Annotated in this window: 46 protein-coding genes and 1 pseudogene; 21 read left to right on the top strand and 26 right to left on the bottom strand. The window is 69.9% G+C overall.

Annotation, left to right across the window (positions count from 1 at the left end; translation table 11 throughout):
- A partial coding sequence (locus ACGFK0_RS36805; protein ID WP_392913210.1) for a transposase occupies positions 1-482 on the top strand: 482 nt, incomplete at its 5' end.
- A gap of 163 nt (positions 483-645) precedes the next feature.
- Positions 646-1,452 (top strand): SDR family oxidoreductase, encoded by an 807-nt coding sequence (locus tag ACGFK0_RS36800; RefSeq protein ID WP_392913218.1) that lies wholly within the window; start codon positions 646-648, stop codon positions 1,450-1,452.
- Positions 1,453-1,541: 89 nt separating this feature from the next.
- Here the strand turns inward: ACGFK0_RS36800 and ACGFK0_RS36795 are convergent, their stop codons facing one another.
- The 4 genes from ACGFK0_RS36795 to ACGFK0_RS36780 all read right to left on the bottom strand — a co-directional run bounded on the left by ACGFK0_RS36795 (position 1,542) and on the right by ACGFK0_RS36780 (position 2,569).
- On the bottom strand, positions 1,542-1,673 hold the full coding sequence (locus tag ACGFK0_RS36795) for a hypothetical protein (RefSeq protein ID WP_392913208.1): 132 nt from the start codon (positions 1,671-1,673) through the stop codon (positions 1,542-1,544).
- Between the two features lie 203 nt (positions 1,674-1,876).
- Positions 1,877-2,134, bottom strand: a complete 258-nt coding sequence (locus ACGFK0_RS36790; protein WP_392913206.1) for a hypothetical protein — start codon at positions 2,132-2,134, stop codon at positions 1,877-1,879.
- A gap of 24 nt (positions 2,135-2,158) precedes the next feature.
- A complete protein-coding gene (locus tag ACGFK0_RS36785) occupies positions 2,159-2,305 on the bottom strand; it encodes a hypothetical protein (protein ID WP_392913204.1) in 147 nt (48 codons plus the stop codon).
- Positions 2,306-2,395: 90 nt separating this feature from the next.
- Complete coding sequence (locus ACGFK0_RS36780; RefSeq protein WP_392913202.1) at positions 2,396-2,569, bottom strand: hypothetical protein; 174 nt, start codon at positions 2,567-2,569, stop codon at positions 2,396-2,398.
- A gap of 180 nt (positions 2,570-2,749) precedes the next feature.
- Between ACGFK0_RS36780 and ACGFK0_RS36775 the strand changes: the two genes are divergently transcribed.
- Entirely contained in the window at positions 2,750-4,033 is a 1,284-nt protein-coding gene (locus ACGFK0_RS36775) for an aromatic acid exporter family protein (protein ID WP_392913200.1), read from the top strand.
- A gap of 327 nt (positions 4,034-4,360) precedes the next feature.
- Here ACGFK0_RS36775 and ACGFK0_RS36770 read toward each other — a convergent pair whose 3' ends face one another.
- Entirely contained in the window at positions 4,361-4,912 is a 552-nt protein-coding gene (locus ACGFK0_RS36770) for a hemerythrin domain-containing protein (protein ID WP_392913197.1), read from the bottom strand.
- A gap of 279 nt (positions 4,913-5,191) precedes the next feature.
- Positions 5,192-6,538 (bottom strand): cytochrome P450, encoded by a 1,347-nt coding sequence (locus ACGFK0_RS36765; protein WP_392913195.1) that lies wholly within the window; start codon positions 6,536-6,538, stop codon positions 5,192-5,194.
- 524 nt (positions 6,539-7,062) lie between these two features.
- Between ACGFK0_RS36765 and ACGFK0_RS36760 the strand changes: the two genes are divergently transcribed.
- The 3 genes from ACGFK0_RS36760 to ACGFK0_RS36750 all read left to right on the top strand — a co-directional run bounded on the left by ACGFK0_RS36760 (position 7,063) and on the right by ACGFK0_RS36750 (position 9,052).
- Positions 7,063-7,488 (top strand): hypothetical protein, encoded by a 426-nt coding sequence (locus ACGFK0_RS36760; protein WP_392913192.1) that lies wholly within the window; start codon positions 7,063-7,065, stop codon positions 7,486-7,488.
- Positions 7,489-7,674: 186 nt separating this feature from the next.
- Entirely contained in the window at positions 7,675-8,544 is an 870-nt protein-coding gene (locus tag ACGFK0_RS36755) for an ANTAR domain-containing protein (protein WP_392913189.1), read from the top strand.
- 160 nt (positions 8,545-8,704) lie between these two features.
- Complete coding sequence (locus ACGFK0_RS36750; protein ID WP_392913187.1) at positions 8,705-9,052, top strand: STAS domain-containing protein; 348 nt, start codon at positions 8,705-8,707, stop codon at positions 9,050-9,052.
- A 920-nt stretch (positions 9,053-9,972) separates the two neighbouring features.
- On the opposite strand, the gene ACGFK0_RS36745 is transcribed toward ACGFK0_RS36750, so the two are convergent.
- Both ACGFK0_RS36745 and ACGFK0_RS36740 read right to left on the bottom strand, forming a co-directional pair.
- Positions 9,973-10,719 carry a Ppx/GppA family phosphatase gene (locus ACGFK0_RS36745; protein ID WP_392913216.1) on the bottom strand — a complete coding sequence of 249 codons (747 nt, stop codon included), beginning with the start codon at positions 10,717-10,719 and terminating at the stop codon, positions 9,973-9,975.
- Entirely contained in the window at positions 10,620-10,979 is a 360-nt protein-coding gene (locus ACGFK0_RS36740) for a hypothetical protein (protein ID WP_392913184.1), read from the bottom strand. Before ACGFK0_RS36740 ends, ACGFK0_RS36745 begins: the two co-directional genes overlap by 100 nt.
- A gap of 919 nt (positions 10,980-11,898) precedes the next feature.
- On the opposite strand from ACGFK0_RS36740, the gene ACGFK0_RS36735 reads away from it, so the two are divergent.
- The 3 genes from ACGFK0_RS36735 (at position 11,899) to ACGFK0_RS36725 (ending at position 14,671) form a co-directional block, all read left to right on the top strand.
- On the top strand, positions 11,899-12,903 hold the full coding sequence (locus tag ACGFK0_RS36735) for an SDR family oxidoreductase (RefSeq protein ID WP_392913182.1): 1,005 nt from the start codon (positions 11,899-11,901) through the stop codon (positions 12,901-12,903).
- Between the two features lie 161 nt (positions 12,904-13,064).
- A complete protein-coding gene (locus tag ACGFK0_RS36730; RefSeq protein WP_392913179.1) occupies positions 13,065-13,478 on the top strand; it encodes a hypothetical protein in 414 nt (137 codons plus the stop codon).
- A gap of 299 nt (positions 13,479-13,777) precedes the next feature.
- Positions 13,778-14,671, top strand: coding sequence for a polysaccharide pyruvyl transferase family protein (locus ACGFK0_RS36725; protein WP_392913177.1), 894 nt, complete (start codon positions 13,778-13,780; stop codon positions 14,669-14,671).
- A gap of 102 nt (positions 14,672-14,773) precedes the next feature.
- Here the strand turns inward: ACGFK0_RS36725 and ACGFK0_RS36720 are convergent, their stop codons facing one another.
- From ACGFK0_RS36720 to ACGFK0_RS36675, 10 genes are all read right to left on the bottom strand, one after another.
- The gene (locus tag ACGFK0_RS36720) at positions 14,774-15,730 is read right to left on the bottom strand and encodes an NAD-dependent epimerase/dehydratase family protein (protein WP_392913214.1); all 957 of its coding nucleotides are present in this window, start codon (positions 15,728-15,730) and stop codon (positions 14,774-14,776) included.
- 9 nt (positions 15,731-15,739) lie between these two features.
- On the bottom strand, positions 15,740-16,708 hold the full coding sequence (locus ACGFK0_RS36715; RefSeq protein WP_392913175.1) for a glycosyltransferase family 9 protein: 969 nt from the start codon (positions 16,706-16,708) through the stop codon (positions 15,740-15,742).
- Positions 16,705-17,382 (bottom strand): SDR family oxidoreductase, encoded by a 678-nt coding sequence (locus tag ACGFK0_RS36710; RefSeq protein ID WP_392913173.1) that lies wholly within the window; start codon positions 17,380-17,382, stop codon positions 16,705-16,707. The genes ACGFK0_RS36715 and ACGFK0_RS36710 overlap by 4 nt, the downstream gene beginning before the upstream one ends.
- Entirely contained in the window at positions 17,379-18,779 is a 1,401-nt protein-coding gene (locus tag ACGFK0_RS36705; RefSeq protein ID WP_392913171.1) for a PfkB family carbohydrate kinase, read from the bottom strand. The genes ACGFK0_RS36710 and ACGFK0_RS36705 overlap by 4 nt, the downstream gene beginning before the upstream one ends.
- A gap of 34 nt (positions 18,780-18,813) precedes the next feature.
- Entirely contained in the window at positions 18,814-19,398 is a 585-nt protein-coding gene (locus ACGFK0_RS36700; protein WP_392913169.1) for an SIS domain-containing protein, read from the bottom strand.
- Positions 19,399-19,489: 91 nt separating this feature from the next.
- Complete coding sequence (locus tag ACGFK0_RS36695; RefSeq protein WP_392913167.1) at positions 19,490-20,728, bottom strand: glycosyltransferase; 1,239 nt, start codon at positions 20,726-20,728, stop codon at positions 19,490-19,492.
- Complete coding sequence (locus ACGFK0_RS36690) at positions 20,725-21,720, bottom strand: glycosyltransferase (protein ID WP_392913165.1); 996 nt, start codon at positions 21,718-21,720, stop codon at positions 20,725-20,727. The genes ACGFK0_RS36695 and ACGFK0_RS36690 overlap by 4 nt, the downstream gene beginning before the upstream one ends.
- Positions 21,717-22,742: a glycosyltransferase family 9 protein gene (locus tag ACGFK0_RS36685; protein WP_392913163.1), complete on the bottom strand. Its 1,026-nt coding sequence runs from the start codon at positions 22,740-22,742 to the stop codon at positions 21,717-21,719. Before ACGFK0_RS36685 ends, ACGFK0_RS36690 begins: the two co-directional genes overlap by 4 nt.
- Complete coding sequence (locus ACGFK0_RS36680; RefSeq protein ID WP_392913161.1) at positions 22,739-24,472, bottom strand: HAD-IIIA family hydrolase; 1,734 nt, start codon at positions 24,470-24,472, stop codon at positions 22,739-22,741. The genes ACGFK0_RS36685 and ACGFK0_RS36680 overlap by 4 nt, the downstream gene beginning before the upstream one ends.
- A complete protein-coding gene (locus ACGFK0_RS36675; RefSeq protein ID WP_392913159.1) occupies positions 24,472-26,109 on the bottom strand; it encodes a carbamoyltransferase in 1,638 nt (545 codons plus the stop codon). Before ACGFK0_RS36675 ends, ACGFK0_RS36680 begins: the two co-directional genes overlap by 1 nt.
- Before the next feature lie 305 nt (positions 26,110-26,414).
- Between ACGFK0_RS36675 and ACGFK0_RS36670 the strand changes: the two genes are divergently transcribed.
- Both ACGFK0_RS36670 and ACGFK0_RS36665 read left to right on the top strand, forming a co-directional pair.
- Positions 26,415-27,302, top strand: a complete 888-nt coding sequence (locus ACGFK0_RS36670; RefSeq protein ID WP_392913157.1) for a glycosyltransferase family 2 protein — start codon at positions 26,415-26,417, stop codon at positions 27,300-27,302.
- 24 nt (positions 27,303-27,326) lie between these two features.
- Complete coding sequence (locus ACGFK0_RS36665; RefSeq protein WP_392913155.1) at positions 27,327-28,250, top strand: glycosyltransferase family 2 protein; 924 nt, start codon at positions 27,327-27,329, stop codon at positions 28,248-28,250.
- A gap of 60 nt (positions 28,251-28,310) precedes the next feature.
- Here ACGFK0_RS36665 and ACGFK0_RS36660 read toward each other — a convergent pair whose 3' ends face one another.
- Positions 28,311-28,706, bottom strand: coding sequence for a CBS domain-containing protein (locus ACGFK0_RS36660; protein ID WP_392913153.1), 396 nt, complete (start codon positions 28,704-28,706; stop codon positions 28,311-28,313).
- Positions 28,707-29,567: 861 nt separating this feature from the next.
- Positions 29,568-30,356, bottom strand: coding sequence for a SigB/SigF/SigG family RNA polymerase sigma factor (locus ACGFK0_RS36655; protein ID WP_392913151.1), 789 nt, complete (start codon positions 30,354-30,356; stop codon positions 29,568-29,570).
- Between the two features lie 145 nt (positions 30,357-30,501).
- Between ACGFK0_RS36655 and ACGFK0_RS36650 the strand changes: the two genes are divergently transcribed.
- Positions 30,502-30,942: a DUF6098 family protein gene (locus tag ACGFK0_RS36650; protein ID WP_392913149.1), complete on the top strand. Its 441-nt coding sequence runs from the start codon at positions 30,502-30,504 to the stop codon at positions 30,940-30,942.
- Between the two features lie 387 nt (positions 30,943-31,329).
- Here the strand turns inward: ACGFK0_RS36650 and ACGFK0_RS36645 are convergent, their stop codons facing one another.
- Positions 31,330-31,602: a DUF2795 domain-containing protein gene (locus tag ACGFK0_RS36645; protein WP_392913147.1), complete on the bottom strand. Its 273-nt coding sequence runs from the start codon at positions 31,600-31,602 to the stop codon at positions 31,330-31,332.
- Between the two features lie 258 nt (positions 31,603-31,860).
- On the opposite strand from ACGFK0_RS36645, the gene ACGFK0_RS36640 reads away from it, so the two are divergent.
- From ACGFK0_RS36640 to ACGFK0_RS36625, 4 genes and pseudogenes are all read left to right on the top strand, one after another.
- Complete coding sequence (locus ACGFK0_RS36640; protein WP_392913146.1) at positions 31,861-32,421, top strand: hemerythrin domain-containing protein; 561 nt, start codon at positions 31,861-31,863, stop codon at positions 32,419-32,421.
- A gap of 289 nt (positions 32,422-32,710) precedes the next feature.
- Positions 32,711-32,965: pseudogene (locus ACGFK0_RS36635) on the top strand (DUF2267 domain-containing protein); the annotation flags it as partial.
- Positions 32,966-32,998: 33 nt separating this feature from the next.
- Complete coding sequence (locus ACGFK0_RS36630) at positions 32,999-33,352, top strand: 4a-hydroxytetrahydrobiopterin dehydratase (RefSeq protein WP_392913212.1); 354 nt, start codon at positions 32,999-33,001, stop codon at positions 33,350-33,352.
- 449 nt (positions 33,353-33,801) lie between these two features.
- Positions 33,802-34,227, top strand: a complete 426-nt coding sequence (locus ACGFK0_RS36625; protein WP_392913145.1) for a ChaB family protein — start codon at positions 33,802-33,804, stop codon at positions 34,225-34,227.
- 63 nt (positions 34,228-34,290) lie between these two features.
- Here the strand turns inward: ACGFK0_RS36625 and ACGFK0_RS36620 are convergent, their stop codons facing one another.
- Positions 34,291-35,118 carry a transposase family protein gene (locus ACGFK0_RS36620; protein ID WP_392913144.1) on the bottom strand — a complete coding sequence of 276 codons (828 nt, stop codon included), beginning with the start codon at positions 35,116-35,118 and terminating at the stop codon, positions 34,291-34,293.
- Between the two features lie 926 nt (positions 35,119-36,044).
- Positions 36,045-37,850: a thiamine pyrophosphate-requiring protein gene (locus ACGFK0_RS36615; protein ID WP_392913143.1), complete on the bottom strand. Its 1,806-nt coding sequence runs from the start codon at positions 37,848-37,850 to the stop codon at positions 36,045-36,047.
- Between the two features lie 162 nt (positions 37,851-38,012).
- Here ACGFK0_RS36615 and ACGFK0_RS36610 point away from each other — a divergent pair, with 162 nt between their 5' ends.
- From ACGFK0_RS36610 to ACGFK0_RS36590, 5 genes are all read left to right on the top strand, one after another.
- Positions 38,013-39,179: an enolase C-terminal domain-like protein gene (locus tag ACGFK0_RS36610; RefSeq protein WP_392913142.1), complete on the top strand. Its 1,167-nt coding sequence runs from the start codon at positions 38,013-38,015 to the stop codon at positions 39,177-39,179.
- A 40-nt stretch (positions 39,180-39,219) separates the two neighbouring features.
- The gene (locus ACGFK0_RS36605; protein WP_392913141.1) at positions 39,220-42,507 is read left to right on the top strand and encodes an FAD-binding and (Fe-S)-binding domain-containing protein; all 3,288 of its coding nucleotides are present in this window, start codon (positions 39,220-39,222) and stop codon (positions 42,505-42,507) included.
- 1,322 nt (positions 42,508-43,829) lie between these two features.
- Complete coding sequence (locus ACGFK0_RS36600) at positions 43,830-45,296, top strand: recombinase family protein (protein ID WP_392913140.1); 1,467 nt, start codon at positions 43,830-43,832, stop codon at positions 45,294-45,296.
- 266 nt (positions 45,297-45,562) lie between these two features.
- The gene (locus tag ACGFK0_RS36595; RefSeq protein ID WP_392913139.1) at positions 45,563-45,718 is read left to right on the top strand and encodes a hypothetical protein; all 156 of its coding nucleotides are present in this window, start codon (positions 45,563-45,565) and stop codon (positions 45,716-45,718) included.
- A gap of 21 nt (positions 45,719-45,739) precedes the next feature.
- Positions 45,740-46,408, top strand: coding sequence for a hypothetical protein (locus tag ACGFK0_RS36590; RefSeq protein ID WP_392913138.1), 669 nt, complete (start codon positions 45,740-45,742; stop codon positions 46,406-46,408).
- 254 nt (positions 46,409-46,662) lie between these two features.
- Here the strand turns inward: ACGFK0_RS36590 and ACGFK0_RS36585 are convergent, their stop codons facing one another.
- The 3 genes from ACGFK0_RS36585 to ACGFK0_RS36575 are packed head-to-tail and all read right to left on the bottom strand — an operon-like array spanning position 46,663 to position 49,569.
- A complete protein-coding gene (locus ACGFK0_RS36585) occupies positions 46,663-48,612 on the bottom strand; it encodes a DUF3732 domain-containing protein (protein ID WP_392913137.1) in 1,950 nt (649 codons plus the stop codon).
- 4 nt (positions 48,613-48,616) lie between these two features.
- Complete coding sequence (locus ACGFK0_RS36580) at positions 48,617-49,102, bottom strand: three component ABC system middle component (RefSeq protein ID WP_392913136.1); 486 nt, start codon at positions 49,100-49,102, stop codon at positions 48,617-48,619.
- Positions 49,099-49,569, bottom strand: a complete 471-nt coding sequence (locus ACGFK0_RS36575; RefSeq protein ID WP_392913135.1) for an ABC-three component system protein — start codon at positions 49,567-49,569, stop codon at positions 49,099-49,101. The genes ACGFK0_RS36580 and ACGFK0_RS36575 overlap by 4 nt, the downstream gene beginning before the upstream one ends.
- Positions 49,570-49,670 lie beyond the last annotated feature (101 nt).

Below are 49,670 nucleotides of genomic sequence, written 5' to 3'. Positions count from 1 at the left end.
GGGTCTTCGCCCGCCGCGAGCGGCCCCACCCCGGAGCGCAGCTCACCCTGTTCGAGGCACAAGACGGGTGGCGCTACACCTTGTGGGCGACGAACCTGCCCGCCGACACCAGGGGCTGGCGCGGCCAGTGCGCCTACATCGACGCAGGCCACCGCGTCCACGCCCGCGTCGAGGACGTGATCCGCACAGGCAAGGACACCGGCCTGGGCCATTTCCCCTCCCGTCACTACGGGATGAACAAGGCATGGCTGGACGCGTCGATGACCGCCTGCATCCTGCTGTCCTGGCTCCGGCACCTCGCCCTCGACGGCAAGCTCGCCAAAGCAGAGCCCAAGACGCTGCGCTACCGGGTCTTCCACACCGCCGCCCGCCTCGTGCGCGGCGGACGCCGCAAGACCCTCAAGATCGCGGCCACCTGGCCCTGGGCCACAGCGATCACCACCGCCTGGAAGCGTATCCAGACCCTCCCGCACCCCACCTGACCAGCGCAAACCGTCCCTGCGACCAAGGAAGGAGCCCCCGGGGCCCGTGGAACCCCCGGCCACCCGGCCCGGCAGCCGGGCCATCAGCATGCTCCGACACCGAAAACCCGCTCCCGGGGACGCTCGTCACGCCGTTCAGGCAGACGCTTCAGCAGCGTGAAAGATCGAGGCCAGGCCGCGCTACCAGGCGGAACGCTACCGCGCGGCGGACAAGCTCCGCGACAAGGTAGCGCTGATCACAGGCGGCGACTCCGGTATCGGCCGGGCGGTGGCGGTCCTCTACGCGCGCGAGGGCGCCGACGTCGCCATCGTGCACCTGCCCGAGGAGCAGCCGGACGCGGAAGAGACCCGCCGCGCAGTGGAGGCCGAAGGCCGCACATGCCTGCAGCTGTCCGGCGACCTGTCCGACGCGTCGTTCTGCCGCGAAGTCGTCGAGCGGACCGTGCAGGAACTGGGCGGCCTGAACATTCTGGTCAACAACGCCGCCCACCTGAACAGCCAACTGGACCTGTCGCAACTCTCCTTCGAGGACTGGGACCGGTCCTTCAAGGTGAACACCTACGCGTACTTCCATCTCGTGCAAGCCGCCCGTCCGCACCTGAAGGCGGGCGACGCCATCATCGCGACCGCTTCGGAGGAAGCGCTCAAAGGCAGCGACACGATGATCGACTACGCGGCCAGCAAGGCCGCCATGGTCAACTTCACCAAGTCGATCGCCTTCCACCTGGCCAAGGACGGCATCCGCGCGAACGTGGTAGCGCCAGGCCCCACCTGGACCGTCCTCAACATCGCCGACCAGAACATGCCGCAGGACGGCCTCGCCCATCTCGGCAGCGAAGGCCCGATGGGACGCGTAGGGCAACCAGAGGAAATAGCACCGGCGTACGTATACCTGGCCTCAGAGCCGGACTCCAGCTACACCATCGGCGAGATCATCGGCGTCACCGGCGGCTTGACCACCACCCGCTGACCCACCCGGCGACACGGCTGGAGCAAACATCGGGCGGTGAGTGCGCTTGAGCGCACCCTTCCGAGAGGCGCTCAACCGCCTGGGCACCGTCAGGCGTCGGGCGGGAAGAAGTCCCAGACGCGGTGATAGCCGAGCAGACCGACGACTCCCCTCAGGATCGCTCCAACATCGCCGATGGCGACGACAAGGGCGTCCGGTGGCAGGCTCGCGATGTTGAACACCTGCCGAGACCGAGGTCACAGGCACCCAGCGGCTTGGCGTGCCGGTACGCCACGGTGGATCATGAGCAGCGCGCAGATCGGTGGCCGCCTCGGCGGCCCCGCTCCAACGTTGGTGTCGCGGGTGGCGAAGAAGTCGCCGCCCCTCGGCGGGCATCCCTGCCAGGTGATGGCGTCGAACTCGATGGACCGCGCTGGCACGCTCCTTAGAGCTTGCCGTTCTTCTTCACCAGCGCCATGTCGCGGGTGCGCCAGTGGCCCAGGTTGACCTCGAACACGTCGAAACCCGGGTCGATATAGCTCCGATCCTGCGGCACGCCGAGCGCCAGCAACTGCTCGGTCTGGACGAGGCAGCCGCCCTCGCGCTGGTCCGCGCACTGCAGGAGCAGATCTTCGCCGGCGGCATGGCCGCTCAACGTCCGGCCGACCGACGGCAAGCTCGGCTCCGACACCAACAACCCCATACCGGTGCAGCGAAGCTTGGTCCCCTATACGTAGCGGCCCTTGCTGACCTGGCTTCGCCAGGGCAGGTCCAGCCAGTTCAGCAGCGTCCATTCGCGGGTGTGATGATGCACCACGTCGATCGCTGCGACCTGCTCCCAGGGAAGCAGTAGTTCGACGGGGCGCCCAGCCACACGCCCTTGCCGGTGACCGAAAACGCGACTTCGCGCTGCAGTCGGCGGCGTGCTGTGCCGACCGCCTAAGCGTCACCACGCCCAGGCACATCACGCCGAGCGCTGTCGCGACCAATGCGAACTGCTGCGGGCCGATGTCCCGTCCCGGAACACCGCGAGCAGAGCACCGGTACCGAGGGCCGCCAGAACGAGCGCAACCAGGGCGAGAGTGAGCGGCCGCCGCCAGGTGTACGGCACGACATAGGTCTCCTGCTCATCGATCATGCCGGGTGCCGCCTTCACCCAGCTCGCCCTCGCCCGTGACCCGGAAGCTTCGGGCCCGAAAAGGTCTCAGGGCGTGCAGCCTCTCGTGGCGATTGTGATTCTCTTCGCAGTCTGCTGCGGCCGGCAGGGGGTAGCTCTTGGTCGTTGCCGTGGCGGAACCAGAATATGCGGAGGGGTGAGATGGCCGAGGCCGCGCCAGGATCGCAACGTACGCAAGCGGCGTCCCTGGGGCGGGTGGCCCGCTTGAGGCAATGGCTCGGTCGAGCGGCTCGGGGCGGCCATGAGTGGCACACCTTTGCCCTCATCGCCAAGAGCGCGCTCGCGGCCACCGCATCGTGGGCGATCGCCCACGATGTCGTGGCCGCAGAGTCACCGGCCTTCGCGCCGTTCTCGGCGATACTGATCATGCAGGTCACCGTTTATCAGTCGGTGCTCCAGGCCCTGCGTTACGTCGGTGCGGTCGTCCTGGGAGTGGGGCTTCAGGGCGTTCTGGGCGCTCTCGTGGGCCCGGGCCTGTTCACGTTCGTGCTGGTGGCATTGGCGGCGCTGGCCATCGGACGGTGGCGACCGCTGGGTTCCCAGGGCTCTCAGGTCGCCACAGCCGCCCTCTTCGCCTTTTCCACCTATGTCGCGGCTACCACTGATTCCGAGCGGTGGACCGGGATCGGGCAGATCATTGTCCTCGTCCTCATCGGCTGCGGCATCGGCGTCCTGATGAACCTGATATTTCCGCCCATGCGCTACCGCAGCGCCGAGCACGGCATCCACACCTTGGCGCATTCGCTGTACGGGTTGATCGGCGACATCTACCCGGCACTGCAGGAAGGGAAGCTGGAGCAAGAACGCACCCAGGGCTGGCGGCAGCGCGCCTCACAATTGGGGCCAATCGCGCAACAGGCCCAGTTGTCGGTGTACACCGCTTGGGAGAGCATTCTCTATAACCCGCGCCGTCTGCGTCATCGCCACCGGCGCCGATCCTCTTTTCAGAACTACCAGGCGCTTGTCGACGCCCTCGAACGCGTCTGCGACCAGGTGGCCTCCATGGCCCGCAGCCTCGACCAATGGCACGACGCCGACGGCAGCCGAGGCCAGCTCGACTTTCTCCGCGCCTACGGCGATTTCATGGCATCCCTCGCCCGCATCGCCGAACTGCTCGGCCGGATCGACGAAGACCGTTTGCAGGACCAGGCTCAGGAACTTTCCGAAGCGACCGCTGAAGCCCAGAGGTGCCATGACCGGCTGCGGGAGGACGCGCAGGCCGACTCGGTACCGCTCAGCGACCCCGGCCAGCCGCACGGCATCCTCATGGCAGAAGCGGCCCGGCTGATGGACGAATTCCAATACACCAGCGATGTCCTCAATTACGGCGTCGACGAAGCCCGATCAGGACCCGGAGCCTCTCCGGCAAGCTGCGGCGCCCGGTCCCGCCACCGTGGATCACGGTATTGGCGGTCAGCTCGTTGACTGCCAGTTCGAGGTCCAGGACCCGGTCGGGGTTCAGGCCAGCGCGGGTGGCGTGCTCAACGACCAGCCCGCTGGGGCTGCTGCAGCCGGTCGGCGCCGTAGTCAAGCGTTGCCACGAGCTCCGCGGTGTCGCGCCGGGGCAGGTTACAGACCTCGATCATGCGGTCGGCGGCAGAGCTGTGCTCGTCGGCGAGTCGGGGTCCGCGCCCTGCAGGGCTATCCCTGCGGCGCGCCAGCCAGTTCGCGGCTCGTCCTCTCCATTCTTGTGTTCGGCCACCACGCCTTCTCGGGAGAGTAGCGGCCCGCAGGGAGGCCACTCGAAACAGGTCAACCGCGGACTTTTCCGATGGCATCGCGGACCCGGTCAGCGACGGCCGCCATCGGGCCGACGGTGAGGTTCTTGGCGGGCGACTCCACGCCCTTGTGCGGGTGGGTCGGTGCGACCGCCTCGGCGGCCCGGACGGCCTTGGCCATGCCGCTCATCTGCTCAGGGGTGGCCACGCGCGCGATGCGCGGGAACTCCTCCTTCTCCTCGTGTGAGGCGTGCGCCTCCAGATCCTTGTGGAACTTGGAGAACGTCTCCTCGAAACCGACCGAATCGGGGTCCATCCCCTCCAGCTCGGACAGGACGCCCTTGGCGTCGTGCTCCTCCTCCAGTCGCTTGTCCACGACATGTGCGCCGTCGTCGGTGGAGCGTCGGGCGAACGGATGAACGACCTCCTCCTCGGCGGTCTCATGGATGGCGAGCAGTTCACGCAGCCGGTCGAAGGCGTCCTTGCGGACCTGGCCGCTGTTGTCGTCCACGATCGCTGCGAGGCGGCGGATCTCCCCGTGCTGCGAAATCAGCAGATCCACGACGTTCTCGGTCTGTTCGGTCATGATCGATCTCCTATTCAGGGTTCGAACAGAGCCAATACCCGGAGGTCGGGCTTCAATCACCGGGTGCTCGGGCTGCGCCGAGCAGGGTTAATACATGCTCAATGGGACCCACTGGACCATGTTGAGCACCGGGTACGTCCAGGACACCTGCTGGCGGTTCGAGGAGTACAAGGCGAGATCAACGTTGAGCGACCGCGTCTTCGACGAGCACCGCGACAAGTCGGAGGCACCGTCCGGCCATGCAGTCGGTCGACCTGGGGTAGTGGTCGCCGAACGAACCTACGACCGGCAGGCGGTGCGGGGCCGGGCGTCGAAGCCCAACCGGAAAGGGCTCAGCGTGCGCGGCAGCGGCCGGTCCGCGGACAGCCGCAGACCGACGTCCTGCCTGAGGTCGTAGGCGCGTAGCAACGCGGCGAGGAAGTGGCTTGCCGAGAGCAGCGACAGATTCCGTCCGGGGCACTGTCCGGGGCCCTTGCTGAACGGCACGACAGCCCAGTCGTGCTCCGCCGTGCCGTCCAGCCAGACGCCGGGCCGGAAGGAGTCGGCGTAGGGCAGCGTTTCGTCGTCTCGCTGGAGGAACGGTGTGTGTACGAGGAACCCGGTCCCGGCGGGCAGGGTCTGGCCCGCCCATTGGGTCGGGCGGGTGCTGTCGCGCAGGATCGTCATGGTGGTGGGCCACAGGCGCACCGACTCCCGGACGCACGCCCGCAGGAACGGCAGGTCGGTGTCACCGCCCTCGGCTTCGCGGCTGGCGCGCTCGGCGTGTTCGGGATGGGACGCCAGCAGCGCGAGTATCCGGAAGGCGGCCAGCGCGGCGGACTCGTAAGCGAACAGCCACTGCGGCACCTGGTCGTCGGGTTCGGTGACCTCCGATTTCGGGACGGCGGCCATCAACCCGGCCAGACTGCCAGGATCGGGATCGTCCAGGTAGCGGCGCAACCGCCGGAAGAACTCGATCCGCACGCCGGCACGCCTGGGGTGGGCGAACGCCCAGTTGGAGTTCATCCGCAATGTGGTGAGCAGGTCACTGATCTCGGAGTCGTCGCGGGCGGCGTCCCCGAGGACGACACGCCGCACCATCCGCCACCACGCCATCCGGAAGTCCGCCCAATCCAGGCGCCCGGCGAGCGCGACGGCACCGACCAGCCCGTCCGCCTCCTGGCGAACTTTAAGGGTGAGCGTGTCGGCGTGCCGGTGCACCGGCTGCGATGCGTCCAGCACGTCGTCGTTGAACCGGTGCCGGTCGGCGCGCTCCTCACCGTGCGAGGCCAGCACGCCGTGCGGCTGGAAGTGGACGATGGCGGCGCGCTTCTCCTTCGAGGCGATCGCAAACGGCTCGGGCGAGCCGGTCAGCACCCGCTCGACGTCGCGCGGCGAAAGGATCAGGGCGAACGAGCGTCCAGGTACGGCGAGCCGCAGCGGCCCGGTTCCGTACCGTGCGCGCAACCGTTGCAGCAGGCGCGCCGCACGGCGATCGGCCTGGATCGCCTCGGCCAGCGCCACGAAACGCGGGCGGCGGGCCAGCACACCCCGCGCGAGGGCCGGGACGACCACCGTCCCACCGATCCTCAGCGTGTCGGCGACCGTGGCCCTGGCCGGCGGCGCCTCGGTCGCTCCTGGCTTCACCTGAACAGTCGGCACATCTCCCCCCTTCGCATCAGCCAGGTGCTAACCGCTCACCGCCACGGCAAACAAACCGCCGCGTGACCTCCCGCATACGGACTGGATCCAGCCTCCTCCCGATCGCCAGCGTTCCTCAGCATCGCCATACGTGGACCTGGGATCTCCTCCGAGTCCGCGTCCCGGCAGCCCATCCGGGCGGCGGCACCACGAACCAATAGTTGGCATTCCATGCAGCGCTGAATAGCCACACTCCGGCTGACAGCAGCTAAAAGCGCTCGACTTTCCGGGCCCTCGAGTCGCAACGAACACGCGACCAGAGTGTGCGGTCCCCCTTGATGCCGGGCGTGTTCGAGAACGTGCCTGCCGCCGCAGTCCCGGCGTCATCGCGGGCGTCTCGGGTAGTGACCGCGCATGCGGGTAATGATCATGAACTTGTGGGGGACGCGCGGAGACTGGACGAAGCGGCGGGAGATACTCAAGCTATTTCGGGAGGGGGTCGGGGCCGCTGGACTCTTGGACCGACGTCCATGATGCTCGACAGCGTGGGTGTTTCTGCAGACTCCGAAGGGCTGGCCCGCGCGATGTTCTCGGCCGAGCAGGTCGGGGATGTGCTTGAGGTGGTCGGCTGGTACGACGACGTGCAGGCCGAAGACGTGCACCGTGCCGTACTGACGTTGAGTCAGGGCGACGTGGACGCTCTCCTCAACCTCGTGGTAGCGGCGGTGACCGACTACCGGGATGTGTTGATGTGGGCGAGTCAATCGGAGCCGACACCCGAAGAGCGAGAAGCAGCATGGGCGTGGACGCAGGAGATGGTCCGTGAATACCGGCAAGTCCGGCGTCGGCATCTGGAAGCCGAGTACGGGATCGAGGGCGCCGAGCAGATCGAACGGAGCAACAAGAAGCTGTTCGGCAGACCGTCGCCGGCCGATCACGACCTCGACGCCAACTGACGTCCAGCGGGCGCCGCCTTCGGCACCCGGGGCTCACTGTGGATGACCGGTGGACCCGGGTGATGTGTGGCAGGGTGGAGGTACCGCTTTGAGGCTTTTCGTGTCTGCTGGTCCGGTGGTCCGTCCCAGGGTGTGAGGTGAATCGCAGCCACCCCAAAGGGTCGGCGCAGTTAGGCCGGGCACCCGATGGCTGACGACACGTCCCGGCACGATTTCGGCCCGAACGATCCCGACCGGTGCGTTCTTAACGGTTCGTCCGAGGGTGGGGACGGCGCTGAGGCTCTCGGCGTTCTGGAGGGCGGGGACGGTCCGGCCGGTTATGAGGGGTATCGGCTGTCGGGCGACGCGGTGGCGGAGTTGCAGCAGCTGCTGCTGGCCACCGAGAGCGTCGAAGGGTTCATGCAGGACATCGCGCAGCTGGCCGCCGGGACGATCGGCGTGGGCCTGTCGTGCGGGATCACCATGAAGACCGACGGTCGGCCGACGACGGTGGCGTCCTCGGACGCGCTCGCGGAGAAGGTCGATGAGGTGCAGTACCAGCTGGACCGCGGGCCGTGCCTGTACTCGATGCGCAGCGGCGAACAGGTGCTCCTCAAGGATCTGCATCATCCCGACCGGTGGGGCGATTACGCCGCCCATGCGCTGGAACACGGTGTGCGGGCCTCGCTGTCGATGCCGCTGCACCCCGGCGGCGACAGCCAGGGGCGGGGGGCGCTGAACATCTACGCCCCTACCATCGACGCCTTCGGGCCCGAGCAGATCAGTCAAGCCAGCGGGTACGCCCAGATCCTGTCCGGGGCGGTGGCGTTGGCGGTGCGCATCGCCGACCAGGCGGCCCTGACCGCGCACCTGCGCACGGCGTTGACCTCGCGCGCCACCATCGACCAGGCCATCGGCGTCGTCATGGCTCGCCGTCGCTGCCCGCCCGAGCAGGCTTTTGAGATCCTGCGGCAGACGTCGCAGAACAACAACGCCAAACTCCGCGACGTCGCCGCCCGCCTGGTCGCCGAGACGGCCCGCCGTCCCTCACCCCACCCCGGCGCCCCACGAACCTGAGGTTCCCTCGATAGCGGCGCCGGTGGATATGGCCGTGCTCGTTTGACACCTCGGCCCCACAGTGTGCATTTTGGATCAAGGTCCGCAGTCTCGCGTCGCGGACCCGGGTCCGACAGCGCTGGCCCTCCCTGCATTCCTTGATGCTGCCCGGAGGCCAGCCATGCGCGACCATGTCGCCGAAGCCGTCGAAGTCCACACCGCAGTCCGTCCTGAGCGGGCGACGGTGCTGGTGTTTCCCGACCAAGTCGACATCGCCAACGCCCCGGCGCTCCGCGCCCGGGTGCTTCAACTGCTCAACCAGGGCACGCGCAGCCTGGAGTTGGACCTGACCCAATGCAGTTTCTGCGACTCCAGCGGCGTGGACGTCATCCTGCGCTCCCACCTGCGCGCCACCGCCCTCGGCGCTCACCTGGCGATCCGGCTGCCGCCCACCGGCGTCGTCGCCCGCGTCTGCCAGATCACCGGCGTCACCCGCGCCGTCACCGTCCTCCCGGCCCCCGCACAATGAGCGACACCCACGCCACGAGCACCACCCACACCGCAGCAGCCAATGCCGACACGCCGCCGCCCGAGTCGCCCCCGACCGGGGCCACGCTCCGGACTGGGCGGACTCGGACATGCCATGCCGCCCACAGCGCCACGCCCCCATTGAGCAGGCCCCGGACCAAGGGCATAACGACCTATGCGAGTAGTGCTCGCAGGGGGGCAACACACCGGGCCGGGCCCGCCGCGGGGCCGACGAGGGCGGCGCGGGCGTTGTGGAACCATCCCCGTGCGTGCGGGGCCGACCCGCGCAGTTTCGTGATGATGAGATCGAACCCGTGGACGCAACGGAGCTGGTCCCGACCTGGGCTGATGCTGGTCAGATGATCGCGATCCAGCGGGCCGGATTGTGACCCCCGGTGGCGGAGGTGATCACACTGCTCGTACGCCGTGGGCTCTGTGTGAGCTGCCTACCGGCGACCTCGACGAGACCAGGTACGGCACGACCGTCGCCAAACCGACAATCCCAAGGAGGACGCCGTGGTGATCCCCGAGCGCAGACGTGCGCGTGGTCGACGCCCCAGCCCCGCGTAGCCGGCCGGGCCATGCGAACGGGCATGGGCGGGCAACCGACACCCTGGGCTCAGGCCCTGGCGGCGAGGCGTCATAATCATCCAGGCGAAGATCAGATGGCCCTGGAGCCGGGCGGCGGCGACCGCCGTCCGCACCGGTCTCCAGTCACGTTCGCCACGGAATGCACCAAACATGCTCGCGGTATCGGCATTGATCGCGATGGACTGCGTGCCGATCGGTGAAACGCTGGCGCGCTGCGACGCCGCCTTCGCCGCGCACTGGTGGCACTGGTTCGTCTATGGGCAGACCAGCAGAACCGGCCGCTCAATGCCGAACCCACCGCCCGGGAGTGGACAGGCGTCCCGAGGCGGTTCAGGGCATGGCGGGCAGAAGCGCCTCCCGCAGAGTCACGGGACGATGCTCGGGCTCGCGGCCCTCGGCCAGTTCGTCCAGGCGGTGCAGGAGGATGCCCTCGCGGAGCGCCCACGGGCAGATGTCGAGCCGGTCCAAGCCCAGCACGTCCATGGCGGCCTCGGCGACGATGGCGCCAGCGAGGATCTGGTGCGCACGCGACGCCTTGACCCCGCGTAGCCGGGCCCGGTCGGCGTCGGGCAGTTTCGCCAGCCGCGGAATCCAGCGATGCATGTCGCGCCGGTCCAAGTGCCGCTCACGGTAGGGGCCGGCTTTCGCCTTGGGGGCACCGCACAGCCGCGCGAGCTGGGTGAACGTCCTGGATGTCGCCACGGCCCGGACCGGCGGCGGACGCTTGGCGATCTCTTGCGCCGCCTCGGCCAGCACGGACCTGACATGCCTGCGCAGTTGCTTGCGGATACGCTTGCGCACTGGCGGGTGCGGCGGCAGGTGATACCGGGTAAGGCGGCCCGCGCCGACCGGCAAGGAGAGGGCGATCTCCGGTTCCCGTCCTCCACCGTAGGCCAGTTCCAGGGAACCGCCGCCGATGTCGGCCAGCAGCAGTGGGCCCGCCGACCACCCGTACCAGCGACGGGCCGCGAGAAACGTCAGCCGTGCCTCCTGCTCGCCGGTGAGAAAGCCGAGGTGGACGCCCGTGGCGGCGTGGACCTCGGCGGCGACTTCGTCGCGGTTGGCGGCGTCTCGCAGCGCGGACGTGGCGAACGGACCATCTCCTCGACGTCGAGGGCGGCCGCCGCGGCCGCCGCCTCCCGCACCGCGCTGATCAGCCGTTCGACGGCGGGCCGGTGGATGATGCCGTGCCGGTCGGTGGCCTCGGCCAGCCGGACCGCGCTCTTGACCGACCGTACGGGGGCAGGCGCCTGCCTGGGGTTGAGGTCGGCGATCCGCAGATGGGCCGAGTTGGAGCCGATGTCGAGAACCCCGAGGCGCAGGCGCGCGTCGTCCATGCGCATGCTTTACCCCCCCTCCGCCCGGTCAGTCCGGCGTCCGTGCGGGGCCGAGGTTTTGCGCAGGTCGGCGGGCTGGGGCCGGCTGCGCGGTGTGCGGAGACCCGGTTCTGGAGGAGCGCGATGAAGGCTGTCCCCTAGCACGGCAAGCGTGTGTGCGACCGCGGCGCGGCGATGCTGCAGGCTGCCCTGGTGTGGGGCCTGGTCGCGTGGCGCTGGAGGATCTGGCGGCGGGGCGGGGAGGCGCCCTGCGTGAACCGACAGGTCTGCGTTTCGGCGGGTTAGAACGCTGCGCGGTACGGCATGCTGGACCAGGTGGTGGACCCGTTCTTGGGGGCGGCCAGCCCCGCGTGGGCGGATGGACGCGGACCTGGGACCTGTGCCGGGGCTGGCCGACCGGCGGGTCTTGACCAGGACATGGTCTAGGGGAGTGGTGAATCCCGGCCGCACGCTGGTGCCTTATCGGTGCAAGGGGGGCCGGGTGGCAGTCTCGGGTCACCCAGCACATGAACGACTCGCCTTTCAGCCCGAACCACCCACCGACCAGCCCTACAGCCGAATTAGTGGCGCTGGGGGACGTCGATGAGGTGCTGGTGGTCGACAGCGGCCGGATTGTGCAGCGGGGGTGCGCGCGCCGGGTTGGTGGCGGTGCCGGGTCCCATACGGGGACCTGTGGGAGACCGAGGCGCTGGTGGCCTGGCCGCGCCGCAGGGTCCCCGGGGCCCGCTTCGCGGACGTCCGCATGGGGGTCGGCCGCGTGGGTAGATGCGGCCGGGATATGCAGGCGTCCAACCCTCGGAAGGGGGCGAGTGATCATGTGCTCGGTGAGCGCGTTCGGCTCTGCGGTGTGCGGTCAGGGGGCTGGCCGGTGGTCGGCCCGGACGGCCGAGGGTAGGTCGTGACGGGCCGGGTGGTGGTGGTGACCGGTGCGAGCGCGGGCGTGGGACGTGCCGTGGCCCGCGGGTTCGGTGCACGCGGTGACCGGGTGGTGCTGCTTGCGCGCGGCGAGGAGGGTCTACAGGCCGCGGCGCGCGACGTCCGGGAGCTCGGAGGGTGGGCGCTGCCGGTGGTGGCGGACGTGTCCGATCCCGGGCAGGTCGAGACGGCGGCCAACCGCGCTGAGGAGGAGTTCGGGCCCATCGAAGTGTGGGTGAACAACGCGTTCTCCACCGCGTTCGGGGAGAGCCAACAGGTGTCGCCGCAGGAGTACCGGCGGGTGATCGAGGTGTGCTATCTGGGTGCGGTGCACGGCACCCGGGCGGCGCTGGACCGGATGGTGCCGCGCGGCACCGGCGCGATCGTGCAGGTGGGGTCGGCGCTGGCGTACCGGTCGGTCCCGCTGCAGTCGGCGTACTGTGCGGCCAAGAGCGCTATCCGGGGGTTCACCGAATCGGTGCGGTGCGAACTGATGCACGACCGAAGCGGTGTGGCGATCACGATGGTGCAGCTGCCCGGGCTGAACACTCCGCAGTTCGACTGGGTGCTGTCGCGGCTGCGCAACCGTGCACAGCCCGTCCCGCCGATCTTCCAGCCGGAGGTGGCCGCGCAGGCGGTCCTGCTGGCCGCGGACCGGCCGCGCCGTAAGGAGTACTGGATCGGCGGGTCGACGGCGGGGACGCTGCTGGGGCAGCGGATCGCGCCGGCGCTGCTGGACCGGTATCTGGCGCGTACGGCGTTCTCCTCGCAGCAGACCGGTGCCCGTGAGGACCCCGGCCGCCGGTCCAACCTGTTCCATCCAGTGGACGACACCGACGACGCGGGTGCGCACGGCCGGTTCGACCGCGGCGCCAAGGCCGGGAGCCTCCTGCTGAAGGCGCGGTCGCTGGTGGCGGGGCGGGGGCCGGGGACGGTACGGCGGCGTGCGGGCCGCGGCGGGCGTCTTCCGGCGGCGGTTCAGCGCGCACTGGCGGGGCGGGACGGCTGAGATCCTGCCGTGCCTCGCCGTTCAGGGGTGTTGGTCCGGTGGGGTGAGGCCGTGCACGGCGCCCGATGGCGTCGGCGATCTGGGACGGGGTTCCGGCGGCGTAGCCGAGGGACGAGCCCGGGCGGGGGCGGATGCGGGCGCTGGCAGTGCCATGACGGTGGATGTGCTTTGACGACCTGTGGCAGTGCGGCGTCCGCCGCGGCTCGGTCGGCGGCCCCTTCCCCAGCGGCACGGGCGTCGAGGGTGACGGTCAGGTGCAGGCCGGCGGCCGAGCAGTAGACGGTCGCGGCGGCATGTGCTCGGCGATCGCGCGGATCATCGCGTCGCGCGCGGTGCTGGCGGTCCAAGAACCGCAGTTGCCGTTCCAGCTCGCCGGTGTGCATCAGGCGGGCCAGGACCAACTGTGGCAGGTCGCGCCGCGGATCGCCTGCCGAGGGCTGGTCGGAGACGGTGGAGCGTTTGCCGGGCTCGGCATCTGTCACGTTGTCCTCAGCCTGCTTCGCGTGGCGGCGGAAAGTCGACGCCGAAGCCGTCCGGAGGTTTCCTTCGCGTACGAGGGCGGAGAGCGGGTGTGAGTGCCGTCCCTCCTTGCTTGAGAGTTGCGGCCCCGCGACGCGACGGCTGACGGGCCGGTAGTGCGAGAAGCGGATCGTCGAAGGGCGGGCCAAAATGCGGGAAGCGTGTGGGCCGGAAATGGCGTCCTCGCTTTGGCCGGGTCGGCTCGGCCGCATGGTCCGGCGAGGAGCGGGAAACGGGTCAACCGTCACTGTGGCGCCACCCACGGTTGAGAGATCATGCGCGGAACCGGCCACCGGTGCTGGGCAGCGTCTCGCTGGATTGATGAGGGGGCCGAGGGAGATTGACCGAGGAGGGCGTGCCTCGTGTGTTGGTGACCGGCTGGCCGAGTTTCCTGCACGGTGAGGCCACAGCGGGCGATGTCCTGGCGATGGAGGCGGTTGGTGGGGCGCTGACCGGCGCCGGGGTGGAGTGCGAACTCGCCTGGAGCCCCGTCTTGCGCCCGGGCGGAGTCGACCTCGACACGGCCGACCCTGGGCGGTATACCGACGTCGTGTTCGTCTGCGGGCCCGCGCACGGCGAGCAGGTCCGCGGCCTGCACCGCCGTTACGCACGGTGCCGCCGCATCGCCGTCGGCGTGTCGGTGATCGACCCGGACGACCCGGCGGTCACCGGGTTCGACGCCGTTCTGGCCCGGGACGCCCCGGCCGCGGGCCCGCGGCCGGACCTGTCCGCGCTGCTGTCGGCCGGGTCCGTGCCGGTAGTGGGCGTGGTGCTGGCACCGGGGCAGCCCGAGTATGGCGAGCGCGGGCGGCACGGCGCAGTCGAGGATGAACTGATGGGGTGGCTCGCCGTGCGGTCGTGCGCCCGGCTGCCGCTGGACACTCGGCTCGACCCGCGCGACTGGCGGCTGTTCACCACGGCGGCGGAGCTGGAGTCGGTGTTCCGCAGGCTCGACCTGGTGGTGACGACGCGGCTGCACGGGCTCGTTCTCGCGCTGAAGAACGGTGTGCCCGCGCTGGTTGTGGACCCCGTTGGTGGTGGCGCCAAGGTCTCCGCGCAGGCGCGGGTGTGGGGATGGCCGGCCGTCGTGACCGTTCCGCGGAACGGCGGCCCGCCGCTGCTGGACCCGGTGGAATTGGACCGGTGGTGGGCCTGGGCGCTGTCCGCCGAGGGGGCCGGACGCGCGTCCGCGGTGCCGCCGGCCGGGACCATGCTCGGCGAGCTGCTGGACGTCCTCGGCGCACGTTGATGGTCCTACACAACGGGGGAGCCGTCGACCGGCGCGGCGCCTAGACGGAACGGCCGCGCCGAGGAGGGAACCTCATCGCGGTCGTTCCGATGAGGGCGGCCGTCAGGCCGGGCGGGCCACCACCAGTTCCCGGGCGAACCACTCGATCGTGGTGCGCAGTCCCTCCTCGACCCCGATGCGAGGACGCCAGTCCAGGACGTCCTCGGCGAGTGTCGTGTCGGGGCGCCGTACGCGGGGGTCGTCCTTCGGCCGGTCCACGAATCGCAACGCAGACGGTGCCCCGGTCAGCTCGATGATCATCCGGGCCAGGTCCGCCATCGAGACTTCGTAGGGGCTGCCGATGTTGACCGGCCCTGGATGGCCTGCGAGGGCGAGGGCGATGATGCCGCGGACGGTGTCGTCGACGTGGCAGATTGAGCGGGTCTGGGTGCCGTCCCCGGTGACGGTGAGGTCTTCTCCGGTCAGTGCCTGCCGCAGGAACGTCGGGATGGCGCGGCCGTCGTCGGGGCGCATCCGTGGGCCATAGGTGTTGAAGATCCGCACGATCGCGGTGTCCAGGCCCCGGGAGTGCCGGAACGCCGACGTCAGCGCCTCGCCGAAGCGTTTGGCCTCGTCGTACACGCTGCGCGGCCCCACGGGATTGACGTTTCCCCAGTACGACTCGGGCTGCGGATGCACGAGGGGGTCCCCGTACACCTCGGAGGTAGAGGCGAGCACGAACCGGGCGCCCTTGGTCTCAGCGAGGTCGAGCGCATTGCGGGTGCCCTGGCTGCCGACCTCCAGAGTCTGGACCGGCAGCCGCAGGTAGTCGATGGGGGACGCCGCCGAGGCGAGATGGAACACGTACCCGACATCGCCCGGGACGTGCGCCGGCTCGGTGAGGTCGCGCTTGATGAACCGGAAGTCGCCCCGCTCGGCCAGATGTGCGATGTTGCGGGACGACCCGGTCAGAAGGTTGTCCATGCACACCACGGAGATCCCGCGGGCCAGCAGTGCCTCGCACAGGTGCGAGCCGAGGAAGCCCGAGCCTCCCGTCACAACGGCGCGTGGATGTCGCATCATCTCTCCTCAGCAGTGTTGTAGAGCGAGCAACCGGGCGGCGGCGGCCCGGACGACCTCGTCCGCGGTGATCTCCAGCAGCCCCGGGTCCCGTGCGGCGCCGTGCGGGTCGCCGTGCCGCCCGGCCCACAGCACCGTGTGCTCGGGCCGGTCCGGCGGCGGGCCCCACCGATCCGGCGGTGTCGGGCCGAACAGGACGACCGACGGCGTGCGGTACGCCGTCGCCAGGTGCGCCACGCCGGTGTCCCCGCACACCACCAGGCACGTGCCGGCGATCAGCGCCGCGAGCTCTGATGGCGAAGTGTGTCCGGACAGGTCGGCGGCGTCGTCGAGCCCGGCCAGGCCGGCAACGCGGCGGGCGAGGCCCGTCTCGCCGGGGCCGCCGGTGACGACGACCCGCTCTCCGGCGTCTCGCAGAGCGGCCGCGACGGTCGCGAACCGCTCTGCGGGCCAGCGACGGGCCGGGTGGGCGGCGCCGGGATGGACGACGACGGCATCGGGCGCCGGGGAGGCCGTCTCCGGGGGCGGCAGGTCCAGGTCGTCGGGGTCGGCGGGAAATCCGTAAGCCTCGACGAGCCCGCACCAGCGCGTCACCTCGTGCGCGCTCGCGTCCCACTCCGGGCCGCCGATCTCCGGGAAGTCGGGATGGGCGAACGCCAGCAGCCGCCCTGGGCTCGTTGTGGCGAGCAGTCGGTGGCTCTGCGGGCCGCGGCCGTGCAGGTTGACGGCAGTATCCACTGGCTCGGGCGATGGCAGCGGCTCGTCCAACCCGGACGTGTCCAGGACGGCGTCGACCGCGCCCGTAGCACGGGCGAGCGGCGCCAGGACGTCCGGCGCCGCCAGGGTGATCCTGGCGTCGGGGGCGCCACGTCGCAGCGCCCGCAACGCGGGGACGGCGGTCAGAAGGTCGCCCAGACCGAGGGCCCGCAGTACCAGTATCCGCCGCACCGGTTCCCCGACCGCCCGTTGCGGCGTCACGGCCACGAGGGCTCCTTGGATGGCGCGACGACCAGTTCCCGCACCTCGCAGCCCGCGGGCTGGGCGAGCGCGAACGCCACGGTCGCGGCGACGTCCTCGGGCCGGTTCAGCTTGGCGTCGGGGCCCGGCCGGTACTGCGGGGCGCGGCCCTCGAAGAACGCGGTGTCCATGCCGCCGGGGATGACCATGGTGACGCCGACCCGCCCGGACAGTTCCGCCGCCAGCGCGCGGGTGAATCCGACGATCCCGAACTTGGACGCGCAGTACGCGGTGGCGTCGGGGAACGCTCGGAGTCCGAGCGTGGACGCGATCGTCACGACGCGTCCCTTCGGCTCGTTCTCCAGGTAGGGGATCGCGGCGCGGACCACCGCAGCGGTGCCCAGCAGGTTGACCTGCACGACCCGCTCCCAATCCTCGGCGGGCACGTCGTTCAGCTGCCCGCAGGCGTCGATTCCGGCGGCGGTGACGACGCCGTGCAAGCCGCCATGAGCGCGGGCCAGCCCGTGCACGGCCCGCTCGGTGCAGTGCCGGTCGGCCAGGTCCGCCTGCATGCAGGGGAAGTCGTCCTTGGGCGGGTGCAGATCCAGGATCAGCGGCTTGCCGCCGTCGTCGGCGACGCGCCGTGCGACGGCCGCGCCGAGCCCGGACGCACCGCCGGTGATGAGCACGTTCATGAGGCATGTCCCTTCGTGGTCGACAGCAGGCGCGTCGTTGAGCGCCCTTCCAGCAGGGGGAGGAGGACGACTTCGCCGCCGTGCGCCCGGACGGTCCCGGCTTCGGGCAGCGGCGTCCCGGCGTAGTCGGAGCCCTTCACCCACACGTCGGGCCGGAGCCGTTCCAGCAGCGGCGCGGGGGTGTCGTCGTCGAAGACGACAGCGGCGTCCACGTCGCTGAGGGCCTCCAGCACCCGGACGCGGTCGGCGGCCGTCGTCACTGGCCGGGACGGCCCCTTGCGGCGCCGCACCGACGCGTCCGAGTTGACGCACACGATCAGGCAGTCACCGAGCCGCCGCGCGTGTTGCAGCATGTTGACGTGGCCCGCGTGCAGCAGGTCGAAGCAGCCGCCGGTCGCCACCACCGTCCCGCCCGCGCGCCGCGTCCGCTCGATCACGTCCCAGGCGTCCTCGCCGCGCTCGGGCACCAGCCGCGCGGTGCCGGTCTCGGCGAGCCGCGCCGTGACGCCCGCCGCCGCGCCTGCCCGGACGAAATCCGAGGCCCGCCGGACGCCCTCGGTGACGGCGCCGGGGAGCGTGCCGCCGTCCGCGAGTGCCTGGAGGGCTCCGGCGGCGAAGCTGTCGCCCGCGCCGCAGGAGTCGCCGCAGGCGGGTTCGGCGGGCACCAGGAACGGCGCCTGCGACCCGTCGCACAGCAGCGCGCCCTCCGAGCCGAGCGTCACCGCCACGCCGTCGAGTCCCCAGGACCGGCCGAGGTGCCGACCGCGGCGGCCCGCCGCCGGCAGCCCGAACCCGGAGATTTCGGCGCCGTCGGCAGCGGCGAGCCGCGCGGCCTCCTCCTCGTTCGGGGTGAGCAGCTGCACCACCCCCGGCACCGGTGGTTCCCCGCGGGGGTGCGGGTCCCACACCACCGGGACGCTCGGCGGCAGATCGGTGAGCCGCGAGCGGACGGCGCGGTGCCGGGTGACGCCCCGGCCGTAGTCGGAGACCAGCACGGCACCCGCGCCGGAGATCGCCTCGGCGACGCGCGGGCCGAGCGGCCCGTCCAGCGCTTCGCCTTCCCCGGTGTCCAGCCGCGCCACCGACTGCCCGCCGGACCGGATCCGCAGCTTGCACGGGGTGCCGCCGTGCAGGTGGAACGCGGCGACATCCAGGTGCCGTTCCAGCATGGCGCGCAGCCGGCGGCCCGGTTCGTCGTCGGCGAGGGCGGTCACCAGGACCACGTCGTGGCCCTCGGCGGCCGCGAGCAGCGCCGCCATCCCGGCGCCGCCCGGACGGGGACGCTCCTCGGCCCGCTCGACGACGGGGACCGGGGCGTCCGCGCACAGGCGGCTGCTGCTGCCGACGATGTCCACGTCCAGCAGGACGTCCCCGATCACCACCAGCGGTCCAGTCATGAGCCCTCCATCCTGGGGCCGGCAAGAGCCGCGCTCATGCCGCGCCCAGCGTCTCGTCCACCACCCCGCACAGCAGGTGGATAGCCGCGAGGTGGATCTCTTGGACGGTCGAGGTCGTCGCGGCGTCGGCGGTGACCGCGTCGTGGCACGCGTCGGTGAGCGGATTGGGTCCCGGCCCCGTCACCGCCCAGGCCGACATGCCGAGCCGCCGCGCGAGCCGCGCCGCCGCGATCACGTTCGGGCTGCGCCCACTGGTGGACAAGCAGATCAGCACGTCGCCACGTCGCCCGTGGGCCTGCACCTGCCGGGAGAACACCTGGACCGGCCCGTAGTCGTTGCCGATGGCGGTGACCGCGGACGTGTCGCCGTGCAGCGGAATCGCCGACAGCGGCCGCCGGTCGCCCTCGAACCGTCCGGTCAGCTCGGCCGTCAGGTGCTGCGCCTCCGCCGCGCTGCCGCCGTTTCCGCAGGTCAGCAGCCGTCCGCCGGAGTCGAGCACGCGGGCCAGACGACGGCCCCACACGGTGATCGTCGGTACGTGCTCGCGGAACGCGAGCGCCGCCTCGGCCAGCGCCTCCAACCTTGCGTCCTGCGCGGTCTTCGTCTGCGTCGTGGTCATGGCTGCTCCTAATGGGCGACAAACACCCGATCGGTGAGGACCAAGCCGGTTGGGCCTACCGCTGGGCTGGAGGGACGGGAAGTGTGCGGAGTCAAGCGGGCACCTCACAGAGTTCGGCGGCCCGCCGGTAGACGGCGGCGGTTTCGGCGGCGATTCGCGCCCACGAGTAGCGGACGCGGGCCCGGTCGGCGCTCGCGATGCCCATCGTGGCGCGGCGCATCGGGTCATCGAGGAGCTCCCGGATCGCCTTGGCGGCGGCGTCCGGGTCGCGTGGCGGGACCAGCAGCCCGGTGTCGCCGTGCACGACGGTGTCCAGATGCCCGCCCACGGCGGCCGCGACGATCGGGACGCCGCACGCCATCGCCTCCAGCGGCACCATCCCGAAAGGCTCGTACCAGGGCAGCGTCAGTACGAGGCTCGCCGACCGCAGCAGCGGCGCGACGTCTGTCCGGGCCACCCGGCCGACGAAGTCGACCCGGTCGGCCACGCCCGCATCGGCGGCGACTCTTCGCAGCCGGCGGATCTCCGGGTCGGCGTCCAGTTCGTCGCGGGGCGGGCCCCCGGCGATGGCCAGCTCGGCTTCCGGGAGGAGTGCTAGCGACCGGATCGCGGTGTCGACCCCCTTGCGTTCGACGAGCCGGGACAGTACGACGAGACGGTGCCGCGAGTCCGCGCCGGCCGCGCCGTCAGGGCCGCCGGGTCCGAACAGCCCAAGGTCCACCCCGCACGGCACCACCGAGACGCGCTCGCCCGAGACGCCCATCGCGGTCAGCTCGCCGACCTCGTCCGAGCACGTCGCGATGATCGCGTCGACGCGGCGGCCGATCGCCCGCTCCAGCCGGACGCGCCCCGCCGGGCTCGTGTCCGTGGCGCCCTGGTGGCGGCGCTTCACGGTGCCCAACGCATGATAGGTCTGCACCACCGGGACAAGCCGCCGCTCCGCTCGGTCGCCGGCCGCGGTGTCCACTGCCCGGAGCGCGGCGAGACCGCTCATCCAAAAGTGCGCGTGCGCGACGTCCGGCGGCTCGGTTCGCCACCGGTCCCGCAGGTACCGGCCGAAGTCGCCCATCCACGGCAGCAGGTCGTCTTTGGGGACGTTCTCGGGCGGCCCCGCGGGGACGTGCTCGACCGTCACATGGGGCGCGAGCCGGACCCGGCGCGGTAGCGCGGGCGCGTCCCGCCGGGTGTAGACGGTGACGCAGTGCCCCTGCCGGCCCAGTTCGGCGGCCAACTCCGCGACGAACACGTTCTGCCCGCCGCCGTCGGCCCCGCCGAGGCCGCCCTTGGCCGCCAGCGGGCTGGCGTGCTCGGAGATCATGGCTATCCTCATCGCGTCACCTCCGTGAGTGTTCGCTGCCAGTCGCGCAGGAACCGCGTGAGCCCGTACCGTTCCACGGCGAAGGTCCGCGCCTCCTTGCCCATCTGGCGGGCGCGTGGCGCGTCGGCGGCGAGGGCCGCGGCCGCGGCGGCCAGCGCGCCGACGCGGGTCGACAGCACCCCCGCCTCCGGCGGCACCGCCTCGACCGCCTCGGTCGTGGCGAGCGCCACCACGGGGAGGCCGAGCATCATCGACTCGATCAGCGCGAGGCCGAGCGAAGTCCACCGGTAGGGGTGGACGTAGACGCGGCGGCGCGCGAGTTCCGCGTGCATCCGCGCCTGCGGGAGGTCCTCGAAGGTCCACAGCGACTCCGGGGGGATGCCGAGCTTTCCGGGCGCGTCCACGACGTTCATCCCGAACAGGTCCAGAGGGACGGCGGCGGCCAGTTCGGGGAGCAGGTCGGCGCCGGTGACGCGCCCCCGGCGCAGCGGATCGTTGATCACCACGGCCGCGCGGGGCATCTCGGCGGTGTACCGGTGACCGGGGTCCACGACGCCGTGCTCGATGACCGTGGTGGGGGCGCGCCCGCAGTTCCAGAACAGGTGGTTGAAGTGGGTGACGTGCACGACCGGGATGTCCGAGCGGTCGTGCAGGAAGTGCCGGCTGTCGGGGACGACCTCCTCGCGGCGGCTCGCGTCGGCCGGCGTGCGGCGGGGGGTGTCGTGTTCGACGTAGACGGCCGGGACGTCGGTCCCCGGCCGCCGCCCGAGCCACTCCTCGGCCAGCCGCAGCTCGTGCGGACGTTGCAGGACGACGACGTCCACGTCCTCGTCGCACAGTCGGTCGTACGGAACCTCCAGGGCGCGGTCCGGCCAGGTGAAGGTGTCCGGGCGGCCACGCCCGTCCGGGCCTCGGCCTGGGACGACCGGAACGATCGTGGTCTGCGGGCCGTGGACGAACGACGTCGCCCACGAGCCGTGCACGTGCCACAGCAGAACCCTCATCGCGCGGGCACCTCCTCCTGCTCCTCCACCTGCACGTCGGCCACGATCTCCACGGCCGCGGCGACCTCGTCGGCGGTGACGTTCGTCAGGCACGGATGCCCCCCGACCGGACACTCGCGGGCGCGGGTGTCCCTGCACGGGGCCTGCTGGTCGCCCAGCAGCGCCATCGGCACTCCGAACGGCGCCCACCGCGCCGCCGAGACCGTCGGCGCGAACAGCGACACCACGGGCGTGCCGACGGCAGCCGCCAGATGCGCGGGCCCGGTGTTGCCCGCCACCACCGCCCGCGCGTCGGCCAGCACCGCCGCGAGCTCCGGCAGCGACGTCCGTCCGCCCAGGTCCAAGCCGTACTCACCGGCGACGTGCGCGGTCAGTTCCTTCTCGTCGCCGTGCCCGGTGACGACGACCCGGTGGCCCGCCGCGTCCAGCAGCCGGACCGCCTCGGCGCAGCGCTCCGGCGGCCACGCCCGCGCCGGCACCGACGTCCCGGGGTGGACGACCACGTAGCCCGGGCCGTCCGTCAGGTGCGCGGTGTCCGGCAGTGGCCGGCGGACCCGCAGCCGCGTGTCGGCGGGAGCCGGGAATCCGGCGTCCTCGGCCAGCGCGAGCATCCGCAGCGGCTCAGGGACGTCGCCGTCGGACCGGTGCCGCAGGTCCAGCAGCGCTCCGGGATAGTCCTCGCTGATCCCTCCGATCCACGGGACGCCCGCCAGCCGCATCAGCAGCGCCAGCGGAAGCGGCGACTGGTGGAACGAGGTCAGGATCAGCGCGCGGTCGAACCCCCGCACCATCCCGACGAGCCGGTCGACGTCGTCGCGGTGGACCGGGTCGGGCTCCGGGTCGATCCAGGGCGCGCACCACTCGAGTACTCGGTCGACGCCGGGCAGCAGGTCGGCGGCGGCACGTCCGCGCGGCCCGCACAGCAGCACCACCTCGTCGGCGCGCTCGGCAACGGCCCGCACGGCAGGCCCGGCGAGCAGCACGTCGCCGATGTTGTCCTGGCGTGCGACGAGGACCCTCATCGGCGCGGCCCCCCGCCAGTCCGACCGCCCAGTACGAGCTCGACGGCGGCGCGCAGTGTCGGCGCCGTCTCCGTCGCTCCGGCGATTTCCCCGGGCAGCGTCCGCGCGGTCGGCACCAGGATGCCGCGGACACCCGCCGCCGCGGCCGCCTCGACGTCCCGCCCGATGTCGCCGATCACCGCGATCTCCGCCGGCAACGCCCCGAGCCGCCGCGCGGCCCGCTCGATCATCCCCGGCGCCGGCTTGCGGCAGCCGCACCCCTCTCCGCCGTCGTGCGGGCAGAACTCCCACACGTCGATGCGTCCGAGCAACTCCTCGACCCGCGCGTTGACTCGGCGAACGTCGCCCTCGGCGATGCGGCCCTTCGCCACGCCCGACTGGTTCGACACGACTCCGATCCGCACGCCGTGGCGGCGCAGCCGGTCCAGCGCCTGCCGCGCCCCCGGCACCGGCTCGACCCGCGCCGGGTCGCCGTTGTAGGGGACGTCCCGGATCAGCGTGTCGTCACGGTCGAACAACACCACCCGGCGACCGGCCCACGGGTGCGCCCGCCCGTGCAGGACGAGCCCGCGAACCCGATGCCGCACCGCGATGGGCGGGATCAAGGCACTGGTCACGGCCATCCGCGCGATCTCCCCGGCCGTTCGCGGCCCCGGACGGATCCGCTCCGCCGCGAACCGGACCGTCAGCCCCGCCCAGGCCGCCCCGCCCGCCACGGCGGCGAACGCGGCGAGGCCGCCCGACGTGGGCGCAGTCCGCATGAGGACGGTCCTGTGCGAGGTCGGCCCGCGCGGAGTGAGGCCGTGCCGGGACACGAATCCGCGTGAGGTTCGAGCCGTCCGGGTGAGAGTGGATTCGCGTGAGGCGGCCAGGCCGCGCGCAGTGGTCGAACCACGGCGGAGGAGCCGATCACGCAGGATGGCCGGACCCGACGGGACTGCGCGGCGGCGGAGGGCGGCAGGGGCCGCGGCCAGGGCCAGCAGGGCGGACGCCGTGATGAGGACGTGCTCGCGGAGGCGGCCCCGGCCCTCGCCGGCGCGGGTACGCCAGGACGGGCCGTGCAGGCGCCGCATCAGGACGTCGTCGGCGTTGCCCGCCTGCGCCCGGACGGACGCCCAGAAACCGGCGGGCCGGACCGGGTGCGTGATCTCGCGGTCGCCCCGGACGAGGACGCTGCCGGTGTCCAGGACCCGCAGGGCCAGATCGGCGTCCTCCCTGTACGCGCGATGGAACCGCTCGTCGAAGCCGCCGGCCTCGGTCAGGGCGCTGCGCCGGTAGGCCATGTCGGCGGTGATCCACTCGGCGGTCTCCAGGCCGGTCGTGTTCCGTTCCCAATCGGTTGGGCGGCGGCCCTCCGGGCGCGGCACGAGGACGCGGCCCTGGGAGCCGGCGACCTCGGGCAGCAGGCCTGCGAGGTCGGCGGCCAGCCGCTCTGGCCAGCAGGGGCCGGGAACGACGTCGTCGTCCAGGAACGCGATCCACTCGGTGGCGGCGGCGCGCCAGCCGGTGTTGCGGGCGGCGGCCGGCCCGCGCCCGCCCGAGCGCAGCACGCGCAGGGCATGCCCGCCCGCCTCCGGGAGCGGGAGCGGCGCGCCGGGGACCGGACGATCGTCCACGACGATGATCTCGTACGGTGCGGGCGCGATCCCGTCGAGGTCGGCGAGGAGCGCGCTCAGCGTGATGCACAGGCTCGTCCGCCCGACAGTGGGAATCACGACGGTGTAGTCCATCAGGCGTGCACCTCCCGGCGCCGCACCACGAACGGGCCGATGGCCAGCAGGTCCACCGGGGCGGATCCGAAGCACTCGAGGGCGTCCCGTGGGTCGTCGACCATCGGACGTCCGGCGGTGTTCAGGCTCGTGTTGATCACGAGGGGTATCCCGGTGCGGCGGTCGAACTCCCGCACCATCCGGGCGACGAGGGGTTCGTCGCCGTCCGCGACCGTCTGGATCCGGGCGGTGCCGTCGACGTGCACGACCGCTGGGATCCGCTGGCGCCACTCCGGGCGCACGCGGTGCACGAACAGCATGTACGGGCTGGGGAGCGGGCCCTCGAAGATCTCCGGCGCCCGGTCGAGGGACACCATCGGCGCGATCGGACGGAACTGCTCGCGGCCCTTCACGTCATTGAGCCGCTCGACGTTCGCGGCGTGTCCCGGGTGCGCCAGGAGGGAGCGGTGCCCAAGCGCGCGCGGGCCGAACTCGGAGCGGCCCTGGAACCACGCGACGACCCGGTCGTGCGCGAGGGCCTCGGCGACCGTCGCGGCCAGGTCCGCGGGACGCTCGTAGGGGATCTTCGCGATGTCGAGGTGGTCCGCGATCTCGTCGTCGTCCCACTCGCGGCCGAGGTCCGCGCCCGGCATCGCCTCGATCTCGTCACCGGACGAGCGCGCCACGTGCAAGGCCGCGCCGAGTGCCGTGCCCGCGTCGCCTGCGGCGGGCTGCACCCAGACGTCGTCGTAGGGCCCGGTCTCGGCGAGGCGGGAATTGGCGACGCAGTTGAGCGCGACACCGCCGGCGAGCATGAGGCGGCCGGACCCGGTGCGGCCACGCAGCCAGACCGCGAGGTCGAGCAGCACCTCTTCGAGCCGCGCCTGGACGCTCGCGGCGAGGTCGGCGTGGTCGCGGGTCCATTCGCCGTCGGGTGTCCGGGCCTTCGCCAGCGCCCCCCAGTCGAACGGCGCGACCGCGAAACCGCCGTCGCCGGTGGCGCCGACGTGCTCGCGCAGTTCGTTCAGGAACCGCGGCTCACCGTAGGAGGCGAGGGCCATCACCTTGTACTCGTCGCTTGAGGGCAGGAAGCCCAGGTGTTCGGTCAGGTCCTCGTACATCAGCCCGAGCGAGTGCGGCAGCCGCTGCGCATGCAGGGTGGTGAGGACACCGTTCGCGTAGGTCCCGGCCAGGTGCGAGTGGGATTCGCCGCGGCCGTCCAGGACGAGCACGTCGCCTACGCCGGGGCGGGGGGCGGCGAGCGCCGCCGACGCCGCGTGCGCCACATGGTGCGGGACGAACCGGACGATCCCCGGGTCGAGCCCGGGCAGCGCGGTGGACAGGAAGTTCGGGGCCCGCCGTGCGTAAAGCGTGCGCAGCCGCTCCCAGTTCACGTCGTGCCCATCGAGCCCCGGTTCGACCAGGTGCGGGTCGTAGGAGTAGGCGACGGCGTCCAGCTCGCCGGGCTCTAGCCCGGCCCGGTCCAGGCACGATCGGGCCGCCTTCTCCGGCAGTTCCCATCCGGAGAACGGCACTGGGCGTTTTCCGTGTTTGCGGCGGCTGAGCCGCTCTTCCTCGGTCGCCGCCACGACGCGGCCGTCCGACACCAGCGCGGCGGCCGGGTCGTGGAAGATCGCGTTGATTCCGAGCACACGCATGACAGAGCCCCGTTCGGCGCACGGTCGGTGGGATAGCCGATGCCTGCGTCATAGACATCGGTCAAGGGGCGAAAATCCCCTTTAGGTAATTTCGGACATAGCCGAGAACTGGGACGCTAAACGCGGGCGAGGCAAAAGAGGTCTTCTGAGGAATTGGCTCGTCAGGGACGATCCCGCCTTCCCAGGGGGCGAGTACCCGCGAGCTCGATGGCCTATCTGCCCCGAGCGGGCGCCGTCGCTGCGGCTCGTCGCCGACCGGCCGCGGTAGAGGACATGGCACGGCGAGGCCCGGGTAGGGCGGACGCATGCGCTACACCGTCGTCGTCATCACCCGGAACCGGCGGGCCTCGCTGCTGGCCGTTCTCGGCCGCCTGCGGGCCCTGCCGGAAGGTGCACCCGTCATTGTCGTCGACAACGCCTCCCGCGACGGTACCCCGGACGCGGTCGCGGCCAGGTTCCCGGAGGTGCGGCTGATTCGATCTCGCGAGAATCTCGGTGCTGTCGCGCGCAACCTGGCGGTGGACCACGTCCGTACCCCGTACGTGGTGTTCTGCGACGACGACACCTGGTGGGAACCGGTCGCCCCGGGCCGCGCGGCGGCGCTGCTGGACGCGCACCCGCGGCTGGCCGTGGTCACTGGGCGGATCCTGGTGGAGCCCGGCGGGCGTGAGGACCCGATCGTCGCCGAACTGCGGGACTCACCTGTCCCCGGCCCCGGCTGGCTGCCCGGCCCCGCGCTCGGCTCGTTTCTGGCAGGCGCGTCCATGATCCGCGCTGTGGCGTTCCGCGCGGCCGGCGGGTTCTCGCCCCGCTTGTGGCTGGGCGGCGAGGAGGAGTTACTCAGCGCCGACCTGATGACCCTCGGCTGGTACCTGTGCTATACCGAGGACGTCGTCGTGCACCATGAGCCGTCGCCGCTCCGGGAGGTGCACGTGCGGCGGCGCCACGGCATCCGCAACACGCTGTGGTTTACCTGGCTGCGCCGCCCGCTGCCGGCCGCCGCGCGCCGCACCGCCGGGCTGCTGCGCACGCTGCCCCGCGATCGCGTCACCGCCGCCGCCCTCGCCGAGGCCGTGGCGGGGCTTGGCTGGGTCGTGCGGGAGCGCCGCTCGCTGCCCCGCGACGTCGAAGATCGCCTGCGCACCCTGGAGACCTCCCAGCGGACGTCCATGGCCCGCCGCTACGTGAGCTGATCGGCTCCGGGGAGGAACAGCCAGATGACCGACACCCCCTCTGGATCCGGAAATCACTCCGGATCCGGCACCCGCTCCGAGACCGGCACCGCCCGCTCGGAACGCGTGCGGAGACCCGAGACGTCCGGCGTCACGATCGTCGTCGCGACCCGCGACCGCGCCCCAGAGCTGCGCCGCAGCCTGGTCCGGCACGCCGCCCCGGTGATCGTCGTCGACAACGCGTCCGCCGACGGCACCGCCGCCGTCGCCGCGGCCGCCGACACCCGTGTGTTGCGGCTGCCGGGCAACTTCGGCGCCGCCGCACGCAACGTCGGCGCGATCGAGGCCGGAACCCGCTACGTCGCGTTCGCCGACGACGACTCCTGGTGGGCGCCCGGTGCCCTCGCACGGGCTGTCGAGATCCTCGACGCGCACCCCCGCATGGCGCTCCTCGCCGCCCGCGTGCTGGTCGGCGAGGAGGAACGGCTCGAGCCGGTGTCGGACCAGATGGCCGCCGCGCCCCTCGGCCGTCCGGACGGCCACCCGGGGCCGGCGATCCTTGGCTTCCTGGCCTGCTCGGTCATCGTGCGACGGGACGCATTCTTCGACGTCGGCGGCTTCTCGAATGTCCTGCACTTCGCCGGCGAGGAGGAACTGCTCGCCCTGGATGTGGCCGCCGCGGGTTGGGGCATGGCCTACGTGCCCGAGCTCGTCGTGCACCACCACCCGTCGCGGACGGGCCGCGACCCGGTCGGGCGCCGCCGCCGGGAGATCCGCAACCGGCTCCTCACGATGTGGCTGCGGCGCCCGCTGCCGGTGCTGGCCCGCGCCGTCGCGTCCGCGCTGCGCACCCCGGACGGCCGCGCCGGGCTCGCTGCTGCCGCCCGGGTCCTGCCTCGCGTGCTGCGCGACCGCCGACCCGTTCCGCCCGCGGTCGAGGCCGACCGCGCCCGCCTCGAGGGCTATTGACTCCCGGCGGCCGCGCAGTGCCGGCCTCGCCGGGGCACCTGGATGGCTGCGAAGATCGGTTCAGTCGGTGGACAGGGCTTGGAGCAAGTCACCGACCTGAGGCTCGGGCAACGATCGCGCGACATCGGCCTGCGCGACGATCCCGACGAGACGGCGCCCGTCGATCACCGGGAGACGGCGGACCTTGTGGTCGGTCATGGTCTCCATGATCTCTTGGGCGTTATCGTCGGCGCCGATCGTCACGGCCTCTCCCTGAGCCAGTTCCCCGGCCCTGGTCGCCTCGGCATCCTTACCGACGCCCAGCACCTTCACCACGATGTCGCGGTCGGTGATCATCCCCTTGAGGCGGTCGTCGTTCCCGCAGATCGGCAGTGCGCCCACGTCCAGCTCGGTCATCTTCTTCGCCGCCTCGAGCACAGTGGCGTCCTCACCGATGCAGTCGGCGCCCGGCGTCATGATCTCTCGTGCAGTGGCCATGCTCGTCCTCTCCCAAAGTTGAAGTACCGCAGCCGCTACCCCCAGGAGTGCCTTCCATGCGCGTCCGGAAGGCACCGACACCGCACGTGAGGTACCGCGTCGCCGGACAGCAGATGGGGTCGGCTTGGAAGTCGGACTGCATCTCAACCTCAACGCCTCCGATCCAGTCCGAGCTGCTCGCTGCTGAGCATCCACAGGCCGGCCCTGTATGCCGGCAGCCGCGCCCGCCGCCCCAAGGCCTGGGGTTCCGCTAGGCCCAGCACGTCATCGCTCTGCGCGTCCCCAACGAGAACGACGCGCTCGCTGTCCAGGCCGTCGGCGGGCGCAGGGCAGACCCGAACGACCAGTCGGGACCGTCCTCGAACGCGGCCAGTACTCTAGTGACCGCCGGTACCAACCATTTGCGGCTTTGGGGACGGCACCGATGCTGACCGCGAGAACGGACGCCACAGCTCGTCTTGTTCTAAAGACGGGCGCAGACTGGGTGCTGCGGCTGGCTCGTTGATCACTCCCTGTAGGTGTCAGGAGCGACGAGCTCGTAACAATCAGCCGCGCGGTGGGACGGGTTTGGTGCCCCAATTTGCGTTTCGTCCACAGGACGTCTCCGTCAACATCCATCGCTCGTGAGATGTGTCTCGCGCTGCGTGTCGAGCCGCCCGCCGATTCGCTTCCCCTGTCAGCGGATCACCTGGCGGTTGATGTGGGACTGTGAGAGGAGAGCGGTGATCTTGTCGATCTTGTCGTCCCGCACCGTGAGCCTGACCAGTCGCCGAGCGAGGGTGACGTGACACCGGAGTGATCATCCTCGCCGAAAGGGCTACCACGGAGCTGAGCGTCGCCTTAGCCTTCGGCGAGCAGGCCGCCGCGCAGTTTGTCGAGAGTGGCGCGGAGCAGCCGCGAGACGTGCATCTGGGACAGGCCGATCTGCTCGGCGATCTGCGTCTGCGTCTTGTTGCCGAAGAACCGCAACAGCAGGATCGTCCGCTCCCGCTCGGGAAGGTCGTCGATCAGCGGGGCGAGGGCGTGGCCGTCGATGAAGGCGTCCAGCGCGGGGTCGTCCGATCCGAGGTACTCGCCGACGGTGCCGTTGTCGCCGCTCTGCGAGCCGTCGGCGGGAGCCTCCAGGGACAGCGGGCGGTAGGCGTCGCAGGCGACGATGACCTCGACGGTCTCCTCCTCGGTGATGTCCATGAGCTTCGAGATCTCCCCCGTGGTGGGGGAGCGGCCCTTCTCGCGGGTGAACTCCTGCGTGGTGCGCTGGAGCACCGGGCGCAGTTCCTGGATGCGGCGCGACACGCGGATGCCCCAGGTCTTGTCGCGGAAGTGCCGCTTCACCTCCCCGGTCACCACCGGGTAGGCGTAGGTGACGAACCGGTCGCCGATCCCGGGGTCGAACCGGTTGATGGCCTTGACCAGCCCCAGGTAGGCCACCTGCTGGAGGTCGTCGATGGGTTCGCCGCGGTTGGCGTACCGGCGCGCGACACCGCGGACCAGCGGGGCGTGCATGTCGACGATGCGCGCCCGCAGCCGTTCCCGCCGGGGATCGTCCTGCCCGAGCCCGTTCATCTCCGCCAGCAGGATCTCGGTCTGCCCATCGTCGAGCCGAGTGGAGGATTGCGCCGTCGTCATGCGGGTCGTCTCCTTTGCGGACGAGACCGGCGGGAGGAGGGGAACGATCGCTCGGTGGCGTCCCTACCCGGACATAAAGCGATCACACGGGCGATCTCCGTGCGTGGCCCGGAATCGACGTGGCGCGACGGGGAACAGCCCTTCCATGTCGCTGGATGTGATCACGACACTTGATCAGCTGGCCGAGCTGCTGGAAGGCCGCCCGTGCCTGTTCGTGCGCTGGTCGGCCGATCCGGAGGCCGACCAGTCCCGCCCGCACAGCGCGGACGGCCTGACCGGCGCCGAATTGCCGGGCCTGTCCGCCAATCCGCTCGCCGTGGAGGCGTGGTGGGGCACCCGGTCGCTGGTCCTGTGGGTGGCGCGGCGTCTGCACGATTACTCGCACCTGGAGAGGGCCCGCGCCCAAGGTGCGCGGCCCTGGGTACTTGAGGGCGAGGAGGTGGGCCGTGGGCCCGACAACGAGCCCATCGTGGCCCGTCCCGCCGCCGTCGCTCTGATCGACAAGCAGGTCCTCGACCAGGCCGAGAGGCTGCTGAAGCAAGACGCGAACGCCGAGTGGGGGCCGCTTGGCCGCGAAGGAGGTTGACCAGCGGGACCATCAGGTCGTCGGCCTCAAGAGCGAGGGTTTCGCCGACGCATATAGTCAGGCCGACACCGCCGTGTCCGAACCCGAGACGGTGCCCGGAACGGCAGCAGCCCTGCGCCTACCAGCGAGGCGTCCGCGAAGCGCCGTCCGCCAGCGCCGGTGAATCGGTTCTCGGCGCCGGCGGACGTGGTCGCCCCGCCGAAGGTGATCAGGCGACGGGGCGGCGTTCCCTCAGGGTCCATTGGCTTCCGCTGCATCCTCGTGGAAGCGGTGGAAGTGGATGGTCCGCCACGTCGGTGCTCCAGCGGTGGGAATTGGGACAGTCGCATTCGTAGAAGCCACTTTCCGGTGCACGTTCTCCGGGCTTGAAGCTGTCTCCGATATCAGTCATGCCAGCGCCTCTACCCGCGGCTTCCTCGCCGTAACAAACTCGCCCGGCCGACCGCAGCCGCCGCCGGTTAAGCCCGCCGCCGGTGAGCCGGCCAACCTAACTGCATAGATACGTTGCGCGTCAGCGTCTTGGTGATCGCCTGGCTGACTCCGCCTGGGCCCGTCGTATTCCCGGTCGGGTATCGCCTGAAGCGCTTGCAAGGTGCCCTCTTCGGCGCCGTGCCGCTGCGCGTACTTGACGAGGTCGTCCTTGGACACCGGATAGCCCATCCCCGGCCAGGGACTTCTGCACTTCGATGAACGACGGGTTGTCCGCCATGGCCTCCTCCCCCGAGTAGTGCTTGCGTCCTTGGTGTCGTAACCTCTAGGTCGCCGAACGAATCCGTGTCTTCAGGAGGCGAGTGGGACTCGTTCGCTCGGGTACCAGGCGCCCTGTCAGTCGATCACCGCAAGCCAACGCCCGCCAGGCCACGGGGCGGTACGCGGTGTTCTCCTGGCTCGAGCGCAGACACCAGAGGGAGAGGTCCCATGGGCGACGAGAAGCGCGATGTGGTCGAGGTTCTCAAGCACGATCACCGCGAAGTCGAGGACATGTTCGACGAACTGGCGGCCACGACGGACGCGGACGAGCGGCGGCGAATCATCGATGACGTCACCATCGAACTGGTCCGGCACTCGATCGCCGAGGAAGCCTACCTGTACCCCGCAGTCCGCAAAGTCGTGCCGGACGGCGAACAGATCGCCGACAGGGAGATCTCCGAGCACGCCGAAGTGGAGCGGATTCTCAAGGAACTCGAAAAGGTCGACGCCGCACACCAAAGCTTCAATACGCTGGTCAACCGGCTCATCGAGGATGTATCCGCCCACGTCGAGGATGAGGAGGGCAACCTGTTCCCCAAGCTCGCCGAGCACGCCGACGCCGACCAACTGCTGGAACTGGGTGACAAAGTCCAGTCCGCCAAGCGTGTGGCGCCCACCCGCCCGCACCCCTCGGCGCCCAACAAGCCGCCGCTGAACAAGTTGCTGGCCCCCGGTGCCGGACTTGTCGACCGGGTCCGCGACCGCGTGAGCGGCCGTGGCAGCGACTGACTCCCTGCCATGGCTTCCAGTTCGTGCAGACCCGCCCTGACGCGGAACCGACGTGGCGCCTCCTTCGGGGGTGCGGCGTCCGTACGCACATGCCTGTGCCCGAACCTTCAGGCGTAAGCCTGCCAAGCGCTCCCAGCTCGGTACTGCCGGAAGGGAGCTGGGCGTAAGAGCAGGGGCGGCGGGTATCGCTGAGGGACCTGACCAGGGCCTACCGAGTTGCGGAACCGAGTATGGCCGTTGAGTATCAGGATCTGCTGGAGTCGGTCTCGGAGAAGACCCGGACTCAGGGGTTGCGCGAGCGGCGGCGGAGGCGACCGTGACCGCACTGGCCCGCACGCTTGGCGAACCCGACCGGGACCGCCTCATGGACGCGATACCAGGTCAACTCAAGGGACGTCCTCCAGTCGAAGAGCAGATGCGCAAGGACGACGAGGCGGATTTCGTCCGCGCCGTCTCGCTGCTGGCGCATCGGCCACCTGACGAGGCACGACTTCGGGCGCGGGCGGTCCTCGCCGCGCTGGCCGAACAGGAACCCGACCTGATCGCGGAGCTGGACGTGCCCGAACAGCTCCGCGAGATGTTCGCTCCTCCCGGGGCGGGCGGCGGTGTCACCGGCTCCGCCGGACAGGAGGCGCCGCTTACCCCCGAGGAGGTGGACGCCGCACTGGGTCCCCTCCCGGACTGGTCGGGCGATACCGGCGAGCTCCGGCGTACCCTCGTACTCCCATCCGGCAACCTCGACCGGGTGCTGCGCAGAATCGACCCGCTCCGCGAGGAGATGGGCCGCGGACCCGAAGTGCGCCGCAGCGCCGACGGCATCCAACTGGCCATGCGCACGGTGTCAGCGGATGCCGTCACGGCTCTGGATGTCGAACTCGCCTCCCGGCTGGACGACGCCATCGACGAAGCGGGCGCCCAAATGGGTTCCTGAGCCGGCGGCGTGGGACCGGACACGAGGTGGCGTCGCCGGCGTGACGCATGATCTGGAGAACGCCACGACGGGCCGGACGAACTGAGCTCCCCTGAGCTCCTGGCCAGCGGGACGCTGTTCGCGCACGGCAGCGCAAGCCACCCGGCCGGCATCCTCCAGATCATCGTGGGCCCGCCCGCATGCCTCGAGCGTGACGATGGGGTCAGTACGGAGTACCCGAACCTGCCCTCGATAGCAGCAAGTCGGAGACAGACGAAGCCGATGACCCGCCGCACCTGTCGGACGCACGACCGGACGGTTTCGCAGGCCTGCTGCCAGGCGCTTCGGCGGAGTGAGCGGGCGGGCCGTGCCTGGCGCGTTTCATCCCGATACGCCGCACACGTGAATATTCATGGCATGTGGGTATCGGCTCCTCCAAAGCACATGGCTCGTCGCACGAGGAGTAGGAAATGCCGAAGACCACCGGCAAGGGCAAGGCCAAGAAGGAAGAGTTGCCTGACACCATCAAGCGCTCGGACGCCAAGGCGCAACGTACTTACGCCAAGGCTCACGACTCGGCCGTTAAGGAGTACGGGGAAGGGCAGCGGGCGCACCGCGTCGCCTACGCCGCCCTCAAGCACACCCACGAGAGGGTCGGCGACCATTGGGAGCCGAAGTCCGGTGGCGCGAAGGGGCCGTCCGACAAACAGGCCGAAGGAGGTCGTGAAACCTCGCGCAAGACTGCGGCCGGCGTGGACGCCAACGCCTCGAAGAAGCACCTGTACGATGTCGCCAAGCGGCTGGGCATCTCGGGTCGATCCACCATGAAGAAGGGGGAACTCGTCAAGGCCATCGAGAAGGCCAATAGCCGCAAGACCGCCAATTCCAGGTCGTAAGGAAAGTAACAGCCAACAGCCTTTCGTTGAAGTCTAGACATTCACTGAGGTGATCTCAGCGAATCACCGGGCGTAGCCGTGTTCGAAATGGGTGAGGACGAGTGCGGCTTTGGCGATGTCGGCGATTCTGCTGGGGCTGGCGGTGATGTGCTGCAGGATGCGCCAGCGTTGGGTGAGCAGGGCGAAGCCGCGTTCGGCCAGGCATCGCAGGCCGCTCAGCAGCGCGTTGTAGGTGCGGGCGTCGGCGTCCAGGACCTGGCCGCCGGAGGGGTGCTTGGCCAGGGTGAACACCCCGATGCCCGCGCCCTCGTACCCCAGGTCGGCCAGGGTGGGCAGGTCATCGGCCGCCGCGGCGTACAGCGCGCCCAGCACGTGGGTGCGGGCGGCGGTCAGGTCGTGCACCGAGCCCGGCTCGACGTCGGAAACCCATAGGGGAAGCCCGCAGGGCGCCGACATCGCCTGTATATTGCCGCCGTGGTGGTGCGCCTTTCCCGAATACCAGGCGTCGATCATCTCGCCTTTGACGCTTTGGGTCTGCTGACGGCAGCGGTCGGACCCGATGATGGTGCCGTCCAGTTGCACATGCGGCAATCCGTCGTCTTTGGCCCGCTGCAGCGCGGTGTGCAGGTCGGGGGCCTGGGCGGCGAGCACCTCGATCGCCTCGCCGATGTAGCGGTAGGCCGTCGCCCGCGATATCCGGTGGTCACGGCCGAGGGCGGCGGGGTCGGTGCGGTCCCGGAACCACCGCAGCACCAGCACCGCCTCCCAGAAGCAGGTCAGCGCCCTGCTGCCCTTGGGCGTGCGCCGGTACCGGCGTTCGGCGGCAAGCAGCCCGGACACATGCAGAACCAGTTCCCGCGAGACATCGAGCGTGGCACGATAGCTGATCACGTGGAGCCTTCCGGTAGCGGACGAGATCTTGTGGTGAGACCTCTTCTACCGGGGGCTCCACGCCCTTTCCGGGCGCCGCCTGATCGTCCGCGTGTCCGCCCTCGAAGGCTCGTTCGTGACAGGGAAAGCATTCTTGTCCGGATCAATTTCGCTGAGATCACCTCACTGCTGCAACGCATTTCCCGGTGACGGAAGTCCGGGCCGCGAACAATGCAGACCAACGGTGTCAGCATAAATGTCAGCGACACCTTTGGCGCCTGCTCAAATGTCGCGTAGAGCCCTTATCTATCGAGGGCCCTGATTGGTGACATGGTCTCACCCCCAGGGCCTCGTCGACCACGCCGCATAGAAGGTGGACCGCAGCGAGTTGGATCTCCTGGACGGTGGCGGAGGGCTGCACAGGTGATCGCGTCGTCGCACGCGCTGGCGTGGGCGTTGGGCCCCGGTCCGGGGACGGCCCACGCGGCGATGCCGAGCTGGCGGGCGCGGTGCGTCGCGGCGACCACGATCGGGTTGCGGCCACTGACCGACAGGCGCATCAGCACGTTGCCGGGCCTTCGTGCGCTTGCACCTGCTGCGCGAGCACGTTGACCGGGCCGAAGTCGTTGTCGATCGTGGTCAGTCCGTGCTCGCGCTGGACGCGGCAGGGGCCCCACTATTCGCGGATGCTGTCGGCAGGAAGATCCTTCCGCTCGGGAGGCGCGGCGTAGGAAGGAAGACCTCGCTTCTGCGCGGGTCCGAGACCAGGTCGCCGGTCGGCTTCTCCGCTGGTCAGCCGAGCCTCATTCCATACAGTAGTGATTTCCGCATGGCCTCAGGGGGAAGCGCCGCTGTTGCCAGATCACCGGGCCTCGGGGATCGCTCACTGCGAAGGTGATCCGGCATCCCCGAACCTCCCTCCCTTGAGGAGACGCGACCACGACCAGTCAGTCGTGTTTGCGGCCGGGAAGGTTCTCGTACATCTCCGTGAGCTTCTGCCGGAAGCCGCGCTCGGCGATGCCGACCTTCTGCGGGTCCCGGACGCCGGCCTTGAGGGTCTTCTTGGCCTGTTCCTTCATGATGTGCGGCGGGATCGGCGCGATCTCGTTGTCCACCACGAATTCCAGCACGACAGGCCGATCGCTGGCGAGGGCGTCCTGCCAGGCCTTGGTGACCTTCTTGGGGTCGTCGCAGTAAATGCCCTTCAGGCCGCACAGTTCGGCGTACTTCGCGTACGGGAAGTCCGGGATGGACTGCGATCCCTCGTATTTCGGGTCACCGCCCATCGCCCGCTGCTCCCAAGTGACCTGGTTGAGGTCCTGGTTGTTGAAGACACAGAAGACCAGCGGCGGCGAGCCGCCCATCCGGTCGGCGTACCGCTTCACCGTGAGCATCTCGTTCATGCCGTTCATCTGGAACGCGCCGTCCCCGACGAAGGCGATGACCGGACGGTCCGGGAAGGCGAACCGCGCGGCGATCGCGTACGGGACGCCCGGCCCCATCGTCGCGAGCGTCCCCGACAGCGACGCCTTCATGCCCTCGCGGATCTTGAGGTGCCGGGCCCACCAGTTGGTTCCCGAACCGGAGTCGGCGGTGAGGATGCACTCATCGGGAAGCAGCGGCGACAGTTCATGGGCCACCGCCTGCGGGTTGATCTTCCCGTCGAACGTCTGCCCGGCTCGCTTCTCCAGCACCGTGTCCCAGGTGCGGACGTTCTCCTCGATCTGCTCGCGCCAGGACCGGTCCTGTTTGCGGCGCAGCAGCGGGATCAGCTGCTGGAGGGTCTCCTTGGCGTCGCCGACGACGTGCGCGTCCATCGGGTACCGGATGCCGATCATGCGGCCGTCGATGTCGATCTCGACCCCGCGGCAGCTGCCCTCGTCCGGCAGCCATTCCGCGTAGGGGAAGCTGCTGCCGATCATGAAGAGGGTGTCACAGTTCATGATCATCTCGTCGCTGGCCTTCGAGCCGAGCAGCCCGACGGGGCCGGTGACGAACGGCAGGTCGTCGGGCAGGACCTCGCGGCCGAGCAGCGCCTTGGCGACCCCGGCGCCGAGCAGTTCTGCGGCCTCGACGACCTCCTCGCCGGCTTGGGCCGCGCCCTGCCCGATGAGCATTGCGACCTTCTCGCCCTGGTTGAGGATGTCGGCGGCTTTGCGCAGCTCTTCCTGGTTGGGCAGGACCCGGGGTTGGCTCCAGCCGACGCTGGAGTACACCGAGCCGTGCTCCTTCGGCGGCGACGGCATCGCCTCCGTCTCCTGGACGTCCTCGGGAATGATGATCGTCGCGACGCTCCGGGTGGTCAGCGCCGTCTTGAACGCCCGGTCGATCACATGCCGCATCTGCCCGGGGTGCATGACGATCTGGCAGTACTCGGAAACGTCGGAGAACAGGTCCTCGAGGTTCACTTCCTGCTGGTAGTGGGTGCCCTGCGCGAGTCGCTTCTGCTGCCCGACGATCGCGACGACCGGCTGGTGGTCCAGCTTCGCGTCGTACAGGCCGTTCAGCAGGTGGATCGCACCGGGCCCGGACGTGGCCGCGCAGACGCCGACCTCGCCGGTGAACTTCGCGTGGGCGCAGGCCATGAACGCCGCCATCTCCTCGTGGCGCGTCTGGATGAACTCCGGACGCCCCTTGGCGCGGTCGAAGGCACCCAGCATGCCGTTGATGCCGTCACCCGGATATCCGTAGACGCGCTTGATGCCCCACTCCGTGAGGCGCTGGAGGACGTAGTCGGCTACTTGCTGGGCCATGATCTTCAACTCTCCCGGTGGTCGTCGACTACTCGGTGCCCGTGTCAAACCCCCGGGTCCCCGGGGAGCGGGCGACCAAACCAGCTGGAGGGAGCCCCGCCACCGTTTCAGAGCTTCCACCAGAGGTAGTAAGACGCGCGTCGCCGAGCGAAGGAGGCGTGAATGACCGGGGGGAACGGCATCGGGGACGGGCCGGCCGGAGGCGACGCCGTCCCCGTGGCGGACGTGCGGGTGCACGCGTTCACGGTGCCGACCGACGGTCCGGACGGGGTCGAGGAGGACGGCACGCTGCGCTGGGACTCCACCACGATGGTGCTTGTCGAGGCGGACGCGGGCGGGCGGACCGGCATCGGCTACACCTACGGCGACGTCTCGCTCGCGCCCTTCATCGAGTCGAAGCTCGCGCCAGTCGTCCGGGATCGGGTAGCGTTCGCGCCCGCCGCCGCGTGGCACGCCATGTTCGCGGCGATCCGCAACGCGGGGCGTCCCGGGCCCGGCGCCATGGCCGTGTCGGCGGTGGACGCCGCGCTGTGGGACCTGAAGGCGCGGTTGCTCGGCCTGCCGCTGTACCGGGTGCTGCCGACGTTCCACGACGTGGTCCCCGTCTACGGCAGCGGCGGCTTCACGAACTACCCGCTCGACCGGCTCGCCCGCCAACTGGGCGACTGGGCGGAGCGCGGCATCCCCCGGGTGAAGCTGAAGATCTCCCGTGAACCGGGCCGCGACCCCGAGCGGCTCACGGCCGTCCGGGAGGCGATCGGACCGGGCGCCGAGCTGTTCACCGACGCCAACGGGGCCCTGACCCGCAAGGACGCCCTGTCCTGGGCGCATCGCCTGGCGGGGGAGTGGGACGTGCGGTGGTTCGAGGAGCCGGTGAGCAGCGACGACCTCGCCGGCCTGCGGCTGCTCCGCGACCGGGGCCCGGGAGGGCTGGAGGTCGCGGCCGGCGAGTACGGGTTCGGTCTCGGCGACTTCACCGGGCTGCTGGACGGCGCGGTCGACTGCCTGCAGGCCGACGCGACCCGCTGCGGCGGCGTCACCGGCGTCCTGCAGGTCGCCGGGCTCGCGGCGGCGCACCGCGTGGACCTGTCCGCGCACTGCGCCCCGGCGCTGTCGGCGCACGCGTTCTGCGCCGTCGAGCGGCTCCGCCACTTGGAGTACTTCCACGACCACGTCCGCGTCGAGGACATCGTGTTCGACGGGACGCTCAGCCCGGCGGGCGGCTCGCTGCGCCCGGCCCCGGACCGCCCGGGCATCGGTTTGGAGGTGAGGTGGGCGGACGCCGAGCGGTACCGGGTGTACGGCGCCCGCCGCTCCTGCACGACGTGACCGGCCTGTCCATACAGATGCGATCCGGAGGAGTGCGCGAATGGCGCCGAAGACTCAGCAGGTTCCGGGCAAGAGCGCCCCGTCGATGTCGGGACCGCCGCGAGGCAGGACGACGATCGCCGTCGGGCGCCTGGCGAAGGCCCTCGCCAAGGCCGTCGAGGGCGAGGTGCGCTTCGACGACGGGTCCCGCGCCCTGTACGCCAACGACGCGTCGAACTTCCGCCAGGTGCCGATCGGTGTCGTGATCCCGAAGACGCTCGACGACGTCGTCGCGGTGCACCGGATCTGCCGCGGGTTCGGCGCGCCGATCCTCAACCGCGGCGGCGGGACGAGCCTGTCGGGGGAGACGGTCAACTACGCGGTGGTCATCGACCACTCGAAGTACCTCAATGGGATCGGCGAGGTCGACCCCGAGGCCCGGACCGTCACCTGCGAGACCGGGGTGATCAACGAGGAGCTGAACCGCCACACCGGGAGGTGGAACCTGGTGTTCGGCCCCGACCCCTCCTCCCACTCGCGCTGCGTCATCGGCGGCAACATCGGCAACAATTCGTGCGGTATCCACTCGGTGCAGTCGCAGCTGTACGGGCCGGGGCCGCGCACGTCCGACAACCTGCACGCGATGGAGATCGTCACCTACGGCGGCGACCGCTTCTGGGTGGGGGCGAACGAGGAGGAGCGGCTCGACGAGATCATCGCTGCCGGGGGCCGCAAGGGCGAGATCTACGCGGCGCTGCGCGACCTGCGCGACCGGTACGCCGACGCGATCCGCGCAGGGTACCCGTCGGTCGCGCAGATGCCGCGCCGCGTGTCGGGCTTCAACCTGGACGAGCTGCTCCCGGAGAACGGCTTCAACGTCGCCCGCGCGCTCGCCGGCACCGAGAGCACCTGCGTCACCGTGCTGCAGGCCGTCCTGCTCCTGACGCCCGCGATGCTGCAGCGCACGCTCGTCGTAGTCGAGTACGACGAACTGTCCGACGCCGCCGAGCACTGCGAAGAGATCATCGAGAAGTTCCGGCCGGTCGGTTTGGAGGCTCTCGACCGCCAGCTCATCGATGACCAGCAGCTTCAGCACAAGAACGTCTCCGACATCCGGGAGCTGCCCCGGCGAAGCGGCGGCGCATGGCTGCTGGTCCAGTTCGGTGCCGACACCGAGGAGGAGTCGGTCGGGACGGCCGAGGCGTTCGTCCGCTGGCTGACACGGGAGCGTGAGTACGCACCGGACCGGGTGAAACTAGTCAGGAGCACGCAGGAGGGCGGGCACAGCGGCGAATTGTGGGCGATCCGCGAGGCGGGCCTGGGTGCAACGGCGTTCCCGCCCGGCCAGGACCACTGGCCCGGCTGGGAGGACTCGGCCGTCCCGCCGTCCCGCATCGGCGACTACGTCCGCGCGCTGCGCCGCGTCATGGACCGGCACGGCATCACCGGTGCCATGTACGGGCACTTCGGGCAGGGCTGCATCCACTCCCGGATGAGCTTCGACCTGCGCACCGCCGGGGGACTGGCGACCTACCGGGCCTTCATGACCGACGCCGCCGACCTCGTCGTGTCGTTCGGCGGCTCGCTGTCGGGGGAGCACGGCGACGGGCAGCAGCGCGGCGAACTGCTGGAACGCCAGTACGGCCCCGAGCTGGTGCGGGCGATGCGCGAGTTCAAGCGCATCTGGGACCCGGACGGCAAGATGAGCCCCGGCAAGGTCGTCGATGCGTACCGGATGGACGAGAACCTGCGGCTCGGCACCGACCACAACCCCCCGCGCCCAGAGGTGAAGTTCGCCTACAAAGAGGACGACGGCGACTTCGCCCACGCCACGCTGCGCTGCGTCGGCATCGGTGAATGCCGCGTCCCGCAGGCGACCAACACCATGTGCCCCAGCTACCAGGTGACCCGCGAGGAGAAGCACACCACGCGCGGCCGGGCCCGGCTGCTGTTCGAGATGCTGCAGGGCGAGGCCATAACCGACGGCTGGCAGTCCAAGGAGGTCGCCGAGTCGCTCGACCTCTGTCTGGCCTGCAAGGGCTGCACCAACGACTGCCCGGTCAACGTCGACATTCCGACGTACAAAGCGGAGTTCCTGCACCACCACTACAAGTCGGCGCGACGGTGGCGTCCCCGGTACGCCTACGCATTCGGGTTCATCGACCAGGCCGCCCGGCTGGCGTCTCGGATGCCGGAGATCGCCAACGTCGCGACCCACACGCCGGGCCTGACGCGGCTGGCGAAGTTGGTCGCCGGGATCAACCGGCGCCGCCCCCTGCCCCGTTTCGCACCGATGACGCTTCAGAAGTGGTTCGAAGAGCGCGGCGGCAGCGTCAATCCGCACGGGCGACCGGTCGTGCTGTTCCCCGACACCTTCAACAATTACTTCCACACCAACGTCGGCGTGGCGTGCGTCGAGGCGATCGAGGCCGCCGGCTGGCAGGTCCTCATGCCGGAGAGCCACGTGTGCTGCGGCCGCCCCCTGTACGACTACGGCTTCCTCGACACGGCTGAACGCTACCTGCACAACGTGCTGGATGTGCTACGCCCGCACGTCCGCGCCGGCACGCCCGTGGTCGGGATGGAACCGAGCTGTCTCGCCGTCTTCAAGGACGAGCTGACCAAGCTCCTCCCTCACGACGACGACGCCGCCCGGCTCGCTCGCAACTCCCATCATTTCGCCGAGTTCTTTGACCGCTACGACATCGCACTGCCAAGGCTCCTCGGAGCCGGCAAGGCGCTGCTGTGGGGCCACTGCCACCAGCGCGCGACCGGCGGCATGGACAACGACACCAAGCTCCTGGAACAGATGGGCCTGGACACCGCCCCCCTCAAGGGCGGCTGCTGCGGCCTCGCCGGATCCTGGGGTTTCGAGAATGGCAAGTACGACATCTCGATGGACTGCGGTGAGCAGGCGCTCCTGCCCGCCGTCCGCCACGCCGACCAGACGGCGGCGATCGTGGCCAACGGCTTTTCCTGCAAGACGCAGATCAAGGACGCCGAAACCGGACGCCAAGCTCTCCACATCGCCCAGCTCATCCAACTGGCCCGCAGGCAGGAGGGCCACCCGGTTACCGGACGACCGGAAAACGCCGGACATCCCGGCAAGCCCGCACCGCCGCTCCCGCACCGCGTAACCCGCATCGCAACCACCTTCGGGGCCGCAGCCGGCGCCGCCGTTCTCGGCGCCGCCGCAACCCGCGCGGTGTACCGGAAGCTGCGCCCTCGCCCCACCACCGCATTCCCAGGACAGATCGTCTCCAGTCTCAGAATCGACGTTCCATCCAAAGGGATCAAGATCTCGAAAAAACGCTCCAAACGTCACGGCACCCGCCAACGACGAAAGTGATCATCCCCGCCCTGCACGAGCCGGCCCCTCCTCCCAACTCAGCCCCCGGACGAACCGCCACCGCTCGAACCGCCTAAGGTGCCCCGGCGTAGGACCTGGTGGTCGACTCGGCGCGGCCACGCGCGAACCGCAGACGCCGCAGAAAATGATCAACAGGCGGGACCCGAAGCAGCGTCGGACCCATGCAGAGTCCACGTGCTCGACGGCATAGCGTTTGCCGATTAGTTCCCGAAGAGTAGAACCGTACTGATTGCGCATCCAACGATCGGCACAGATGAAACTCACTTAGCCCTCAGGGTCGAGCATGCGGAGGGAACGTTCGATGAACCCCACATAGATGTCACCACGCCACGCATCGTTGACTACATTCGGCGATACCCAGCCGCAACATCTTCAGGCAGGCGCTCGACTCGCCCGCCCACCAGCAGGGCCACCATGGTCTCGGTCTTGCCCGTCCCCCGTCGGCATGACCACCGTGGCGGGCTGGGGCCGTCTTGACGCCCAGTGCCCCAGAACAGCGTGTACAGCTCCAAGCTGCGCCTCGCGCAAGCCAGCCAGGCCCCGCTGCGAGTCCTCCTGGCGGAACCGGAAGGCTTCATCGAACGAGGCAAGGACGTGAGAGGGATCCACATGTTCGGCAGCGGCATCCGGAGTTACGAGGCGCCACGCTATGTTGCCCTCGACAGCGCAATGCTTGGACCGCCGGGTGGGCAGATCTACTCCCATGATGCCTCACACGCACTAGATGGCCCAAGAAGCCAACCCAAGATCACGCATAGAGTACTTTACCAGCAGCCACCTCTTGTTCCTCGGATGTTTGACCTGATCCTCTTGTGTCGCGTCGCTGATCTTGGAGAAGTTGAAGGCGAGGGCTGCGCGTCGCGTGAGAGGAGTTCGTCCCTCTGAGGGCGGCTATCCGCTGTCGTCGAAGTAAGCACGAGGATGTCGGCCTGTGCGCTCGTCTGTTACCGGGGTCGTGTCAGCCGGGAACGGCGGCACGTGGGGCCAGGAGGCGCTCACGCACTCCGGTTCAGATGTGCGATGACCTTCTCTTCGGAGATGCGCCCTATTGGAGTAACAGAGTCCGGGAGAAGTGTCGCCCGTCCGGGTCGTATTACCAGTGGAATAGCCCGCGTGGTGTCGACGGCCAGCACGCGCGAGCCATGAACAGAGTAGTAAATATCGGGAAATGTTCTTGGGGTCTCTTGAGTGTGAGGAAATGATGGCTCCTTGGGCATGGTCCTAGCGTTTGCTGGATGCGTTCGCTCTCATTGCTGGATATTGAAACCGAAAGGTGTTTCCGGCATGAGGAGATGCGGATCATGGCTGCGAGGCGGCCGAACGCGTCCGGGGAAGCAGGTCGGGACGTGGGCGCGGACTCCCTCCTGGCGTGGGCCGAGCGGTCGGGGAAGCGCCGGGTGGCGCAGCCGCAGAAGGGCGGGTTGCGGTTCGCCTTCTACGGGCGGGTGTCGACCGAGGACCACCAGGATCCGGTGACGTCGCGGGCGCGGCAGCGTGATCAGGCCGCGGCGCTGGTCGGTGGGCATGGGCGGATTGTGGCGGAGTATTTCGATGTCGGGTATAGCCGGGTGTTGCCGTGGGCGCGGCGGCCTGAGGCTGCGGCGTTGCTGGTGGCGATGGCCGATCCGGATCGCGGGTTCGATGCGATCGTGGTGGGGGAGTACGAGCGGGCGTTCTACGGCAACCAGTTCTCTCTGATGGCGCCGCTGTTCGAGCATTACGGTGTGCAACTGTGGATGCCCGAGACCGGCGGCCCCATCGACTTCACCGCCGAAGCGCACGAGCAGTTGATGTTCAACCTCGGTATCCAGTCCAAGCGGGAGATCACCCGGACCAGGATCCGGGTCACCACCGCGATGGCCGCTCAGGCCCGTGAACAGGGCCGGTACCTGGGAGGGCGGCCGCCATACGGGTATCGGCTCGTAGACGCGGGCCCGCACCCGAATCGGGCCCACGCGGCCTGGGGCCGGCGGGCCCGTCGGCTGGAGCCCGACCAGCAGACCGCGCCGATCGTGGAGTGGATCTTCGCGCAGCGGCTGGCCGGGCACAGCATGGCCCGCATCACTCGGGCGCTCAACGACATGCACATTCCCTGCCCGTCCGCGGCCGATCCGCGGCGCAACGCTCATCGGTCCAAACGGGCGTGGAAGCTGACCACGGTGCGGACGATCCTGGCCAATCCGCGCTACACCGGGCGGCAGGTGTGGAACCGGCAGCCGAGCGAGCACGATCTGATCGATCCGTCCAACACCGGGCTGGGGCATCGGCAGGTGCAGCGGTGGAACCTGCCCGACGGCTGGGTCATCTCCGCCCGCTCCGCGCACCCGGCTCTGGTCAGCGAGGCCGACTTCATCGCCGTCCAGGGCATCCAGATCCCGCCCGGCGCCACCGCCCGCCCGGACCGCTGTTACCTGCTGGCGGGGCTGCTGCGGTGCGGGATCTGCGGGCGGCGGCTGGAATCGTGCTGGGCCAACAACCGGTCGGCGTATCGGTGCCGGCACGGCCACACCAGCGCGTCGCGCTCCGATCCGGATCGGCCCAAGAACCTCTACGTCCGCGAGGACCACATCCTGCCCCACCTGCCGACGCTGCACGTTCTCCTGACCGGACCGTCAGCCACCGCACCGGACGGCGTGTCCCCTGACCCCAGGGAGATCATCGACCACCTGCGCACCTGCAAGATCACTCTCACCTACGAGCCCGAGACCCGCACCTTGCGGGCCGCCACTCCGAAGGAGGTGAGGGTCACCATCGACCACCGACGCTGACACCGCGGCGCCGGGTGGCGTCGCATACTCCGCCTTGGCATACGGATTGCGGCTCGTGTGCTCACGGCATTCACAGCCGGAAGGAGGTGATCAAACAGCGAAAGGCCGACCCTCTCGGGCGTAAACCAAACACCGAGAGGCACTCCAGGATGCCTGGAAACGCCTGGTTATGTACAAATAGTGTGTCCGAGACCATAATTCTACCACTCGGCCATGTCCCTCTCAATGTAAACGCCCTGGTCGACGAGGGGGAGGGCTGAGCGGCCATGGCGAAGACCGAGCCTTCTCCCGCAGATCGAGTGATCCGGTGGGCCTCCACACTCAGCGTCATCGTGCTGGCTGGGATCGCCGCGGTGATCAGCTATAAACACATGTACGAGCTTGTGCTTCGCTACGGCGAGACGTCCTGGACGGCGGCGTAGCTGCCGGTCAGTGTGGACGGGATGATCGTGGTGGCCTCGATGTCGCTGCTGGTCGACTCCCGCCAAGGCCGCCGCAGCGGTCTGCTGCCATGGACGCTGCTGGTACTGGGCAGCGCCGCCAGCCTGGCCGCCAACGTCGCGGTCGCCGAGCCTTCGGTGGTCGGTCGGCTGATCGCGGCGTGGCCTAGCTGTGCGCTGATCGGGGCGTATGAGCTCCTGATGCGCCAAGTACGGCACGGTTCGCAGCCAAGGCTCGCGAACGCTTCATACGAAGCTGTGAAGAGGCTCGATGGTTCAGATGGGTCTCATACGCGCCCTCATATGAGCCTGATCAGGAGGGACGTGGCTTCTTACGAAGCTCCTACGACTTGGGATAACCCGTCGAACGGCTCCTACGACGTTCAGACGAACCGCGCTCAGACCGACAGTGTGGAGGAGGAGCTCATACAGAATGCAGATGAGGCCCAAGCAGGTGATGGCGGGGGAGTGGGTCGGGCTCGTCCGCGGCGCGGCCGACCGGCATCGGGGCTGCAACGCCAGGCATGGCAATGGGCCCTCGCCCACCGCACCCCGGCCGGGGATCTTCCCTCAGGGAAGGCCATTGCGGAGCGGTTCGGACGCCGCGAACGGTGGGGACGCCTGGTCAAACAGGCCGGAGCAGCCGGACGTCTGGACCCCGCCACCACATAGCTGAGTCCGGTCGACTCGCATCTCGTTGTCGGGATTCGAGGTCTCGGCTCGCAGAACACTCACACATGCCGATGACCGGTTGTTCCTCTACATACGGCTCGTCCCTGTTAGCGCTGGACAGTCGTTGTCCTCCCGACCTGCCGACGATCGTCGCTGACTCTGACACTCTTACCGCCGCTGCTCGCTCGTTAGCTGCTCAAGCCAGCAGACTTAGAACCGCTACTCCACCCTCGGCCACCACTCTCTGCGCCCGATTAAGACAGCCAGGTGAGTGGGATGAGTTTCGTGCCGTCGCGCCAGTTGTGGACGACTGATTCGCGGAACCAGGTATCGGGGAGGTTTGCGTGGTCGCAGACGATGATCTGGAAGTCGGGTGCGAGTTCGGCGACGACGTCGTGCAGGAGCTTGAACATGCGTAGTACCGCCCCGCGGTCGGTGTCGTCTTCAGGAATGCCGCTTTGCAGGGACACCTCCGAGGGGTAGTGGGCCTGGGTGGGCTGGTCGAGGATCAGGAAGCGAGGGACGGGCCTGTCCTGGTGGGTGAAGTAGCGGTGAAGAGCCAGGTGGGTCGCCAAGTGGTAGCCGATCCAGTTGGCGGCGCTTCCGATCCGCTCCAGGCGGATGGGGCCGCGTTCGGTGTCGGTGACCACAGTGAGGCGCGCGAGGTCCAGGCGGACGCTGCCCTGGCTGTGTTCGAGCTCCAACCGGTCGGCGTAGGCGGTCATGTCCTTGCCGACGAGCAGGAGTCGTGAGGTCAGTTGCTCGCGGGCGTCGTCGCCGCTCAGCTCTGTCTCCAGCGCCGCCACCGTCGCTGCGGCGCCGGCTGCCGCGTCCCGCAGGCGCTGAAGTTCGGTCTCGTCGGTGGAGCCGACACGCGACAGGATCGCGTCGATCCTTCCGCGGGTGAAATCCCGTCCGTCGGCGTCGGTGAGCTCGTTGATTCGCACTGCGGTGGCCAGGGAGGTCAGCGCAGCTTCGACGCTAGACAGCTCATCGCGCACGGATGAGGCCTGGCCGTCGAGCGCGATGAGGGCGCTGCGCTGGGAGGGACGCACCTCGGCGAGGCTGTCCAGTTGGTCTCGCAGCCGTGTGAGGCCGGCGCGCAGCGCATCCGGCACCGGGTCGGCATGCGGTGTGGCTTGGCCACACGCGGGACAGGAGGCACCGGCGGAGGGATCGCTGCCCGAGGCCGGGTCGAGGAGGTCGAGCGTCGCCAGCCGTCCGGTGTGCAGTTGGAGGGCGTCTTCGTAGTCGGATTCCTCGGTGGTCTGGGTGAGCAGGAGCTCCCGGTCGGCCATGATCCGCTTCAGATCGGCGCGAAGGTGGATCGCGCGCCGCTCCAGCGCTAGGTAGCGGTCCTGCTGCTGGGCGTCGTCGATGACTGGGCGGCGCTGCTCGGGAGCCTGGGCAACGCGGGCGCTGTGAAGGACCCGGACGAGGGAGGCGCGGTCGGTGACCTCGCCCGGGGGGATCAGGCCGACGGCGCGCGCTTCGCTGTGCAGGGCGCGCAGATCCACGTCGATCGTCTGCGCGGCAAGCTCAGCGGCCCGCAGCGCAGCGTCCGAGCGCTGCTGCGCGTGTTTGGCGTTGCGGAGTTGGGCGCGCTTCAACGCTTGATCCGGGGGGACGGCTCCCAGGAAGTAGGGGAGGGTATCGCGTAGTGCGTCGGCTACGGCGCGTTCGCCTTGGCGGTGGAACACGGTGGTGGGGCTGGAGATCTCGTTCTGGTTCTGCAGGCACATCAGCACCGCGTGGGCGAGGTTCGCCTCCAGCGGCGCCCGGCCAGTGCGCGGCCCGGGGTCGGTGAGATTCTCTTCGATACCGATGCGTCGGCCGATCTGCGTGCGCAGGGTGGCGGCGTCGGTGTTGATCCGTAGGTCCGTCAGGGCGGGGATCGGCAGGTCGGTACTGAACTCGAGCATCGCCTGCTGTGAGGACGCTTTCCCGGCGGCCGGTGCGGGCCGGGCGATGAATGCCTGCCCACCGGGCAGCTGCCACAATGTCGCGTACCAAGCGACCGTGTCGGTGATCGGCCCTTCGGGGACTTGGATTGATTTGCGACCCAGGCAGTAGTCGACGATTGTCAGCAGGGCGCCTTTGCCGGTCCGGGACTCGCCCGTCACTACGTTCAGGCGGCCTGGACGGAAGTCGATGCGGCGGATCTCGCCCCGGACGTTGTAGAGAATCACCGACAGAAGCTGCACCCGATCAGGGTGCCACACCGAACAGCGCGAAGAGCGTCGCTGGCTGCTCTGCGCGGGAGAACCATGTGCCGACTTTGCCCGCTGACTGCACGATATGCGCAGCGTCGCCACCTTGGACAGGCTTGGCGGTGTTGGGGAGTCTGCCGTACAGGGCTCCGTGGTCGGTCACCAGCAGCGCCCCGTGGGCCATGCCGAAGCGCAGTCCTTCACGGACATGGCCCGTAAGACTCCGGGCGCGTTCGGGGAAGCCGGCCCGAATTACCGGATGGTCGCCGATCCACGTCGACAGGTGTGTGCGCGTGGTCCTGGGCAGTGACTCCCGCGTGCCCTTGTGCAGAATAAGGGGGGCGACGAGGAACGCCAGCGGCCACGGCATCGGCTGGCCGGATGCACGCTCGTATTGCCAGGCGGCGTTCGCAGTGATGACGGCCATAAGGGCTGGGTTGAGGAGCGCGGCAGCCTCGGGGGATCGGTCGTCCCATGCCCTCATGGGCCCTCTGCCGTCTCGGCGGAGGCGCGGATGCTGAGTAGTTCCTCTACGCGGGACTCGAAGTCCGGGTGCCAGCCGATGTCGCCGCTGTCGGCCAGGACGTGCCGGCGGCCCCGGGCGAAGAACGGCTCGTTGTAGCGGGGGCGGACAGTGACTGCGGTGGAGTCCCTCAACCGCCGCAGCAGCGCCTTCCCGGCAGTGATCTTCGCCTGCTCATCAGCCTCCAGACCGAGGTCCTCGACCATGTCATGGAAGACCCGCTCCCACTCATCACGCAGATTGTCCTCGAACTTCTCTAGTTCGTGCAGGCCGATGAGGTCCTCGGTCAGCCACTTAGTGGCCTGGGTGACCGCCCGGTAGTAGTCGACGACCGCCCGGCGCAGGTTCGCGTCGTTGCAGCCGACCCACCGCATCTGGTGTACGAATGGGTCCTCGCCGTGCACCGCGATGACTTGGTCGGCGTCCACGTCCGACTGAGGGGCCCCGCGCTTTCCGGACAGCTGACTGATGGTGATCTGCGGGCAGATCTACGCTGCTTGCTCCCGGTCCAGGTACTCGGTGTGGACCT

It is taken from the genome of Spirillospora sp. NPDC048823 (genome assembly GCF_043198445.1).
In the GTDB taxonomy this organism is placed as follows: Bacteria; Actinomycetota; Actinomycetes; order Streptosporangiales; family Streptosporangiaceae; genus Spirillospora.
The sequence above is the reverse complement of the archived record's forward strand: the minus strand, read 5'-3'. Positions and strand labels throughout refer to the sequence as shown.

Bases quoted from the DNA above. Each gene is read 5' to 3' on its own strand.
- ACGFK0_RS36590 (WP_392913138.1), top strand. From the start codon at position 45,740: ATGATCGTGGTGGCCTCGATGTCGCTGCTGGTCGACTCCCGCCAAGGC.
- ACGFK0_RS36655 (WP_392913151.1), bottom strand. From the start codon at position 30,356: ATGACGACGGCGCAATCCTCCACTCGGCTCGACGATGGGCAGACCGAG.
- ACGFK0_RS36640 (WP_392913146.1), top strand. From the start codon at position 31,861: ATGGGCGACGAGAAGCGCGATGTGGTCGAGGTTCTCAAGCACGATCAC.
- ACGFK0_RS36755 (WP_392913189.1), top strand. From the start codon at position 7,675: ATGGCTGACGACACGTCCCGGCACGATTTCGGCCCGAACGATCCCGAC.
- ACGFK0_RS36780 (WP_392913202.1), bottom strand. From the start codon at position 2,569: ATGATCGATGAGCAGGAGACCTATGTCGTGCCGTACACCTGGCGGCGG.
- ACGFK0_RS36630 (WP_392913212.1), top strand. From the start codon at position 32,999: ATGTTCGCTCCTCCCGGGGCGGGCGGCGGTGTCACCGGCTCCGCCGGA.
- ACGFK0_RS36705 (WP_392913171.1), bottom strand. From the start codon at position 18,779: ATGACTGGACCGCTGGTGGTGATCGGGGACGTCCTGCTGGACGTGGAC.
- ACGFK0_RS36740 (WP_392913184.1), bottom strand. From the start codon at position 10,979: ATGGACGACGCGCGCCTGCGCCTCGGGGTTCTCGACATCGGCTCCAAC.
- ACGFK0_RS36700 (WP_392913169.1), bottom strand. From the start codon at position 19,398: ATGACCACGACGCAGACGAAGACCGCGCAGGACGCAAGGTTGGAGGCG.
- ACGFK0_RS36690 (WP_392913165.1), bottom strand. From the start codon at position 21,720: ATGAGGGTTCTGCTGTGGCACGTGCACGGCTCGTGGGCGACGTCGTTC.
- ACGFK0_RS36695 (WP_392913167.1), bottom strand. From the start codon at position 20,728: ATGAGGATAGCCATGATCTCCGAGCACGCCAGCCCGCTGGCGGCCAAG.
- ACGFK0_RS36790 (WP_392913206.1), bottom strand. From the start codon at position 2,134: ATGGGGTTGTTGGTGTCGGAGCCGAGCTTGCCGTCGGTCGGCCGGACG.
- ACGFK0_RS36760 (WP_392913192.1), top strand. From the start codon at position 7,063: ATGATGCTCGACAGCGTGGGTGTTTCTGCAGACTCCGAAGGGCTGGCC.
- ACGFK0_RS36710 (WP_392913173.1), bottom strand. From the start codon at position 17,382: ATGAACGTGCTCATCACCGGCGGTGCGTCCGGGCTCGGCGCGGCCGTC.
- ACGFK0_RS36600 (WP_392913140.1), top strand. From the start codon at position 43,830: ATGGCTGCGAGGCGGCCGAACGCGTCCGGGGAAGCAGGTCGGGACGTG.
- ACGFK0_RS36675 (WP_392913159.1), bottom strand. From the start codon at position 26,109: ATGCGTGTGCTCGGAATCAACGCGATCTTCCACGACCCGGCCGCCGCG.
- ACGFK0_RS36770 (WP_392913197.1), bottom strand. From the start codon at position 4,912: ATGACCGAACAGACCGAGAACGTCGTGGATCTGCTGATTTCGCAGCAC.
- ACGFK0_RS36685 (WP_392913163.1), bottom strand. From the start codon at position 22,742: ATGAGGGTCCTCGTCGCACGCCAGGACAACATCGGCGACGTGCTGCTC.
- ACGFK0_RS36680 (WP_392913161.1), bottom strand. From the start codon at position 24,472: ATGGACTACACCGTCGTGATTCCCACTGTCGGGCGGACGAGCCTGTGC.
- ACGFK0_RS36650 (WP_392913149.1), top strand. From the start codon at position 30,502: ATGTCGCTGGATGTGATCACGACACTTGATCAGCTGGCCGAGCTGCTG.
- ACGFK0_RS36720 (WP_392913214.1), bottom strand. From the start codon at position 15,730: ATGCGACATCCACGCGCCGTTGTGACGGGAGGCTCGGGCTTCCTCGGC.
- ACGFK0_RS36645 (WP_392913147.1), bottom strand. From the start codon at position 31,602: ATGGGCTATCCGGTGTCCAAGGACGACCTCGTCAAGTACGCGCAGCGG.
- ACGFK0_RS36615 (WP_392913143.1), bottom strand. From the start codon at position 37,850: ATGGCCCAGCAAGTAGCCGACTACGTCCTCCAGCGCCTCACGGAGTGG.
- ACGFK0_RS36750 (WP_392913187.1), top strand. From the start codon at position 8,705: ATGCGCGACCATGTCGCCGAAGCCGTCGAAGTCCACACCGCAGTCCGT.
- ACGFK0_RS36665 (WP_392913155.1), top strand. From the start codon at position 27,327: ATGACCGACACCCCCTCTGGATCCGGAAATCACTCCGGATCCGGCACC.
- ACGFK0_RS36625 (WP_392913145.1), top strand. From the start codon at position 33,802: ATGCCGAAGACCACCGGCAAGGGCAAGGCCAAGAAGGAAGAGTTGCCT.
- ACGFK0_RS36605 (WP_392913141.1), top strand. From the start codon at position 39,220: ATGGCGCCGAAGACTCAGCAGGTTCCGGGCAAGAGCGCCCCGTCGATG.
- ACGFK0_RS36595 (WP_392913139.1), top strand. From the start codon at position 45,563: ATGGCGAAGACCGAGCCTTCTCCCGCAGATCGAGTGATCCGGTGGGCC.
- ACGFK0_RS36580 (WP_392913136.1), bottom strand. From the start codon at position 49,102: ATGAGGGCATGGGACGACCGATCCCCCGAGGCTGCCGCGCTCCTCAAC.
- ACGFK0_RS36775 (WP_392913200.1), top strand. From the start codon at position 2,750: ATGGCCGAGGCCGCGCCAGGATCGCAACGTACGCAAGCGGCGTCCCTG.
- ACGFK0_RS36610 (WP_392913142.1), top strand. From the start codon at position 38,013: ATGACCGGGGGGAACGGCATCGGGGACGGGCCGGCCGGAGGCGACGCC.
- ACGFK0_RS36660 (WP_392913153.1), bottom strand. From the start codon at position 28,706: ATGACGCCGGGCGCCGACTGCATCGGTGAGGACGCCACTGTGCTCGAG.
- ACGFK0_RS36670 (WP_392913157.1), top strand. From the start codon at position 26,415: ATGCGCTACACCGTCGTCGTCATCACCCGGAACCGGCGGGCCTCGCTG.
- ACGFK0_RS36730 (WP_392913179.1), top strand. From the start codon at position 13,065: ATGTGCTTTGACGACCTGTGGCAGTGCGGCGTCCGCCGCGGCTCGGTC.